Raw genomic sequence first — 54,979 nt, forward strand, 5'->3', positions numbered from 1 at the left:
TCGCTGCTGCAGCAGATGGAGTTCAACCGTCTCGATCTGGCTGGCCGCATGGACGACCAGCGCGTCAACAACGAGATGGCGCGGCTTTGCGACGAGCTCAAGAGCATCGCGCAGAACGAGCTTCAGCGGCTGCGCCCGCTCAATACCAAGGACAACCCGCAGACCATTACGTTGACACCGGCGCTGAGCGAGTTGCTGTGGACGAACAACAGCCGCATCGGGGGCGTCGCCGTCAGCGACAAGTTCAAGGACTTCGAGGAGTTCTCGAAGCACAAGTTCTCGCTGGACGAAATGGAGAACGTGATCAGTGCCGTCGATCAGCTGCGGACCAAGCATACCAACATGAGCAGTGAATTCATGCAGCTGGTCCAGGTGGCGGTGGGCTTCGTGCAGATCATCCAGCAGATGGTGTCCAGCTACGTCGATGGACAGAGCAAGTACAAGAAGGGCGTTGCCCAGACCCTTGCATGATTGCCAAGGCGGATGCGGCGCTCGCGCAGGCAGATACCGTGCCGCCGGACGCAGCGGATGATCCAGCCACGGTGTCCGAGCATTTGCTGGCTTGCGGAGGATCGCTGCGGCAATTGCTCGGCATCGACGGCGTTCGGCTCGAAGTCCTGTACTCGTATGGCTGCCGGCTGTTTCGGGAGCGCAAGCACGAGGAAGCGAGGCAGATCTTCTTTGCGCTGACCGCGATCGATCCGTTGTCGTTCGACTACACGCTGTCGCTCGGCATCTGCCTGCAGAAGCTGCGCCGGCACGACGAGGCCATCTTCTGTCTGTCGAGGGCGGTGACGAGGCGGCTGACCGACCCCCGGCCCTGGTACCTGGTTGGCGTGAGCTTCCAGATCGAGGGCGATGTGGGACGGGCGATGGCGTCGTACCGGGCAGCGGCCAAGGCAAGCAAGGGGCTCGAGGAGTACCGGGAGTTGCACGCCCAGGCGCTGCAGTCCCTGGCCATGCTGGAACAAGGAGAGCGGGAGTGAATGGAAGGGACATAGCGGGGGTGGTGGCGGGCGCCGCGGTTGCCGCCCATCCGGCAGTAGGGGATATCGATGCGCTGGAGCGGGCGTCGGCCGCCTTCATCGCGCGGGTTGCGGCGCCGAAGGTGAGCGAGGCGGTCAACGTGGTGGAGGCGGACCCGGAGTGGCTGAGCCCGCCGCCCGGCGCCATCGAGGAGGTGGACCGGGAGCTGGCAGAGGAGGCATGGCGAGATGTTGCCGCGCTGCTGGCGGGCGCCTGTCAGGCAGCCGGCGCAGTGGTGCGCGGCGAAGGCGGATCTGCCGGCACCGGGACCGACGGCGGGGAGGGAGAAGCTGGCGCCGGGGGTGCGGAGGGCGAGGCGCGCCCCGACCTGCCCGGCCTGAAGGAGCTGGGCAGGCTGACGGAGTCGCTGGAGCGCTTCTACGGCAGTCTGCTCAATAGCGAGGCAGTCCTTCTCGGCCTGCATAGCGAGAACACCAAGTTCATGGCCGCCATGATGAAGGCCGGCATGGACAACTTGCGGTATCTGACCGAGACCCAGCAGGCGGCGGTCGAGGAGAAGCTGCGCAAGGAGCTGGAGCAGGCGAAGAAGCAGGAAGAACTGAACAAGAAAGCGACGAAAGGGCAGATCTTCTCTGTCACGCTCTCTTATGTCTTCGCCGCCGCGCAGGTTGTCGGCGGGGCGTTCAAGTGCGCGTGCGGACAGTATGGCGGTGTCTTCGATATCACCGCGGGTTTGCTGGGGATGGCCCGCACCACGCTGGAAGTCATCCAGATGGCGAACCCCGACTCGGCGAAGGGGTTGGAGAAGCATATCGCCAATCTCGGGTACGCCGAACTGGCGTTCAGCGGCGCGGCGGCATTGACCAGCATCGTGTCGATTCGATCGATCTATCAGGGAGGGCAGAAGGCGATCAACGGCGCGGCGACGCGGCTGCTGGGAATGCCCAGTGCCGGAGGCGGGCAGTCGAGCTCGCTGGGCAATACGCTGGTCAGGGCGTTTCAGAAGGCGGATCAGCTTGCGGCCAATGCACTGAAACCGGGCTTGTCCGATGCGGCGCGGACGGCATTGCAGACGGCGGCAGAGCAGCAGCGCACTTTCGCCACGGAACTGATGAAGGCGACGGTGAAGGAAGTGGCGGCCGAGTGCCAGGAATCGCTTGCGAAGGCGGTATCGCGATTCCCGGCGAGCGACAGGGTGCTGCGCGTCTTTGCCAAGGCGTTCAACAGCGACGCGGTCGAGACGATGGTGGAGAAGGCGTTGAAGTCGTCTGTCGAGGCGATGCAGAAGCTGCCGCCAGGAAGCGCGGAGCGTATCTCGAGGCAGTTCCTGAAGGAGTTCTCCAAATCGATCCAGTCGCAGGTCTTGAGCGCGACCCTGCATCACGCCAGGCTGCTTCAGCTCCCGATCGCCGCGGTCAGTGTGGTCCAGACCGCCGGGAACATGTATGTCGGCGGCGTACTGCGCCTGCAGGGCGCCGACATCAAGGCCGAGATCGACCTGCTGAACACGCAGATCCTGGCGCTGAGCTTCCAGTTGAACAGCATCGACCGACGGGTGCGGGAGAAAACCAGGGCGATGGAGCAGATGAATGAAGAGTATGTCCGTCAAACGAAGGACATTTCGGCCGCGATTCGGGAAAGCAAGGACGTTGCGGTCCAGATAGCGGGAAATCTGGCGTAGTACGCCAACTATTGGATGGCAGGTAGGGAGAGGAAACGATGACGGTGATTCAGAACGAAAGCATGGACCCGAGGGTGAGCGGCAGCTTCCCGGTCCGGGACCGGTTCGACATGGACAGGGAGCGCGTCGATGCGCTGCCGCTGCTGATCATGGAGTACCGACGGCGCCTCAAGCAGCACTGGGACACGGTTCGCGAATCGGAGGCTCGCGCAGAGCAAGTGTCGCTGCAAGCGGAGAGGATGAGCATCGAGAAATCGCAGGAGGCCATGGACAAGCAGAAGTCGGCGACAAGGACCGCAGCCTGGTGGCAGGTCGGCGCAGGGCTTGGCGCGCTGGCGTTGGGCGCGGGCTTTGGTGGCGCCGGTGCCGTCGCAGGGCGGGCCAGGGGCGCTGTCGGCGATGGCCTGCGGCAAGGCGTCGAACTGGCGATGCAGATGCAGCATCCGGTTTCCAGCTCCACAACTGCGGTCGGCCAGATCAAGAGCGCCAGCGAGACATGGTTGGCGGAAGACGCGCGGATGCACTCGGACCTGAACAAGAGCAGCGGGGAATCGGCCGCCCGCGCCGGCGGCAAATTCCAGGACAACCGCGAGCAACTGCTGAGCGAGTACCAGCGCCTGTGCGAGGAGCTGAACCAGAGCTACATCGCGATCCTGAAGTCCGTGCAGTTCTGATGGCAACGGCTGCCGCGGCGCCGCATCACAGTGTCGCGGCAGCAACGCTGGAGTGTCTTGTCATGGAAACTGCGGTGCGCGTACCGGCGGCCCTGGACCCCGTCACTCGTTACTTGACCGCGCAAGGCGTGCCGGTTCAGACAGCGTTCCTGGATGGGACCGGCATCGAATTGGGCAATGCCGTCGAGCTTGGACCGCTACGGCTGGTCTATCGCTATGAGGGTGGCGCGCTGCTCGTTTGCGATATCTCGGCCAACGCCGGGGCAGGGGCCGCGGCGATCCGGGCGCTCGCCGCGTGGGTCAGAACGCTGGAGAAGCGGGTGCCGGAAGTCGCCATGGTGGCCGGGCTGGTCCATGTGGCAAGGCCACCGGGCGAGGAACCGTCCGGCGGCGCGTCTCTGGATGGCGAACGGCTGGTTTCGGTCTATCGGAAGCTGGGCGCCCGTTGCACGACGCTCGACCGGGAGTGGGTGCAGGTCGAGCTTGCGCTGTCCAGAACCTCCGGTCCCGTCGCATAGATCATGGGGAAGGCCGGCTCAGATTTCGATCAGGCCCAGGCGCCGTGCCCATTGCGACAGGGCGGCGGCGTTGTGCGCGTCGAGCTTGCGCATCAGGTTCATGCGATGCGTCTCGACGGTCTTGAGGCTGATGGTCAGGCGGTCGGCGACCTGCCGGTTGGTCAGCCCCTCGGCAACCAGCTTCAGGATCTGTCGCTCCCTCGGGGTCAGCCCGGCGGCACGGCTTTCCCCGCCCTCGTTGGCGGCGCGGCGCATGGCGTCGATCTGGCCCACGTTCATCGCCGGATCGAGGTAGGGCTGGTTGATGCGGGCGGCGCGCAATGCCGCCATCAGCTGGTCCAGGCTGCTGCGCTTGAGCACGTAGGCATGCGCGCCGGCTCGCAGTGCGGCAGCGGCCCGCGTTTCCGAGTGCAGGCCGGCAAGGACAACCACGCGGATGTCAGGCCAACGCCGGCGGATCGTCGCGATGGCGTCGACGCCGTCCAACGAGGGCAGTTGCAGATCCATCAGCACGACGTCCGGACGCAGACGCAGGCATGCCTGTACCGCCGCGTGGCCGTCGGCCGCCTCGCCGATGACGTCGACGCTGGGGTCCTTGCCCAGCAGGGCGCGCAGACCCTCGCGCATCACGGTGTGGTCGTCGACAAGGACGACGCGCGTCAGGTTGGACTGCGGAACCGGCCGGCGTGCGGGTTGGGCCAGGCTGGGCTGCACGGACAGGCTGCTGAGTTGGATGGTCATGTCTCGCTCCTCGGACAAGTCCCGAACCTCGGAGGGGGCAGGCGCTTTTGGCGCGTGGCCCTCGGTTCAGGTTGGAGGCAAGTCTATTTGGCGAGAATGAGCCACGAATGATGGCTGGATTAGCTGGAAATGAGGAGAGCGGCGGGACGCCAGCGCCGGGCGACGGCGGCTTCCGCCTGTCTTTTTATGAGTACGGCCGCTCGCATGGAAACGCTGGAAACGGCGCGCGGCGGCTGCCACAGGAGCCTGAAATGAATAGATTGGACGGGTTCGACCGCCTGCTGGCGGAATTCGGTGAAGCGATCGGCATTCCCGAGATGGCATTCGACGAGGATGGACTGTGCCATATCCGGGTGGACGAGGAATTCCCCATCACCTTCCGCCGGGACGACGACCAGCACAACCTGGTTCTGGTCGGATTGGTCGCGGAGGAACTGCCGCAACAGCTGGACCACGAGCTGGTCAAGGACATGCTCGCGACCGGCGTCGAGCCGCTGCGGGACAACGGTGCGGCACTCGGGCTGGAGCCGCAGTCGGGCACGCTGATCCTGCATCAGACCATGCCGCTGGCAAAGATCAACCGGCCGCTGCTGGAGGAAATGCTCGGCGGCTTCATCCTGATGCAGAAGGACTGGTCGGCACGGGTGGCGGCAGCGGCCGCGACTTCCCCGCCGAAGGCGGAGGGCCAGGCCGCTGGCAAGCCGGCGGCAGGGGCGCCGGGCAAGCCGGCGGCAGGGGCGCCGGGCAAGCCGATGGCAGGGGCGCCGGGCAAGCCGGCGCGGGCGAGCAACGAGGTGCTCGGGGCGGGGAGGCCGCGTGGCGTTGCCGGTGCGGAGGCGGGTGCGCCCGCAAGGCGCCCCGGGGCGGTGCCGGCGGCGCCGGGACAGGCGGCCACGGCTGGCGCGAAGCCGCTGCAGAATCCGGGGCAAAATCCGGCACAGAATCCGGCGCATGCACGCCCCGCACCGGCCGCACCCGCGCCGGCCCAGGCCAAGGGGCCTCAGTCCGCCCAGCCCGCTTCGGCAAACCCCCGCGTGCATCCGGACGTGAACCGGCGCTGATCCGGCATGGAGGAGGGCCGGCCTCGGGCGGGTCGGCACCGGCGCAATGTGGCATGTGCAGCAAACTTCTCGTTCAATTCATTGACAATTTGGATCGGGGAAATCCATTATTCTGGTCACAAAAAAGAAGCCTTGGGGACAGCAACGTTTCCCCGATGGCCGCACCAGAAGAAGGAACGGGAACATGATTGAATGGACGCGCCGGCAGGCGATTGTCGCGATGCTCGCGGCCGGCACGGTGGCTTTGCTCGGCGGATGCGCCACCTCGGCGGGCGAGGGGTGGACCCCACAGACGCCGACGGTGCAACCTTCGAGGGAAGACTACCGGGCCTTGGCGCTCGAGGTCTATACGTATGCGTATCCGCTGGTACTGACCGACGTCGCCCGCGAGCTGGTTGCGGCGCGGGCGCCGGCGAACACCCTCCTGCACCGCCGTGCCTTTCCCGATCCGGCTTTCCCTGACCTGGGAAGCCCGGATCCGGATGCGCTGTGCTCGATCGCCTGGCTCGATCTGTCGAAAGGACCGGTGGTGCTGTCGGTGCCGCCCACGGGTGGGCGCTTCCATACGCTGGACCTGATGGATGGCTGGACCAATGTGTTTGCGGCTCTCGGCAAGCGCACGGCCGGCAACCAGCGCGCCAACTACGCGATCGTCGCGCCGGACTGGTCGGGCGCCTTGCCTGCCGGGGTGCGCGAGATTCGCGCGCCGGCCTCGTCGGTCTGGCTGCATGCCCAGTTGTTGCCCCGCAGTCGGCAGGACAAGGCGGCGTCCGCGCGGCTGCAAAGCCAGTATCGGCTGACGCCGCTGGCTGCATGGCCGAAGGGACAGGCAGCCTTGCCGCCCGTGCCGACGCTCGCGCCAAACACGGTCGATACCGATTCCGGGGTCGCGGAACACGTGGCTGCAATGGACGCGCAGGCATTCTTCAGCCGCTTTGCCGCCCTGCTGGCGCAGAATCCCCCGGCCACGCCCGATCAGCTGACGGAGCAGAAGATCCACGCGCTCGGTATCAAGGCGGGGCAGCCGTTCTCGACCACCGTGCTGGAGCCGGAAACCGCGCGGGCCATCCAGGAGGGGGCCACGCGTGCGCTGGCCCGTATCGTGGCGAAGGCACGCGGAACCGATGCGGCTGCGTCGGGCCTGTGGCTGGCGGGCACGGATCTGGGGCGGTATGGCATGGACTACGACCGCCGTGCCGCCGCGGCATGGCTTGGACTGGGCGCGGGTCTGGCGCAGGACACGCTGATGTACCGCAGGCATACCGACGCGGCCGGCCAGCCGCTCGACGGCAATCGGCGTTATGTGGTGCGCTTCGAGCGCGGCGACCTGCCGCCCTCCACTGGCGGATGGTCGCTTGCCTTGTACGATCCGGAGCAGGAATCGGTGCCCAACCCCATGCACCGGTACGCGCTGGGCAGCCTGGACGCGCTGTCCCGGGGCCGGGACGGGTCGGTCGAGATCGTGGTCCAGCACGCGCGTCCGGCAACGGCACAGCGGCGCAACTGGTTGCCGGCGCCTGCCGGTCCGTTCAGCCTGACGCTGCGCCTGCGCGGCCCCAACGGGGAAGCGCTGGACGGCGGCTGGAAGCCGCCGCAGGTTCGTCCGCTCGATTGAGTTCGGCATGACCGGGGCCTTGCGCCCCGGTTCTGGTTGGCGGCGGCAGTCAGTGCGCGTGGCTGGCGCACTGGCAGGCCGCGGCGGTGTGCGCCGGGCTGGTCGTCGCCTTGGCGTCCGGGTACGCGTTGGCTGCGCCGGTCCCGTGAGACGCGGTCGCCGAACCGGACAGCGCTTCGCGCATCAGGCGCGCGGCGGCCACCATGTTGGCAAGCGCCGCCTCCGTTTCCGGCCAGCCGCGGGTCTTGAGCCCGCAGTCGGGATTGACCCACAGCCGCTGCGCCGGTATCACCTCGCAGGCGCGCGCCAGCAGCGCGCAAATCGATTCGACCGACGGCACGCGCGGCGAATGGATGTCGTAGACGCCGGGACCGATATCGTTGGGATAGTCGAAGGCGCCGAAGCCGTCCAGCAGTTCCATCGCGGAGCGCGAGGTCTCGATGGTGATCACGTCCGCATCGAGGGCGGCAATGGCCGGCAGGATGTCGTTGAATTCGGCGTAGCACATGTGGGTATGGATCTGCGTATCGTCGCGCACGCCCGATGCCGCGATGCGGAAGGCACGCACCGCCCATTCCAGGTAACGCTCCCACTCGTCCTTGCGCAGCGGCAAACCTTCGCGCAGCGCCGGCTCGTCGATCTGGATGACGCCGATGCCTGCCTGCTCCAGGTCCGCCACTTCGTCGCGGATGGCCAGCGCGAGCTGCAGCGCGGTGTCGGCACGGGGCTGGTCGTCCCGTACGAACGACCATTGCAGCATGGTCACGGGGCCGGTCAACATCCCTTTCATCGGGCGGTCGGTCAGCGACTGCGCATAGCGGATGGTATCGACCGTCATCGCTTCGGGCCGGTAGACGTCGCCGTAAATGACCGGCGGTTTGACACAGCGCGAGCCGTAGCTCTGGACCCAGCCATTCTCGGTGAACGCGTATCCGCACAACTGCTCGCCGAAGTACTCGACCATGTCATTGCGTTCGGCTTCGCCGTGGACCAGCACATCCAGCCCGAGCGCTTCCTGCCTGCGCACCGCGATTTCGATCTCGGCGCGAATGCGTTCCAGATAGGCCAGTGCGCCGAGCTCGCCCCGCTTCCAGGCGGCCCGGGTCTGGCGGATCGTCGGCGTCTGCGGGAAGGAGCCGATGGTGGTGGTCGGTAGCGGCGGCAGCGGCAGGCGCTCGCGCTGGCGCACGATGCGCGTGTCGAAGGGGCTGGCGCGACGCGCCATGTCGTCCGATACGTTGGCTACGCGCGCTCGTACTTGCGCGTTGACGACGCGGCGTGACGTGCGGCGCGCGAGCTGCGCGGCGTCCGACGCGGCGAGCGCCTGCGCCACCGCGGCCTCGCCCCGGTTCAGCGCGGTGGCCAGGGTGGACAGTTCCACCAGCTTCTCGGTGGCGAAGGCCAGCCAGCTGCGGATCTCGGGATCGAGCCGCGTTTCCGCGGCCAGCGATACCGGGACATGCAACAGGGAACAGGACGGCGCCAGCCACAGGCGATCGCCAAGCGACCGATGCAGCGGCGCGAGCGTCGCCAGCACGGCGCGCAGATCGGCACGCCAGATATTGCGGCCGTCGATGACACCGGCGGACAGCACTGCGTCGCGGGGCAGCGCGGCCAGCCACGCCGGAAGCTGTGCCGGGGCCCGCACCAGGTCCAGATGGAAGCCCTGCACCGGCAGCGCGGTCGCACGCGCGGCGTGATGGGAGGCGTCACCGTAGCAGGTGCCGAGCAGCAGCTTGACGCCGCTGCCGGCCAGCTTGGCGTACGCAAGGTCGAAGGCGTCCAGCCAGCGCGGCTCGAGGTCCAGGCATAGCGCCGGCTCGTCCAGCTGGACCCACTCGATGCCGCGCGCCTGCAAGCGATCCAGGATGCGGCGATAGGCGCCGGCCAGCGCCGGCAGCAGGGCCAGGCGGTCGAAGCCGGGCACATGGGACTTGGACAGCCACAGCCATGTCACCGGGCCCACCAGCACGGGCTTGATTGCGCGTCCCTGCGCCAGCGCTTCGTCGATCTCGGCGAAGAACCAGTCCACGCCGCCATCGAAGCGGGTATCGGGGCCGAGTTCGGGGACCAGGTAGTGGTAGTTGGTATCGAACCACTTGGTCATTTCCATCGCCGGCTGCGCGGCGTTGCCCCGGGCCAGCTCGAAGTACTGGGCCAGCGTCAGCGCCGTGGGCTCGAAGCCGAAGCGCGCCGGCAGCGCACCGAGCAGTGCGGCGGTGCCCAGCATCTGGTCGTACCAGGCGAAGTCGCCGGCGGCCGCCAGGTCGATGCCGGCATCGGCCTGCAACTGCCAGTGGGTCTGGCGCAGCGAGGCGCCAGTGGCCAGCAGCGCGTCCTGCCCGGTGTCGCCGCGCCAGAACGCTTCCTGGGCGAACTTCAACTCACGGTGGGCGCCAATGCGCGGAAAGCCGGAAATATGCGTGCGTGCCATCTGCTTGCTCCTTGAACGATGGCTGCAGTGTCGGGTTCCGGCTACAATGAATCAAGCGAGATATTTTCCATAGAACATGAATTTTACTAATATGACTCGAAGCGCCGGAAGCGGAGCCGGGTTGTGATCGAGGTCAGGCATTGCCGTTCGCTGGTGGCGATCGCCGAGTCGGGCAAGCTGGCCAGCGCCGCGGAACGGGTGCATCTCACGCAGTCGGCGCTGTCGCACCAGATCAAGGCCATCGAAGCGCACTACGGGCTGACGTTGTTCGAACGGCGCCGCAGCGGGTTGCAGTTCACCGCAGCAGGGGAGCGTCTGCTGACGCTCGCGCGGGAGGTGCTCGCGCGCATCGGCGAAGCGGAGCGCGATCTGGAACGGCTCAAGGGCGATACCAGCGGCGAGCTGCGCATCGTGCTGGAGTGCCATACCTGCTTCGACTGGCTGATGCCGGTGATGGATGCCTTTCGGCAGCACTGGCCGGAGGTGGAGATCGATCTGGTGGCGGGCTTTCACGCCGACCCGCTGGCGCTGCTGGCCGAGGGCAGGGCGGACCTGGTGATCGGCTCGAAGCCGGCCAACCGGCGCGGCCTCGCCGTGGTGCCGCTGTTCCGCTTCGAGATCCTTGCCGTCATCGCCAACGAACACCGCCTGCGCAGCAAGCGCAGGATCGATGCGGCGGATCTGCAAGGGGAGACCCTGATTACCTATCCGGTGCCCGAGCCGCGCATCGACCTGATCCGGGAAGTCCTCGAGCCGGCGGGCATCCGGCTACCGCGGCGGACCGCCGAGCTGACGGTGGCGATCCTGCAGCTGGTGGCCAGCCGTCGAGGCGTGGCTGCGTTGCCGAACTGGGGCGTGCGCAACTATGTGGAGCACGACTACGTGCTCGCCAAGCGCATCGGTCCGTCGGGGCTGTGGAGCGAGTTGCACGCCACCATGCCGGCGGCACTGGCCGAGCGGTCCTTCGCCCAGGATTTCGTCAGGATCGTGCGAACCATCTGTGCGCGCGATCTGGACGGCATCGAACTGCTGACGCAGCCGGAAGCGCCGCGGATCAACAGCGCGCCGTCGCGCTAGCGGCGCTGACATCATGGCCGTGCACCTGCACGCCGCGGATATCGACGCCATTGCGCAGGCGATGCAGGAACAGGTCGAGCCGCTCGGCAGTGCCGGCCCCCGCCTTCAGTTCCAGCTGGCGCATCGAGGCCCTGGCGTCGCCCTCATCGAGCCGAAGCGATTGCAGGACCAGCCCGGTGCGGCGGGCATTGGCCAGGATCCACTCCATGGCCCCGAATACCTCGCTGGCGTCGATCCAGACGCTCGCCCGCAGAATCCCGGCCGCGGCGGAGTCGGTGCGGGACGGGGCCGGGCGAGAGGCAAGGGTTTCGGGGAGCGAGGCGACGGCATGCATGACGAACTCCAGTTGAGGGTGTCGGGTAAATGTACCAGTCAGCCCGCGGAATTTGCTTCTGAATCTTCCTCTCCCGCAGCTGTATTCAGAACAAATGCACTATTATTGAAGATGCGATAGTGAATTTGCTCTGCGGAGGGCGGCATGGCGCAAGCGCCGAAACTCGACGAGATGGACCGGCGCATCCTGCGCGCGCTGCGGCGGGATGGCCGGCTGTCCAACCTGAAACTGGCCGAGCAGGTGGGGCTGTCGGCCACGCCGTGCTGGAACCGGGTGCGTGCGCTGGAGGAGGCGGGGGTCATACAGGGCTATACGGCCCTGCTCAACCAGAAGGCGCTGGGTTTGCCCGATACCGTGCTGATCGAGGTCACCCTGGAGCGTCACGACGACGATATGCTGGACCGCTTCGGCCAGGCGCTCGCGCAGTTGCCCGAGGTCGTGGAAGCGTATCTGCTGACCGGCGAGTACGACTATCTGATCAAGGTGGCGGTGGCAGGCACGGAAGGCTATGAAGAATTCCTGCGCCACAAGCTCTACAAGCTGCCGGGCCTGCGGCACAGCCGCTCCACCTTCGTGCTGCGCTGCATGAAGCGCGAACCGTCGGTCGAACCCTGAGCACCCAGGCGCTATGCCTGCGCCGGCATGGCCGCCAGGACTTCCACTTCGAATTCTCCGCGCGGGCCGTCATAGCCGATGCGCAGTTCGGCGCCGACGTGGCGGCATTGACGGGCGACGCCGCGCAGTTCCGCCTGGCGTTCGCCGCGGCGCAGCTTCGCGCGCGCCTTGGTGCTGATTTCGGTGGGGCCGCAATCCTGGTGACTGCAGTGAAAGCGCATCCATTGCCCATACGAGCGCGGGCGTGTGGTGGCTTCGGTCAGGTTCCGGCAGAGCGGGCAACGGTGCAGTGCTGCGGTCATCGTCATTCCCTTTCAGTCGTACGCCGCGCATGGCATCGGCGTGCGGTCCGATGCGGCGCTATCGTTGCGGGGGAACCGGATTATCCGCAGGGAGGTTCTCTGTGTGAACCCCACGATCAGATGGTCCCACGGCCAGGGCACCCGCCTGGTTTGCCCGGAGCGGGACGGGCCAGCGATACGCCGCCGGCCGTGGGACTGCGAAGGTCAGGCCTTGGCGCGGCGCTTCGCTGCCGGCTTGGCTGCCGGCTTTGCTGCCGACTTCGACGCGGCACGAGCGCCGGTCTTTGCGGTAGCACGGGTGGAGGGCTTGGCAGCAGTGCGGCCGGCCGGCTTCGCAGCGGCCTTCTTGCCAGCGGTGGACTTCTTCGCGGCTGCCTTTGCCTTTGCCTGCTTCGCCTTTTCCTTCTGCGCGGCCAGCTTCTCGCGGGCAGCCTGCTTCTCGGCCTGCTGCGCTGCACGAGCGGAGGCGACCGCTTGCGCGACTTCCTTCTTCGCGGCGTCGATCGCCTTCTTGCTGTCGGCGCGCAGCTTCAGCAGACGCTTCTTCGCGGCATCGGCTTCGCGCACGAGCACGCTGGCCTTTTTCGCCGGCGCAGCGGTTTTCCTGGTTGCAGCCTTGGAGGCCGGCTTTGCTGCGCGCGGTGCGCGCTTGTTATTGGCAACGACCATCTTTCGATACACCCGTTTGTTGATTGTGGAGCGACGAGTATAACCGCTGGATATGCATTGGCGCGCTGTTTGCGTTGCAATTGGCTGCGATATTCGTGTCATTTTTGCCGCGTTTTGTCGCGGAAATCGAAGCGGCCGTGGCACACGGCGTCCGCGCATGCAAATTGGCGGATCGACCGATCGATATCGTGCGCGGCGAAAGGATGTCCTATGCTGCGTTCTGACAGCAGGCGCTGCCGATATCCGGCGGCGCATCGGCAGGAGAAAGACGATGACGGAATCCCGCGCGCAGCAGGGCAGCACAGCGATTCCCTGTCTGCATTATCAGGACGCCAAGGCAGCCATCACCTGGCTCTGTGTTGCGTTCGGCCTGGAGAAGGGCCTGGTGGTGCCCGGCGAGAACGACACCATCGCCCATGCCGAACTGACGCTTGGCGCCGGCATGGTGATGGTCGGATCGAAAAGCGATACCGCGTATGGCGGGCTGATGCGTCTGCCGAAGGAAACCGGAGGCGGGCAAACCCAGAGCATTTATCTGGTGGTGCCGGACGTGGACCATGTATATCGCACGGCGATGGCAGCGGGCGCCGAAGTGGTGCTGGAGCCGAAGGACGAGGAGTACGGCGGCCGCAGCTTCAGCTGCTACGATCTGGAAGGGCACCTGTGGACGATCGGCAGCTATAACCCGTGGAAGCGATAGCGAGGCGCCACGCGTTGTTGCTTGCGCCACGTGTTTGCGCGCACGGCCCTACACCCCTGCGTCGCGGGAGGCCGCCACCAGTGCCTGGACCAGCGCGCTCAAGGGCGCGCGCGACTGCTCGCGCCGCAGCCACATCGCACCTACCGGTGGCAGGTCCCATTGCAGGGGATGCGGTAGCGCCACCGCGCTGCCGCTGCCGGCCAGCTCCTGCGCCACCGCGCGCGGCACGATGGTGATCGCGCGCGGCTCGGTGCGCATCAGCGTCGCCATGGTCTTGACCGAATAGGTCTCCACGATCGGCAGCGGCGGCGCGACACCGGCCACGGCGAAGATCGTATTGATGGTGCGGCGCGTCGGCGTGTAGGGCGGGGGCAGGATCCAGTCCAGCGTCGCCAGCCAGGCCCAGTCGAGCTGACGGCCGGCAAGACGCGCGGCCGCCCCGACGGGCACCACCAGCGCCGGTTCCTCGCGGTACAGCGGCACCTGCACGATGTCCTCGCCCGCGATGTAGAACGAACGCGCCACCACGCAATCGAGCTCGTGATTGCGCAGCGCCGCCACCAGTTCGTCGGTGGTGCCCTCGCGCACGAGTACCGCCATGCGCGGCTGCTGATGCAGCGCGTGCGAACAGGCGGCATCCAGCACGACCGGCGAGACGAAGGGGATCACGCCGATACGCAAGCGCCCGGCGAAGCCCGCATCCACCACCGACAGCTGCCTGCCCAACGCCTCCGCATCGGCCAGCGCGAGCCGGGCATAGGCGAGCACCACGGCGCCCGTCCCGGTGGGCTCGAGGCCGGCGCGGGAGCGGTGGAACAGCGGCCGCATGAAGACGTCCTCGATCTCCCGCAACGCCTTGGTCATCGCCGGCTGGCTGAGGTTGAGCTCGGCAGCGGCGCGCGACAACGATCGCTGCCGCTCCAGCACGAGCAGCAGCGCAAGCTGGCGCAGGCGCAGACGGGAGACGACGTTCTGGTGCAGGTGGTCGGCGGCTGACGGCATCCGGGTAATCCCGACGTATAACTTGTTGGATATGGAAGGATAAAACAATAAGCGATTCTGGTTATTCGTCGCGCCTATACTGCCGCTGTCCGTTCGCGCTCGCGGCGGAAGGAAATACGGCCGGTCGCATGCGCTTGCGCCGGCCGAACAGACCGCCGCAGCGGCAGGGAGGCGCATGTTTACGACTCGTCCGGAAATTGCCGGCACCTTTGGCGTGGTGTCGTCCACGCATTGGCTTGCCTCGCAGACGGCAATGTCGGTACTGGAACGCGGCGGCAACGCCTTCGATGCCGCGGTCGCGGGCGGCTTCGTGCTGCAGGTGGTCGAGCCCCATCTGAACGGCGCGGGCGGCGAAGTGCCGATCCTTTTCTGGAGCGAGCGCGAGCGCGCGATCCGCTCCGTTTGCGGCCAGGGTCCGGCCCCGGCACTGGCGGACCCGGCGCTGTTTCGCAACATGGGGCTGGACCTGGTGCCGGGCATCGGCCTGCTGCCGGCGACGGTTCCCGGCGCCTTCGGCGCCTGGATGACGATGCTGCGCGACCATGGCACCTGGACCCTTGCCGACGTGATGGCACCGGCGATCGCCTATGCGCGCGATGGCTACCCGGTGGTGCCGCGCATCTCGCAGGCGATCCTCGCCGTGCGGGAGCTGTTCGAGCGGGAATGGCGCGACTCCGCGCAGGTGTGGTTGCCCGACGGACGCGTGCCGCGGCCCGGGAGCCTGCACGTGCAGCCCGGCCTCGCGCGCACCTACACGCGCATCGTCGAGGAAGCACAATCGGCGGGCAGCACGCGCGTGCAGCAGATCGACGCGGCGCTGCACTGCTGGTACCGCGGCTTCGTGGCCCGCGAAATCGATCGGTATTGCCGCACGCAAGCGGTGCGCGATACCACTGGCGAGCGCCACACCGGCCTGCTTCGCCATGAGGACATGGCCGGGTGGCAGGCCGATGTCGAGGCGCCGCTGACGCTGGATTTCGGCCGCTATACGGTCGCCAAATGCGATATCTGGAGCCAGGGGCCGGTGTTCCTGCAGCAGCTCGGAATGCTGCGCCATGCCGGGCTGGAGGACCACGTGCCGACGTCGCCGGGCTTCGTTCATCGCATTGCGGAGGCGGCGAAGCTGGCCATGGCGGACCGCATGGCCTGGTATGGCGACCCCCGCTTCGTGCCGAGCGCGGCGGCGGGCCTGCTGGACGAGACCTATCTGCGCGAGCGGGCCGCGCTGATCGGCGCGGCGGCTTCCACCGAGATCCGGCCGGGTGCCGTGGCGGGTCAACCGGCGCGCGTGCCGGACCTGGCAGCGGCCGAGCGCACGCTGCAGGCCGCCGACATTCGCTTCGGCGTGGGCGAGCCGACTTTTGCCGCGCTGCCCCCGGTACAGGAATGGGCCGAGCGCGAGATCTTCGTCGGCGATACCTGCCATCTGGACGTGATCGATCGCGATGGCAACATGGTCGCCGCCACGCCTTCCGGAGGCTGGCTGTCGTCCAGTCCGGTGATCCCGGCGCTGGGCTTTGCACTGAATACGCGCCTGCAGATGACCTGGCTGGAAGCGGGTCTGCCCAATTCGCTCGCGCCGGGCAAGCGGCCCTGCACGACGCTGTCGCCGTCACTGGCGCTGCGCGATGGCGAGCCCTACATGGTGTTCGGCACGCCGGGCGGCGACCAGCAGGACCAGTGGTCGGTCGCGTTTTTCCTGCGCCACGCGGTGCACGGCATGAACCTGCAGGAGGCGATCGATGCGCCGGCCTGGCATATCGATCATTTCCCGGGGTCCTTCTGGCCGCGTCAGACCGTGCGCAACCGCATCAGCGTCGAGTCGCGTTTCCCGGGCGAAACCATCGACGCGCTGCGCGCGGCGGGGCACGAGGTTCGCGTCGGCGAGCCCTGGTCGGAGGGCCGGATGTCGGCCTGCTCGCGCGAGCGCGACAACCGGGGACGGCTGGTGCTGCGCGCGGGCGCAAATCCGCGCGGGATGCAGGGTTACGCGGTGGGGCGATAGCCGCGCCATCGCAGAAAAGGGCCGAAGGCAGCGGCGTGAAGAACCGCGAGGTTCGGCGAGCAGCGGCGGCGGGTGCCGCGGACAGGACGACAAGAGAACAGTACGGGGAAAACAACCATGAAGACGAAGATCGCGAAATGGGTACGCGGTGCCGCCGCGGCGGTGATGTGCTGTGCGGCGACGGTGGCGACGGCGCAGGACGGCTATCCCAACAAGCCGGTGACGCTGGTGGTGCCATGGGCGCCGGGTGGATCGACGGACATTCTTGCGCGCGTGCTGTCCGAGCATCTGACGCGTTCGCTGGGCCAGACCGTGATCGTCGACAACAAGCCGGGCGCGTCGGGCAATATCGGCTCGGCAGCGGTGGCGCGGGCCCGTCCGGATGGCTACACGCTGCTGATCGGTTCGATGAGCACCCACGCAATGAACCCGGCGCTGATGAGCAATATGCCGTTCCGCGGCGTGGAGGACTTCACGCCGCTGGGCTTGCTGGCCTATGTCACCAATACGATGGTGGTGCATCCCTCGGTGCCGGCCAACAACGTGCGCGAGCTGATCGATTACGCGCGCGCCAACCCCGGCAAGCTCGCCTACGCCAGCGCGGGCCCGGGTTCGACCAATCACCTGAGCGCCGTGCTGTTCGAGAAGATGGCGAAGGTGGAGATGCTGCACGTGCCCTACAAGGGCGGTGCGCCGGCCGTGGTCGATACCGTCGCGGGCCAGACGCAGCTGCTGTTCTCGGCGGGCACGCAGACGCTGCCGCACGTGAAGGCCGGCAAGCTGCGCCTGCTCGCTGTCACCGAGGGAAAACGCTCGCCACTGCTGCCCAATGTGCCGACCGTCGCCGAGACTATCCCGGGTTATGAGCTGGCGGTCTGGTATGGCGCGTTCGGGCCCGCAGGCATGCCGAAGGAGCTGGTTTCGCGGCTGAACGCCGAGATCAACAAGGTGATGATGCTGCCGGAAGTCAAACAGAAGATGGACGCTATCGGTGTCGAGACGACGACATCGACGCCGCAGGAGTTTGGCCAGGTGCTGCGCCGGGATGCCGACCGGTACGGCAAGCTGATCCGCGAACTGAAGATCACGGCGGAGTAAGCGTGATGCCGCAATGGAATCAGCCAGCCCTGCCTCTGCGTTTGCCTCTGCCTCTGCCGGAAGGGCTGCCGCCTGAACACGCCGCCGCCTTGCAGCAGTTGGTTGGAGAGCCCGCAGCGCAGGCAGACGCGGCGTCGGTGTTCGGCGTGATTGGCGAGGCAACCTTCGCGCTGCTGGGCCCCGGCTTGCTGACCATCAATGCATGGCGGCCGCAACAGTCGCAGGTAGTGCGGCTGTGGTCGAGCGACCCCGCTTCCTATCCGGTCGGCGGCAGCAAGCACAAGGGCGATACGCCGTGGGCGCGGCAGGTGCTGCAGCGCGCCGAGGTATTCGTCGGCGAGGGAGATCAGGCGCTCGCGGAAGTGTTCGACGACATCTCGAAGATTCGCGGGCTGGGGTTGCGCGCGGTCGTCAACGTGCCGATCTGCCACGAGGGCCGCTGCGTCGGCACGTTCAATTACCTGCGCGCGCAGGAAGCCTGGGCGAGCGAGGAAGTGATGGCGCTGCGCCGGCTGGCGGGCATCGCCGGGCTGGTGTTTTCCGCGGGGCAGATGCAGCAGGGGTGAGTGTCCGGGGGGCGGTTTTCCCTCCCCCTACCCTCTCCCGCTGTACATCCCGCAAGCGGGCGAGGGGAGCCAACCGGACAAAAGCCGCCATCTCCCGCAAGGGGAGGTGGCGGCGCGCCTGTTGGCGGACCGCCCCGGTTCTGCCTGGCAAGAAACGCGGAGCGGCCGGTGGGACGATTACTGCGGTGCGCTTGCGCCGGTCGTGCCGGTGGTGCCGCCCGAACCCGCGGTAGCGCCCGCGCCGGCGGTGCCGCTGGTGGTGCCGCCGGCGTCCGTGCCCGAGGTCCCGGTACCGGTCGTGCCAGTACCGGTGGTGCCGGTCGCGCCGGTGGTGCCGCTGGTATCCGCGCCGGTGCCAGTGCCAGTACCGCCGGTCATGCCACCGGTGGTGCCGCCAGTGCCGGTGCCGGTGCCCGACGTACCCGCGGTATCACCCGCAGGCGCGGTGGACGAGGTGCCGCCCGAGGTGGCGGCATCCTCTTGCCGGTTACAACCGGCAACAAGTCCGCTCAGCACCGCGATGCTCAATGCCGCGGCTGGAATCCAGGTTCGTTGCTTCATGGTAATGGCTCCTATAGTGGGTCCCATGCAGTGGTAGGCAACCGCCGTACCAGGCAGCGGGTTTCGTCACGATAGGTGACGTTCACGCTGTCTTGCCACGCTTCTTGCATGACCCTGCGCTTTCCGAGGAGCACCGCCATGACGAAACCCTTCGCGCCTTTGCGGCGCACGCTGTTGAAGGCATTGGGGGCGGGTTTGCCCGCCACTGCGGCGACCGGCGCGCTGGTGCGCGATACGGTCGCGGCAACGGAGACTGGCGCCTCGGTTTGCTCCGCGCCGGCCGGCAGCGGTGTGTCCCATTTTTTCAACGAGCGCGAAAGAATTACCGTGGATGCCATCGTGACGCGGTTGATTCCCAACGACGAGCTCGGCCCGGGGGCGAAGGAGGCCTGCGTCACGGAGTATCTGGACCGTCAGCTCGCCGGCGCGTGGGGTAGCGGGGACAATTTCTATCGCCACGGTCCCTTCCAGAGCGGCACGCCGGAACAGGGCTACCAGATGGCGCTGACGCCGGCGGAGATGTTCCGGGAAGGACTGTCGAGGATGGATGCGGCCGCGGCGCGGCAGCACGGCGGCAAGTCGTTCTCGCAGTTGCCGGCGCAGCAGCAGGATGCGCTCCTCACGGCGATGCAGAAGGGCGACGTCGATCTGGGGCCCTTGCCATCGAAGGTGTTCTTCCAGCTGCTGCTCGACGGCACGATGGAGGGCTTCTTCTCCGACCCGATCTACGGCGGCAACCGCGACATGATCGGCTGGAAGCTGCTGGGCTTTCCGGGGGTCTATGCCAGCTACACCAACGACATCGAGCGGCACAACGTCGCCTATGTCCGTCCACCGATGTCGATCGCGATGGCGCGTGCGGTCGGCCATCGCCATGGCGGCGAGCCGCACGGTGCGTCGGGGGCGCAGCCCGGCCGTGCCCCAGCCGCACCGGCTTCCGCAGCGGGGGCGCGCCGATGAGCAAGACCATGGATCGCGTCGACGCGGTGATCGTCGGCGGCGGCTGGACCGGCTCGGTGATCGGCAAGGAGCTGGCGGCGGCGGGCCATCGGGTGGTGGTGCTGGAGCGCGGCGAGGCGCGCTGGCCGTCGCCCGATTTCCAGGCGCCGGGCGTGCATGACGAGCTGCGCTACACGCGCCGGCATGCGCTGCATCAGAACACGGCGACGGAGACCTTCACGTTCCGCAACAACACCAGCCAGACCGCCTTGCCGATGCGTCGCTGGCAGTTCGCCTACCCGGGCACGCATCTCGGTGGCGCCGGCAATCACTGGTCCGGCGCGTACTACCGCTTCGATCCGACCGACTTCAAGCTGCGCAGCCATTACAGCAAGCGCTATGGCGAGAAGATCTTCGATCCGGACCTGACCGCGCAGGACTGGCCCCTCGGCTACGACGAGCTCGAGCCGTACTACGACCGCTTCGACTATCTGATCGGCGCGTCGGGCTACGCGGGCAATCTGAAGGGCAAGCTGCAGCCCGGCGGCAATCCCTTCGAGCCCTGGCGGTCGCGGCCCTATCCGAATCCGCCAATGAAGGTGCCGTTCGCCTCGGCACTGTTTGGCGAGGCGGCCGCCAAGCTTGGCTATCACCCGTACATCCAGCCTTCCGCGTTATCGACACGGCCTTATGTGAACAGCGAAGGCCTGCCGATGAGCGCGTGCGTGTACTGCGGCTTCTGCTCCAACTTCGGCTGCGAGCATTTCGCCAAGGCCTCGCCCCAGGTATGCGTGCTGCCCGTGGCGATGAAGCTCGATACCTTCGAGCTGCGCACCGGCGCGCATGTGTTGCGCGTCGAGCTGGACAAGGATCGCAAGACGGCTCGTGGCGTCGTGTATGCCGACGCGACCGGCGAGGAGGTCTTCCAGCCGGCCGACATGGTGTTCCTGTGCGCATTCAGCGTACATAACGTGCGGCTGCTGTTGCTGTCGGGCATCGGCAAGCCGTATGACCCGGCGAGCGGGCAGGGCGTGGTGGGACGCAACTACACGCACCAGACCACCTCCGGGGTCAACCTGTTCTTCGACGAGAAGACCCATTTGAACCCCTTCATGGGGGCGGGCGCGGCCGCGGTGACGATGGACGATTTCAGCGCCGACAACTTCGATCACGGCCCGCATGGTTTCGTGGGCGGCGGCTATATCCAGATCCAGGTTGTCAGCGGCGCGCCGATCAGCTACCACCCGACGCCACAAGGCACGCCGCAGTGGGGCAGCGAATGGAAGCGCGCGGTCAAGCGCTACTACAACCATTCGGCGTCGATCACCATCACCGGCTCGGCAATGCCGTCGCGCGGGGCCTATCTCGATCTGGATCCGACGTACCGCGATGCGTGGGGCCTGCCGCTGCTGCGCATCACCTACGACCTGCCGGACAACGATATCCGGCTGTCGGCCTTCCTGACCGCGCGCGGCGATGAAGTCGGCAAGGCCATGCGGGGCGTGACCCGGACCGAGCCGGGTCCGCGCAAGCGGCCGTTTACCGCCACCGCCTATCAATCGACGCACCTGAACGGCGGCGCCGCAATGGGCAGCGATCCCGCCAACAGCGTGGTCAATCGCTTCGGCCAATGCTGGGATGTGCCGAATGTCTTTGTCACCGGGGCAAGCCTGTTTCCGCAGAACTCGAACTTCAATCCGACCGCGACGGTTGGCGCCACCGCCTACTGGATTGTCGAGGCGGTCAAGCGCAGCTACGTCAAGGCACCCGGGAAGCTGATGACATGAAGACCACGCCCGACTCGACGCCCGGTGCCGGGGAGCCGCACGCAGACGCGCCGCCCTCCCGTGTTTCGGCCACCTACTTCGTCACCGCGCTGGTGCTGATTGCCGGCGCGGCGCCCATTGTCGGCGTGCTCTACCAGATGTGGCCCGACATCGTCGGCCCGCGCCCCGTGGCGCAGGATGAAGCGGAAGGGCCGCGCACCGCCACGGCCGCGCTGAAGCAGGCGCCGCCTGCCTCGGCACCGATCGCCGCCGCCAGCGAGCCCGAAACGCGGCAGTCGACCGACTTCATGCCACGCGAGCCGGACTGGTCGCGGATGGTGCGGACATCGGGCGAGCAGGCGCCGCAGCGCGGCGCGACCATTGCGGCGAACGGCAACGGGGCGGGTGCGGCGGCGTGCGTGTCGTGTCATGCCGGAGGGGCGCCAGCGGCCGCGGGACAGGCGGCCCCCGCCGCTCCCGCCAATGCAGGGGCGTTCCCCGCGCTGGTCGGGCTGTCGGCCGACTATCTGGCCAAGCAGCTGGTCGACTATCGGGAAGGCAGGCGCAACGATCCGATCATGACGCCGATCGCCAGGGCGCTGTCCGAAGAAGACATCGCGGCGGTGTCCCGCCACTATGGCGAGCTGCCGGCGCCGGCGCTGACACTGGCGGAAGGGACGGCATCGCCCGCGCTCAAGCTGCATGCCGAAGGCGACAATGCGCGGGCGCTGCCTGCCTGCGCCAACTGCCATGGGGTGTCCGGCGAGGGTCAGGGATTCCTGCTGCCCCGGCTCACGGGCCAGCCGGCGGACTACCTGGTGCGACAGCTGGCTGCGTTTCGCAACGGTACCCGGCATAACGACCAGGACGCGGCGATGCGGGCGATCGCCCAGCGGCTGGGCGAGGCCGATTCGCAGGCGCTGGCGCAGTTCTACGCGACCGGCGGCAGCCGGTAACGACGCTTGCCGCTGGTGGCGGAGCGGCCAGCGTCGTGGGTCACCGGTGCTGGCTGCGGGTCAGGCGGGCGCCAGCGTCTTGCTGAACTGGCTCACGCCGTCGAGGTCGCGCAGGTCCACCGTCAGCGCACGGGTCCCCGGATCGATATTGACCTCACCGAAGAACTGGTAGCCCGAGAACGGCGACAGGTTGGACTGGCCTTCGGGCGGCGCCTTCTGGAAGACCAGTTGCGGACCGAAGGTGCTGTCCAGCGCGTTTGGGCCGAAGGTGCCGGCGTTCAACGGACCGGCGACAAACTCCCAGAACGGCGCGAAGTCGGTGAAGCGCGCGGCGGCCGGATCGTAGTAGTGGGCGGCGCAGTAGTGCACGTCGGCGGTGAGCCAGACGACGTTGGGCACCGCCTTGATCCCGCGTAGCACGCGGGCGATCTCCAGTTCCCGGCCCAGCGCCTCGCCGTCGTTGCCGTTGGCGATGGCCTCCCAGCGGCTGTTGCCGCTGGCATCCTTGCCGTCCGGCACCCACAGGCCGATCGGCATGTCGGCGGCGACGATCTTCCAGGTGGCCTGGGACTGCTTCAGGCCGTCGATCAGCCACGCGATCTGCGCCTCGCCGAGGAACGCGGTCTCGGGTCCTTCGGCAGTCTGCAGGTTGGCGGTGTTGGGTCCGCGATAGCTGCGCATGTCCAGCACGAAGACGTCGAGCAGCGGACCATGGGAAACCTTGCGGTAGATGGTCTGTTCCTGCCCGGCACTGCCGAGCGGCATGGGTGCGTACTCGCGGAAGGCCTGCGTCGCGCGGGCCACCAGCGTGTCGATGTTCTTCTCGGTATAGCGGGTGTCGGCGCTCAGGTCCTTGCTCGAGGACCAGTTGTTGGTGACCTCATGGTCGTCCCATTGCCAGATCTGCGGCACTTCGGCCGAGAAGCGGCGCACGTTCTCGTCCATCAGGTTATAGCGATAGCGGCCGCGGTATTCGTCCAGCGTCTCGGCCACCTTGGCGACCTGCGGCGTGACGATGTTCTTCCACAGACGGTCGCCCTCGGCTTTGACTTCGGCCAGGATCGGGCCGTCCGCATAGATGGTGTCGCCGCTGTGCAGGAAGAAGTCCGGCTCGCGGCGGCGCATCGCCTCGTAGATCTTCATGCCGCCGAACTCGGGATTGATGCCCCAGCCCTGGCCAGCAACGTCGCCGCCCCAGACGAAGCGGACCGGGCGGCTGGCGTCCGGGCGCGGCGAGGTGCGGAAGTGCCCCGGCACGACGATGCCGGTGGCGCTCGGGTTGTCGATGCTGTCGTAGGCCACGCGCAGGAAGATGGTCTCGCCAGCGGGTAGCCCGGTCAGTTCGATCCTGCCGGTGTAGTCGGTCGCCTCGCTCACGGTCGGCCCGAGGACCTGCCTGACGTTGCTGAAGCGATCGGTGGTGTCATATTCGACCCGCATGCGGGCCACCCGGTCGGCGCGTGCCCACACGATCGCCCGGCCGTTGCCGGCATCGCCGATCTGGATGCCGTCGGGCAGCTTCGGCCGTGCACTGTCGGGAACGATTACCGCCGGCGCATCGGGTCCGGAATCGTCGGAACCGCATGCCGCGAGTCCGAAGCTCGCGCCCAGGCCGAGCGCGCCGGTCTGGATCAGGAAGCGTCGACGGGGATAGGAAGATCGGGTCATGTGCCTGCCTCGTGTGGTTGCGGGGAAGGCGCAAACGGTATCGGGGCAATGCTAAGGAAAAATGACGCCGCAGCCGTGGGCAGGCGCCGCGAGCGTCATTGTTGTGAGCGAATGTTACCGGCGGCAGGGCGCTGCGCGTGGAGCGCGCTCCCGGCGAAGAAGAGGGAGGTGCGTCCGGGATCGGTGCGACAGCGCGCTGGTCCCTTAACCACGGCGTCCATGCCTGTCGCTTCCTGTGTGCTTGCAGCCGTGAAGGAACCGAAACCGGCCGGCAGCACGTCTAGTATCGGCTCACGGTCGCCGAGGGCGAGCATTGGGCTCGACTCGTCGCGCTGTCGCCGTGAACCGGCCAGTGTCACGGCGCTCAATCACTGACCTTTGGGAGAAATCGATGCTAGGCATACCAGCCGTACCAGGCATGGCACGCGAGTCAACGATCAACGGGAATCTGGAGCCGTTGATACAGCTGGCGCCGGCAGTGGAGGACGAGGACGATATCAGGCCATGGAGGGTGGAGCCGCGAAGCCGTTGGGACGAAGAGGCTGCCAGGATGCAGCGGATCAACGACTGCATCAACGGCCCCTATACGGCAGCGGCGATCCTTGGCGGTCCCCCGCTGATCGTCGCGGGCGTCGGCGGGATTCTGCTGCTTGCGTATCCGGAGCGGCCGGACATTGGCGGCGGGGTGATCTTCGGCGGCCTGTTGTACGGGGTCTGTGTCGGCCTGTCCTGGCTGCGCGTGACCTATTGCACGCGGGAGCAGAATTGATGGCCCGCCGGTGTCGCCGCGGCGTGTCAGCCACCGGCGGCGATGCAGGCGGCGCTCCACGGTTCCGCTGACGTCGCCGTGTCATCCGCACAGGCACTGACCACACGGTTGCGCCCGTCGCGCTTGGCGCGATAAAGCGCGCGGTCCGCCTGCGCAAACAGCTGTTCCCAGGCCTGCCGCGCATCCCGGTGCGGCCGCGCCTGGGCAATCCCGATACTGACGCTGGCATGGCCGCCCAGCTCCGCCGGCAGCGCGATCGACGCAATGCGGGCGCGAATGCGCTCGGCCAGCACCTGCGCTTCCTCGGCGGTGGTGCGCGGACACAGCAGGCAGAATTCCTCGCCACCGAAGCGTGCCGCCACGTCGGTGGTCCGGCTGGCGCGGCGCACCGCATCGGCGACCCGCCGCAGTACCGCATCGCCGGCCAGATGGCCGGCGCCATCGTTGATCCGCTTGAAGCGGTCGACATCGATCACCAGGCAGCAGAACGGCGTGGCGTCGTCGGCCGCGCGCGCCGCCAACGACAGGGCCGCGTCTTCCAGCGCGCCGCGATGCAGCAGGCCGGTCAGCGGATCCAGACGCGCGCGCGCCACCTGTTCGGCGACCAGGCGTTCGGCGCAAAGCAGCGCATGACCGACCATGCCGGACAGCAGCGCGATCAGCATCAGCAGCAGCGGCGCCTGCGCCAGCAGACCAGCGGCATCCGCAGCGGAGGCATACGGGGGCAGGCTGCTGTCCGCGGCAAGCGTCATGGCGAGGAACAGGCATTGCGCGCACAACTGGGCGCAGCTCGCTACGGCAACGAGCGAATGACCGAAGCCGGCACGCGCGCGTCGCTCGCCGGTGAGCAGCCACAGCGCCCTCCATGCCAGCGCCGCGGTGGCGCTGTGGCCAAGCACCGCCAGCAGATGTCCCGCGCCGGCCGGCTCGCCGGATACGGCAAGCACGGCGAACAGCAGCACCGCTGCCACCGCCCCCACCGGCAAGCCGCGCCTGGCCGGCTTCGCCCAGCGCAGGGGCGAGGGCGACAGCGTCTTGAGCAGACGGAGTTGCGCGGCAAGCCCGAGGGCATGCGCGGCAACGATGGTCAGCACCGAGGGCGTCAGTGCGCAGATCACCATCACCATGCCACCGAGCGAGGCCAGCGCATGCGCGCCGGCCCAGCCACGATCGCCCGTGGAATGGCCCGGCCGACGGCGAAGACCGAGCGACAGGCCCAGCGTGCTGGCAAACAGCGCCAGCAGGGGAAGGTAGGCAGTTCCGGAATCAGGCAGCATCGACTCTCTCTATTGATACGGGCCGTGAGGCCAGCAGTCCGTCAGCGTGGGAATACGGGCCGTCGCGGCCATGGCGACGCGCCCGGCCCGGCAGAGCCGGACAGCGTGCCGTTTCCCCTGTCGCGCGGCCTGAATGCCCTGCGGGGCAGGAGCTCGCGCTGTCAGCCGCGCTAAGCGCCGCTTAAATCGCTCTTAAGAATGGGGCGAATTCTAGCGGTGCCAACGTCACAGAGGCGGTCCCCGGGGCAAGGTTTGACAATTGTTGACATTGCCTTTTAGTGCACTTGGATACGATTCCGATCGAGCGTTATTGACTGCGTTTCAAGACATGGACGGGAAGTCGGGTGCCTCCTGCAGCCGCCGCTTCCGGGGGTGGCTTCATATTCCGGGGCCGCTGCCGTTGAAGGGAGGGCTTTGTCCCGCGCGTCTCCTGGCATGCGGTGATGAAGGCGCTTTCCTGGCCCCGCAGGTTACAATTTCGAAACAAATTCGAGCCTCGCGCGCCACTTCCTCTTGGGGGAAGGGCTGCATGAGCACTCAAGAAGAGCAATAACAATGAACATTGCCTCGGTCGAAGACGATCCCAGTCAGGCAGAACTGATCCAGCAGATCCTGATCGGCGCTGGACACCAATGCGACAGCTACTCCGGCGGAAACGCGCTGCTGCGTGCGATGCGCGAACGTTCGTATGACCTGCTGGTAATGGACTGGCAACTGCCGGACATCAGCGGCCAGGAGGTGGTGACCCATGTCCGCCAGCGTTCCGGCCAGTACCCGCCCATCCTGTTCCTGACCAGCCGTTCGCTGGAAGAGGACATCGTTGCCGGCCTGGCGAGCGGCGCCGATGACTACATGGTCAAGCCGGTGCGGCGGGGCGAACTGGTCGCCCGGGTCGGCGCGCTGCTGCGCCGCAGTTATCCGACGGCACCGGCCCACGAGGCGATCGTGGTCGGGGGCTATCGGCTGGACCCGCTGGCCCGTACCGTCAGCCTGAACGGCGAGGAAATCGACGTCGCGCCGCGCGAGTTCGATCTCGCGCTCTATCTGTTTCGCAACATGGACCGCCTGCTGCCGCGCGACGTGGTCGAGCAGGCGGTGTGGGGCCGTTCGATGGGCGCAGGGTCGCGCACGCTGGACACCCATCTGTCCCGGCTGCGCGTCAAGCTTGGCCTGCGGCCCGAACATGGGGTGCGCCTGGCCTCGGTCTACTCGTACGGCTACCGCTTCGAGCGCTGTGAGGTGAGCAACGATGCGTGACCGAGCGCGGGGGCGCGCCATGCCGCGCCTCGGCTTGCTGCGCGTCGCAGCAGCATGCCTGACCGGCCTGGCGTCGGCCGCCGCGCTGGCCGGACCGGCCGGCGCGGATGGCAAGTACTTCCTGTATCGAGTGGAGAGCGAGGACACCCTGATCGCGCTCGCCCAGCGCTATACCGGCGATGCCGGTCAATGGCATGCGTTGCAGCGGTTGAACCGCGTGGCGGATCCCTACCGTCTCAAGGTCGGCTCCCTGATCCGCATTCCGCTGGACCGCATCCCGGTGGTTGGCGCGCAGGCGCGCGTGGTATCGCTGGTCGGGGATGTCAGGCTCGATGGCAAGCCGGCGCGGTTGCACGCGGCGGTGCACGAGTCCGCCTCCGTGGAAACCGGCGTGGATGGACTTGTGACGTTCGAACTGCAGGACGGCAGCCGTGCGGTCGTACCGCCGCGCACGCGGCTGCAGCTGCGCCGGCTGCGGGCCTTCGCCGGTACGGGTTTGGTGGATACGGTCGTGCAGCTCGAAGCCGGCGCGATGGAATCGCGCGTCGCGCCGGAAGGCGGCGGCGTGGGCCGCTTCGAGGTGCGTACGCCGATGATGGTGACAGGCGTGCGCGGCACCCGCTTCGATGTGGATGCCGGCCAGCCCGGACAGGGGATCGGCGTGGGCACGGTGCTGGAGGGCGAGGTCGCGGTCAGCGCGAAGTCCGGCCGGCAGCGCGTGCCTGCCGGTTTCGGCGTGGCGATTTCCCGCGACGGCAAGCCCGGCGCCCCGCGCAAGCTGCTGCCGGCGCCGGTGCTGCCGCCGCTGCCGCCCGGGCCGGTCTACGACGACGAAACCGAGCTTGCCTGGCAGCCGGTGCAGGGCGCGGCCGGCTATCTGGTGGTTGCAACGCGCGACGAGGCGCTGACCGAGCAATTGTTCTCCGGTGTCGTGCAGCGACCCTCGGCCCGTGTCACCGGCCTGCCCGATGGCGAGGTCTTCCTGTCGGTGCGCGCCATCGACGACGCGCGTCTGGCCGGTAACCCGGGGACGGCGAAGCTGCTGGTGCGCCTCAACCCCCCGGCGCCGTTTACGCTCGAGCCGGCCCAGGCCGGCCGCGAGTATGGGGCCACTGTCCCGTTCAGCTGGGCGGCGGTGGAAACGGCCGCGCAATACGAGCTGGAGGTGGCGGGCGACGCCGGGTTCGGTTCGCCCGCGGTGCGGCTGCGCACCCGGGACACCGGCAGCGCTCAGCAATTGACGCCGGGCAGCTGGTGGTGGCGCGTGCGATCGCTGGATGACAAGGGCGAGCCGGGGCCATGGAGCGAGCCGGTGGCCTTCCGCCTGTTGCCGGCGCTGCCCACCGCGACGTTGAGCGAGGACAGCAATGGCGCGCTGCGGCTGCGCTGGAGCGCCAGCGGTTCCGCGCCGCAGGGCGTGCGCGATACCGTCAGCGAGGCGGGCGAGGTCGCCTATCGCGTGCAGCTTGCCGCCGACCCCGCCTTCGAGCGAATCGTCGAGGACCGCATCGTGCAGGGCACGGAAGCCGCGCTGGCGCGGCCCACCGCCGGCCCGTACTGGTTCCGCGTGGCCCGCCGGGAGGCCGATGGCACGGTATCGCCGTTCTCGCCGGCGCAACGGATCGAACTGTTCGATCTGCTGCGCGATGGCACGGGCGGCGCCGTCGGTGCGGGCGCCGGGCCGCTGCGTCGCGGCGGCTGACGGGAACATTCACAGGACAGGCCGCCGGAGCGCAGCATGAGCAGGGTCAATCAGCCGAACGACGGCGCACACCGCCACCCGGACGGCGGTGGATCGCAGCGGCCGCAATCCCGCGTCGGCGGGCTCATTGGCGGGTTCCATGTCCGCACGCTGGTGGAGTGGCTGTTGCTGACGCTGCTGGTGGTGGCGCTTGCGCTGAGCCGCAGCCACTTCGACTGGGGCAAGCGCCTGGACCGCGCCATCTACGACGTGGGTATCGCGGCGCAGCCACACGCCGCGCGCCCGGACATCGTGATCGTGGCGATCGATGACCGCTCGCTGCAGGGCGTGGGGCGCTGGCCCTGGCGGCGCGCCGTGCTGGCCGACCTGATCGATCGCGTGTCGGCCGGCGGCGCGGCGGTGATCGGCGTCGATGTGCTGCTGGTCGAGCCGGACCGGCTCCATCCCGACGATGACCGGATGCTGGCCGCCAGCATCGCCCGGGCCGGCAACGTGGTGCTGCCCGCGATGGCCGATCCCGTGCCGGGCGGCTACCGGATCCGCTATCCGCTGCCCGAGTTGCGCGCGGCGGTCGGCCACATCAATATCACCCTGGACAGCGACGGCCTGGCCCGCCATATCTGGTTGCGCGAGGGGCGGCAGGGAGAATGGCTGGATCACCTGGTGGTGCGCATGATCCAGATCGGCAAGGCGGCGCAGCCGCTGTCCCGGTATCGGGCCGAGGATGTCCGCGAGCATGCCGACGGGGGCTGGGAGCGGCAATACCGGCTGCGCATCCCCTTCGCCGGCCCGCCGGGCACCTTCACGACCCTGTCGGCGCTCGACCTGATGAACGGCGCAGTACCAGGCGAGGCGCTGCGCGGCAAGACCGTGCTGATCGGCGCCGTTGCCACGGGGCTGGGCGACATGTTCGCCGCGCCGATGTCGCGCCGCGGTGATGGCATCAGTGGCGTCGAGCTGCTGGCCAATGCGACGCAGACCCTGCTCGATGACCAGGGCATCGTCGCGCTGCCAGCGGCGGCGGTCAACGCGATGACCGCGGCCGCCATCCTGCTCGGTTGCCTGGCGGCGCTGCTGCTGTCGCCCCGCAACGGCCTGGTGGCGAACGCGGCGCTGCTGGTCGCCTTGCTGCTGCTCAGCGTGCTGCTGCTCGGGGCGGGCCGACTGTGGTTCTCGCCCGTGTCGGCCATGCTCGGCTGCATGCTGTTCTATCCGTTGTGGAGCTGGCGCCGGCAGGAATGGACGCTGGCCTTCCTGTCGCGCGAGGCCAGGCGGCTCGAAGGCGAGTCGCCCCTGCCGGGCGCCGCGCGGACCGCACCGCCGGCAGCGGGGCAGACGCTGGACACGCGGATGACGGTCCTGTACCGGATGATTCAGCGCCTGCGCGATATGCGGCGCTTTCTGTCCGACGGGCTGGAGAGCCTGCCCGACGCCACGCTGATCTGCGATCCGCAAGGCACCGTGCTGCTCGCCAATGCCCGCGCGCTGGCGATGGCGCCGCGCACGCTGGCGGCCCTCCCGCCCGACCCGGTCGCCCTCGCGGCCGCGGGCCGTGCCGCAGAGGCCGTGCCCGGGCCGCAACTGGCCGCCGTGATGGCGGAGATCATTGCCTTGCCCCAGCCCGCGCTGGATTATTGGCAACGCCTGCGCGCCACCGCGGGCGGCGACGTGCCCGGCGCCGAGCCGGCGGCGGACCTCGCGCGCGAGCGCGGGGGCGTGGAGCTGCAAACGCGCGACCAGCGTGCGGTGCTGGTGCGCGGCGCGCCGTTGCGGGGCGATGCCGGCGGTGTCGAGGGGTTCAGCATCAGCTTCGTCGATATCACGCAGGTCCGGCTTGCCGAGCGGCAGCGCGAGGAAACGCTGCGCTTCATCTCGCACGACATGCGCTCGCCGCAGGCGTCCATCCTGGCGCTGGTCGAACTGCAGGCGGACCCGGAGCGGGCCCTGGAGCCGGCCGTGCTGATGGAGCGGATCCGCCATCATGCCGGCCGCACGCTGGCGCTGGCGGACGACTTCATCCAGCTGGCGCGCGCCGAATCGCAGCATCTGCGCTTTGTCGAGACCGACCTCGCCACGGTGCTGATGGATGCGGCGGATGCACTGTGGGCGCTGGCGCACGCTCGCCATATCAAGGTGTCGCTGGAGATCTCGCCGGAAGAGATGACGCTGCAGGCCGAGCCGATGCTGCTGATGCGCGCGGTCTGCAACCTGCTCGACAATGCCATCAAGTACAGTCCGGCCGGCACGACCGTGACCCTGCGCGCCGCGCGCGAAACGGTCGCCAGCACCGTCGCCGCGGCGTCCGGCCGGGACGCGCCCGCCACGCCAGTGTCGCCCGGGGCGGCGCTGCGCATCTCGATCTCCGATCAGGGCCCCGGCATTCCGCAGCACGAGCAGGCGCGCATCTTCCAGCCGTTCAGCCGCCTGCAGGGCGAAGGCCGGCCGGTACGGGACGGCAGCGGGCTGGGACTGGTCTTCGTCAAGACGGTCATCGAGCGGCACGGCGGCCAGATCGCGGTGCACAGCGAGCCGGGGGCGGGCGCGACCTTCGATATCCTGCTGCCGAACTGATTTCCCGTGAAAGAAGTGCAGCGTCGTGTAACTTGAGCACCGCAAGGCGCGGACTTGCCCGCTTCGCCGGGTCCCGGCGCGCCCGGGTAGCGGCGTCACCGCATGTGGAACGCGCTTTGCATCGGCCCAGCGCAACGGCACGACTGGCGTGCCCTCGCAATGGGAGACCACCATGAAGGCGCTCTGCTGGCATGGGAAACACGACATTCGCTACGACACGGTGCCCGACCCCGTGATCGAACATCCGCGCGACGCGATCATCAAGGTCAGCAGCTGCGCGATCTGCGGTTCGGACCTGCATCTGTACGATGGCTTCGTTCCCGGCATGGAGCACGGCGACATCATGGGCCACGAGTTCATGGGCGAGGTGGTCGAGGTCGGGGCCGAGAACAAGCACCTGCGCGTGGGCGACCGCGTGGTGGTGCCGTTCACCATCATCTGCGGCGAATGCGACCAGTGTCGCCGCGGCAATTTCTCGGTGTGTGAGCGCACCAACCGCAACAAGGAAGCCGGCGACAAGATGTTCGGCCATAGCACGGCCGGCCTGTTCGGCTACAGCCACCTGACCGGCGGCTACGCCGGCGGGCAGGCCGAATACGTGCGCGTGCCCTATGCCGATGTCGCGCCGGTCAAGGTGCCGCCGGACCTTACCGACGATCAGGTGCTGTTCCTTGGCGACATCCTGCCCACTGGCTGGCAGGCGGCGGCGCAGTGCGACATCCAGCCCGATGACACCGTCGCGATCTGGGGCGCAGGCCCGGTCGGGCAGTTCTGCATTCTCAGCGCGCTGCTGATGGGGGCAAAGCAGGTCATCGCCATCGATCGCGTGCCGGAGCGGCTGGCGATGGCGAAGCAGCTTGGCGCGATCCCCATCGACTTCGATAACCAGAGCGTGCTCGAGGCGCTGAACGAACTGACCAGGGGCAAGGGCCCGGAGAAGTGCATCGATGCCGTCGGTCTCGAAGCGCATGCGACGCGCTCGCTGGACTCGATCTATGACCGCGTCAAGCAGGCGGTGATGCTGGAGACCGACCGGCCGCACGTGCTGCGGGAAATGATCTATGTCTGCCGGCCGGGCGGCATCCTGTCGGTGCCCGGCGTCTATGGCGGACTGGTCGACAAGATCCCGATGGGCGCGATGATGAACAAGTCGCTGACGCTGCGCACCGGCCAGACCCACGTGAACCGCTGGACCGACGACCTGCTGCAGCGGATCATCGACAAGCAGATCGACCCGACCTTCGTCATCACGCACCGTGTGCCGCTGTCCGAAGGCGCGTCGATGTACGAGACGTTCCGCGACAAGCACGACGGCTGCATCAAGGTGGTGATGACGCCTTGATGCGACGGCCTGGCGAACGGGGCACCCGTCCCCGTTCGCGCAAGCTGCGTCAGAAGCCGACCGGATAGCCGTCCTTGCGGTAGTCCGAGGCGGCCGCATAGCCGTGGTCCAGCCGCATTGCCATCTGCGCGCCGCCGAACTCGAGGCTGTCGGCCGGCGCCACCTCCACCGCATGGCCAAGGTCGAGCAGCCCCTGCACAGTCTGCGCAGGGCAGTGCGCCTCGACCGATACGCCCCGATTGTCGTCCAGCACGCGCCAGCGCGGCGCGTCCGCCGCGGCCTGCGGATTCTGGCCGAAGTCCGCAATACGGCTGGTCATCTGTACGTGGCCCTGCGCCTGCATCGAGCCGCCCATCACGCCGAACGACGCCAGCGGCCGGCCGCCACGCATCAGGAAGCCGGGAATGATGGTGTGAAACGGCCGCTTGCCTGGCGCGACCTGGTTGGGATGCCCGGGCCTGAGCGAGAAGCCCCAGCCGCGGTTGTGCAGGGCGATGCCAGTCCCCGGCACGACCACGCCCGAGCCGAAGCCCTTGAAGTTGGACTGGATGTACGACACCATCATGCCGCTCGAATCGGCGGCGGTCAGGTAGACCGTGCCGCCGCTATGCGGCTTGCCGGCGCCCGGGTATGCGGCGCGGCGCGGGTCGATGGCGCGCCCGCGCTGGGCGAGGTAGGCGTCGTCCAGCAAATGGCGCGCGGTGACGGCGGTCATCGCTTCATGGTCGCCCACGTATTCATGCAGGTCGGCGAAGGCGAGCTTCATCGCCTCGATCTGCAGATGCATGGTGGCTGTGGAGTCGAGGCTCGACCCCGCCAGGTCCCACTGCTCCAGCATGCCCAGCGCCATCAGTGCGCCAATGCCCTGGCCGTTCGGACCGATCTCGTAGAGCTCCAGGTCGCGATAGGCGCGCCGGATCGGCTCGACCCAGTCCGCGCGGTGCGCGGCCAGGTCGGCCTCGTCGATGCGCCCGCCGGTGGCACGGGCAAAGGCGGCGATCCTTGCCGCCAGCGCGCCGCGATAGAACTCTTCGCCACCGCTTCGGGCGATGGCCTCCAGCGTGTCGGCCTGGCCGGGGCAGAGGAAACGCTCGGCGGGCAACGGCGCGCGCCCGCGCGGGGCGAACGACTCGGCAAAGCCTGGCTGGTCGCCCAGCACCGGGATCTGCGCCTGCCATTGCCGATGCACGGTCGGCGACACGACGAAGCCGTTGCGCGCGTATTCGAGCGCCGGTTCGAACAGATCCTCGAACGGCAGCGTGCCGAACTTCTCCCAGGTGGCCCTCCAGCCCGATACGGCGCCGGGCACCGTCACGCTGTCCCAGCCCTTGAAGGGCATCTCGTCATGGCCGGAGAACGACTCCGCGGTCCAGGCGCGGGGCGCGCGGCCGGAGGCATTCAGGCCGTGCAGCTTCGCACCATCCCAGATCAGCGCGAAGGCGTCGCCGCCGATGCCGTTCATGCACGGCTCGACGACGGTCAGCGCGATCGCCGTGGCGAGCGCCGCGTCTACCGCGTTGCCGCCGCGCGCCAGCATGCGCAGCCCGGCCGCCGCCGCCAGCGGCTGGGAGGTGGCGACCACATTGTCGGCCAGCACGGGCACTCGTTGCGCCCGATAGGGGAAGTTCCAGAAGTCGTTCATGGTTGGGAAAGTGCCAAAAAAACGGGACGGCGGCCGCATCGAGGCCGGGCCGTTCCCGAGGACTGCCAAAAAACGCCGGCCCTGCGGCCGCGTCAGTCGATCTTCACCCTGGCGGCCTGGGCCACCTTGCTCCATTGGCGCATTTCGTCCGCGATCATGCGGCCGAACGGCTCGGCCGGGCGGAAATCGACCTGCACCCCCTGGGCTTCGAGCGATTGCACCAGCTCCGGCATCGCCAGCACGGTCTTCATCGCGCCTTCGAGCTTCCTGACCACGGCAGGCGGCGTTCCCTTGGGCGCCACCAGACCGAACAGGTTGTTGACCTTGAAGTCCGCGACCCCTTCCTCGCCCATGGTCTTCGCTTCGGGCAGGGAGGACACGCGCTTCTCCGACGCCACCGCCAGCAGGCGCAACTTGCCGGACTTCACATGCGGCAGCGCGGCGGGAATGCTGTCGAACATCATCGCGGCGCGGCCGGCCATCAGGTCTGGAAGGGCGAAGGCGCTGCCCTTGTAGGGGACGTGGAGCACGTCCACGCCGGTGCGCAGGCGGAACAGTTCCGATTCCAGGTGCGACAGGGTGCCGGCGCCCTGCGAGGCGAAGTTGTACTTGCCCGGTGCCGCCTTCAGATACTGCACCAGCTGCGACACGTTCTGCACCGGCAGGGAGGCCGGCACCACCAGGATGTGCGGCACGTTGCCGATGGCGGCGACCGGCACGAAATCGGTGGCGAGATTCGCCGGCTGGCTGGAGTAGGTGGCCGCCGCGATGGCCGCATTGCTGACGGCGGCGAGGTACAGCGTATAGCCGTCCGGCGCCGCCTTGGCGGCGAAGGACATGCCGATGGCGCCGCCGGCGCCTGGGCGGTTCTCGACCACCACCGGCTGCTGCAGTACCTGCGACAGGCGCTGTCCGACCGCGCGCGCCAGCACATCGGTGGCGCCCGCCGGCGGGAACGACAGCACCAGCTGGATCGGCCGGTCGGGATACTCCGCCAGGGCGGCTGGCGCGGCCAGCGCGGTGGCCAGTCCGAACGCGGCGAGCAGGCCGGCCTTCCGGGAGCCGGCTTTCATGGAGCCGGCCTTCAGGATGGTGCGCGCATGCGCCGAGACGGTGCGCGCGCGATGGAGCGACTGCATGAACATGATCTGGATGACTCCGAGTAGGACCCTGCCAGCGCGCGGCATCCGCCGCGCGCGATGGCGGTGATCCGAGGGTTGCGGAACACCTGACGCTGGCCGCTTTCCGCCGTCCCACGGGACGAATTCGGTGCGCGGCTCTGTGGCGCCTGTCATGCCGGACCCGGTCGTTGCCGGGGATCGCTGTTGGGAAGGGACATTCTAGGCACGCTCCGTGCGTAAGCGAATGCGGATCGGCGATGCCCTTATGCGAGATCGGAATGGGACGTATGGGCAGGATACGCCTGCCGGTCAGTACAGCGCCAGACCAACGACGATGCAACTGAAATGGATCGAGGACCTGCTCGTGCTCGAGCGCACGCGCAGCTTTTCCCGTGCCGCCGAGCTGCGGCACATCACGCAGTCCGCCCTGTCGCGCCGCATCCGGTCGCTGGAAGATTGGGCCGGCGCGCAGCTGGTGGACCGCACTATCTATCCGCTCGCCCTGACCAGTGCCGGAATCCGGTTCTGCGAGGCGGCGGGGCAGGCTTGCGCGCTGCTGCTCGATGCCCGCGCGGCCGCGCGGCGCGAACAGACGCTGCCCGGGGCGGCCATCGACATCGCGGCAGGCAACACCTTGTCGCTCACCTTCCTGCCGTCCTGGCTGAAGCTGTGCCGGGGCCGCTTCGGTGAATTCAACGCGCGCGTGGTCGCGGCGAATGTGCTGGACGCCGTGGTGGCGCTGTCCGAAGGCAGCTGCGATCTGATGCTGGGCTACAACCATCCGCAAGTGCCGGTGTCGCTCGATCCGGACCGCTTTCGCAGCCTTACGGTGGGTGGCGACATGTTGCTGCCGGTGTCGGTGCCTGACGCGCAGGGGCGGCCGCTGTGGTCGCTCGATGCCGCGGTGGAGCGCCCGATTCCCTTTCTGGGCTATACCGCCAGCACCACGCTGGGCCGCATGGTCGACGGCATCCTGGAACAGAAGCGGGCGCACGGCCGGCTGGTCCGGTGTTACGAAGCCGATATGGCGATGCTGCTGCTGAAGATGGCCGGCGAGGGCAACGGCGTGGCATGGCTGCCGTACAGCACGGCGGCCGACGCGCTGGCCAGTGGTGTCCTGGTCCGCGCGGGTAATGCCAGCTGGTGCTCGACGCTGGAGATCTGCGCCTGGCGCCCGATGCAAAGCGCCAATCCCACCTTGCACGCGCTATGGCAGATGCTGGAGAGCGGGCAGGCCGAAGCGCAGAGGGAGGAAGCGCGCCCGCATGTGCGCACGGCTGTGGCGCCGATGCCGGCTACAGCCCGATGAACTGGCAGAACTCGCTGGTGGAAGCCCGCCCGGCGTGCAGGCGGTTGGCGGGCGCATCCGGATCGGCATAGCCGATCGCCATGCCCGTAAACAGCATCTGGTGCGGCGGCAGGCCGAGGAAGCGCTGCATCGTCTGCGGATACATCGCCCAGCATTCCTGCGGGCAGCTGTCGAGCCCGGCCTCGCGCAGCAACAGCATGACGTTCTGCAGGTACATGCCGCAGTCCGACCATTGCGGCGGTCCCATGCGCCGGTCGATCGAGCAGAACAGCGCCAGCGGCGCGCCGAAGAACTGGAAGTTGCGAGCGAACCAGGCTCGCCGCGCGGGCTTGTCCTCGCGCGGAATGCCGAGCTGGCCGTACAGGTCCTCGCCGATCCGATACCGGCGCTCCTTGTAGGGGGAGACCAGCTCCTCGGGATAGGTGTCGTACTCCTTGGGCTCGCCGCGCGGCGCCTCCTCGATCCGGCGGCGCATGATGGCCTTCAGCTCCTGCAGCGGCTCGCCCGCGACCACCTGGATATGCCATGGCTGCAGATTGCCGCCGGACGGCGCGCGCGCGGCCTGCTCGACGATGCGCCGGATCAGCTCGGGCGGGACGGGCCGGTCGAGGAAGCCGCGTATCGAGCGGCGGGAGGCAATCGCTTCGCTGACGTTCATGGAGTCGAGAGGGCTGTTGGTTTGCGCCTCTCTCCGGCAAGCGGGAGAGGGGGAGCACCCGCAGGATATCGCATGCTAAGGTCTTGCCGAGTTGCTTCCCAATACAAGGAGACACCCATGGCCGGACCGTTGCATGGCTTGAAAGTCGTCGAAATGGCGGGGCTTGGCCCCGCGCCGTTCTGCGCGATGATGCTGGCGGACATGGGGGCGGAAGTCGTGCGGATCGACCGCCCCGGACATCGGGCGCACGTGATGCCCGACGAGGTCCGCTTCGACGTGACCGCGCGCGGTCGCCGCAGCGTCGCCATCGACCTGAAGGCGCCCGGCGGCGCGGACGCCGTGCTGGCGCTGGTCGAGCGGGCCGACGTGCTGGTCGAGGGCTTTCGCCCCGGCGTGATGGAGCGGCTGGGGCTGGGGCCCGAGCCCTGTCTCGGGCGCAACCCGCGGCTGGTGTATGGGCGCATGACCGGTTGGGGCCAGCATGGTCCGCTGGCGCAGGCCGCCGGCCACGATCTGAACTACATCGCCCTGAGCGGCGCGCTGCACGCGATCGGCAACCCCGGCGAGCCGCCGGCGGTGCCCCTGAACTATATCGGCGACTTCGGCGGCGGCGCGATGATGCTGGCCTTCGGCGTGGTTTGCGCGGTGCTCGAGAGCCGCGGCAGCGGCAGGGGGCAGGTGGTGGACGCCGCCATGACCGATGGTGCCGCGCTGCTCGGGGCGATGATGTATGGCTTTCACGCGGCCGGTTCGTGGACCAACCGGCGCGGGGAAAATCTGCTCGATGGCGGCGCGCACTACTACACCACCTATCTCTGCGCGGACGGCAAGGCGATTGCGGTGGGCGCGCTGGAGCCGCAGTTCTATCAGGAGTTGATGCAACGCTGCGGCATCGACGATGCCGATTTCGCCGACCAGCAGGATCGGTCGCGCTGGCCGTCGCTGAAGGCAAGGCTCGCCGACCTGTTCCGCTCGCGCACCCGCCCGCAATGGTGCGCGCTGCTTGAAGGCACCGATGCCTGTTTCGCGCCGGTGCTCGACTGGGACGAGGCGCCGGCGCATCCGCACAACCGCGCGCGCGGCACCTTCATCGAAATCGATGGGGTCCTGCAGCCGGCCCCGGCCCCGCGCTTTTCCGCCACGCCACCGGTTGCGCCACGCGGGCCGGTACGGGCGGGGACCGATACCGCGGCGGTGTTGTCGGACTGGGGGCTGGACGACGAGGCGATCGCGCGGCTGGTCGCGAGCGGCGCGATTTTGCCTGCGCAAGCAGAAAGGGAGCAGGACGGGCGCGGCTAGCGGAGGAACGGTCGAAGGGCGGGGGCAGCAGGGGAAGGGGGCGGCCACGCCGGGCGTCTGGCAGCCCGGCGAGATGCCGCATCACCACATTGGGAGGACGATAAACGCGACGATGGCCAGGGCCACCGCGATCCACAGTATCGGACTGGTGAACACGCGGCGCTTGCCCGGCCGGGTCGACTCGCGGGCGCCTTCGGCATTGGTGCCATACCTTTCATCTTGACGCATGAGACAGCTCGGTGAAGTGGGGGGAAGCCGTTTCCACGCATGGATCGTGCCGGGCGGCGTCGCGGCCGGCCCGGCATTCCGCCTTACTCCGGCCGAGGGAAGTCGACCACGGTGTCGTTGACGCGGTTGAACATGTTGGTGAAAAGAATCGCGCTGATCGCGAGGATCGCCTCGGTGATCTGGCGGTCGTCGAAGCCGGCCTCGCGCACTGCCCGGACCGCGTCGGCGGGCAGCGTGCCCGAGGTCTTCACCAGCGTGCTGGCAAAGCGCACCAGGGCGTCGATCCTCGCATCGTCGTCGTAGGCACCGGCGCGCAGCTTGCGCGTCTGCTCCGCGGAGTACCCGGCGAGCTTGCCCGTCATGGTATGGGCAGCGACACAGTAATCGCAGCCGCTCAGCTCGCTGACGGCGAGGTTGATGGCCTCCAGTTCGCGTGCCGACAGCGCGGAGGCGCTCTTGAGCACGGTGCCCGTCTGCAGCACGTTGGCGAGCACGGCGGGTGCCTGGCTGCCGATTGCCGCATAGGCGTTGGGCACCTTGCCCACGGCGCGCTTGATGTTCGCGAACAGCTCGGCGGCCTGGCCGGTGGCATTGCGGGGATCGATGGTTTGCATGCGGGACATGATGGATTTCCTTTCCTGAGACAGTGGGCCGCTCGGCGGCCCGGTTGATCGGTGCTGGCTGCCGCCGCTTCGCATTCCTGACCGGCTTGCACAGCGGCGGCGTCCATGGATTGCATTGTGTGGCGGCGAGACGATTCGATCGGCATAGAATGGCGCCTGTTTTTGCTCGATCGTCTCAACCCGGAGGGAATGCCGACATGGACCCGCTCAGTACGCTGGTGCAGCTGCTGTCGCCGACCGGCACGCTGGACCTGCGCTGCCGCATCGCGGCGCCCTGGACTGCCGCCCATGCCCAGACGGCGCCGGGCCGCATTCCCTATCATGCAATCCTGCAAGGCGAGGCGCGCATCGAGGGTCTCGCGGCACCGCTGCGCCTGGCGCCCGGCGATATCGTGCTGTTTCCGCGCGGCGCCGCCCACCATCTGCTGTTTGCCGGCGGCGCGCATGGGCGCGGACCGGCCTCCCGCACGCGCACGCGCTTCAACGGCGTGGTCAACGAGGTGTCGCTGAAGGGCAGCGCCGAGCGGCGGCAGGACGACGACCTCGACATGCTGTGCGGGACCTTCACGCTGGGCGCGCCGGGTGCGATGCTGCTGCAGGCGTTGCCCGAGGTGCTGCATATCGGCACCGCCGGACAGGACGACAGCCGCTGGTTGCGCGGCCTGCTGGAGATGATGCGCACGGAAGCCGCCCATCCGCAGCCCGGCAGCCAGGCCATCGTCGGCGAGCTTTCCACGGCGCTGTTCACCGGGTTGCTGCGCACGGTGCTTGCGCGCGGCACGGTCGCGACCGGCCTGCTCGCCTTGATGGCCGATGGGCGGCTGGCGCGAGCGGTGCAGGCGATGTTCGATGCCCCGGAGCGGCCCTGGAGCGTGGCAGGGCTTGCCGCGCTGGCCAACATGTCGCGCGCCACGCTGGCGCGGCGCTTCGCGGGCCTGGGGCAGACCACGCCGCTCGAACTGCTGACCCGCCTGCGCATGCAGCGCGCCGCCACGCTGCTCGAGAGCGGCAACGCGCCCATCGCCGCGGTCGGCCAGCAGTGCGGTTATCAGTCCCAGGCGGCCTTTGGCAGGGTGTTCCGGCAGCACTACGGCACGGGCCCCAGGGCATGGCGCGCCGAACGCCGGCGCGCATCGGCGTGAAGGGAAGGGGATGAGCGGGCAGGGATGCGAGGAGCGCTGACTATACTGGTGCCGAGCAACCAGGTGACGGGCCGCCCGTGCCCCGGAGGCGGCCCGCTTCTCGAGCAGGAGGACCGTGATGACGACATCCAGGGCAACGGCGCCGACGCGCCGGCAGCAGGGACCGGCCGGCGCCGGCACGCCGTCCAGCTACTTCGACGCCGTCTACGCCCACGGCGACGATCCCTGGCACTACCGCGACCGCTGGTTCGAGGCGCGCAAGCGCGCCCTGCTAATGGCAATGCTGGATCGGCCGCGCTTTGCCAGCGCGTTCGAGCCGGGCTGCGCCAATGGCGAGCTGACCGCGGCACTGGTGCCGCGCTGCGGCCATCTGATCGCCGCGGACCGCCATGCCAGGGCGGTGGAGGCCGCGCGCCGGCGCATCGGCAAGGTGCCGCATGCCGAGGTGAGGCAGATGGCCGTGCCGGCGCAGTGGCCCGAGGGCCGGTTCGACCTGGTGGTGGTCAGCGAGTTCGCCTACTACCTGAACGAGGACGAGGTGGGCGCGCTCGGGCGGCGCATCCGCGCGTCGATGCGGCGCGACGGCCTGCTGCTTGCCTGCCACTGGCTGCATCCGTTCGCCGAGCGCGCCTGCGACAGCGAAACGGTGCATCGGGTGCTGGGCCGGGAGTCGGGACTGCGGGCCTGCTGCAGCTACCGGGAGCCGGATTTTCTGGTGCAGACGTGGACTGCGGACGGCCTGTGTGCCAGCCAGCGCGAGGCGGGACAATAGTGCTGCGGCGAAAATCCCCCGGCTGTGACAGCCCGGCGGCGCCGCCGGGACAGCGTTTACCCTAGTCGGGCCCCGTTATTGTGCATTGCGCATGGCGGGGGCCGGGAATCGCCTTATAATGCGGCCACCTGGCTGACACCGAACGGACCTACCCGGTCCCGCACTGTGCGGCGGGCAGGCGGGCGATTGGCCTGCGCAATACCAAGAACGTGGTCATGTGGTGCCCTCATAAGGCCTGATCCGCGGTCGTGCGTGCGCGCCCTCCGACCAAGCCTGTCACCTCGCCGGGGAGTTCTTCGATTTTGCGCACGTCCAAGCCTTGAGCCTGGATGACCCAAAGAATACGAATCGAGGAGCTCCTGATGAAGCCGTCCCGTCTTACTTCCCTTTCCCTGGCCGCCGCACTGGTGGCTTTCGGCGCCAGCGCCAACGCGGAAACCGTCAAGATCGCCATCGCCGGTCCCATGAGCGGCTCGGTCGCCCAGTACGGCGACATGGTCAAGGCCGGTGCGCTGACCGCCATCGAGCAGATCAATGCCGCGGGCGGCGCGGGCGGCAACAAGTTCGAAGTGGTGCTGATGGACGATGCCTGCGAGCCGAAGCAGGCCGTCGCCGTTGCCAACAAGATCGTCAGCCAGGGCGTGCGCTACGTGATCGGCCACGTCTGCTCGGGCTCGACCATTCCCGCGGCCGACATCTACGAGAACGAAGGTGTCGTGATGGTGACGCCGTCGGCCACGGCGCCGCAGCTGACCGAGGGCAAGAAGCGCAAGATGATCTTCCGCACCATCGGCCGCGATGACCAGCAGGGTCCGGCCGCTGCCCAGCACATCATCAACAAGGTCAAGCCGAAGAAGGTCGCCGTGCTGCACGACAAGCAGTCGTACGGCCAGGGCATCGCCTCGTCGGTGAAGAAGGACCTGGACGCCGCCAAGATTCCGGTGGTGGTGTTCGAAGGCATCAACGCCGGCGACTCGGACTATTCGGCGGTGATCACCAAGCTGAAGTCGCAAGGCGTGGATTTCGTCTACTTCGGCGGCTATCACCCGGAAATGGGCCTGCTGCTGCGCCAGGCGCGCGAGCAGGGCGTGAAGGCGACCTTCATGGGGCCTGAGGGCGTGGGCAACAAGGACGTGACCGCCATCGCCGGCCCGGCCTCGGAAGGCATGCTGGTGACGCTGCCGGCCGACTTCACGGCCGATCCCGCCAACGCGGGCCTGGTCAAGGCCTTCGCCGACAAGAAGCGCGACGCCAACGGCCCGTTCCAGATGCCGGCCTATGCCGCGGTCAAGATCATTGGCGACGCCATCGCCGGCGCCAAGAGCACCGACCCGGTCAAGGTTGCCGCCTACATGCACAAGAACAGCTTCCAGACCCCGATCGGCAAGGTCGAGTACGACGCGCAGGGCGACCTGAAGTCGTTCAAGTTCGTCGTCTACACCTGGCACAAGGACGCCACCAAGACCGCCGCCAACTGATTCCCGGCGCGGTAGTGCCAACGCCCCGTTCGTCGCCGAGCGGGGCGTTTTGATATGGCCAGGCCGCGTGGGTCGCGCCTTCCTCGATCAGGAAGGCCGGGCGACAGGCATGCCCGCCGCGCACCGCGGCGCCGGCGTGCCGCACTGACGGGACGCATCCCATGAACGATTTCCTACCTCAGTTTACCCAGCAGCTGGTCAACGGCCTGACGCTGGGCTCCATCTATGCGTTGATCGCCATCGGCTACACGATGGTCTACGGCATCATCGGCATGATCAACTTCGCCCACGGCGAGATCTACATGATCGGCGCCTACGTGGGCCTGGTGACGCTGACCGCGATCGGCATCTCCGCCGGCTACCCGTTGCCGCTGGTGCTCGGCGCCGCGCTGCTGGTGTCGGTGCTCGTCACTGGGGCCTACGGCTTCGCGGTCGAGCGCGTCGCCTACCGCCCCCTGCGTGGCGGGCCGCGCCTGGTGCCGCTGATCTCCGCCATCGGCATGTCCATCTTCCTGCAGAACTACGTGCAGATCGGCCAGGGCGCGCGCGACGTGTCGGTGCCGGTGCTGATCACCGGCGCACTCGAATTCCAGATGGGTGGCGACTTCAGCGTGACAGTGCCGTATTCGCGCCTGCTGATCGTCGGCGTGACGCTGGTGCTGATGGTCGCGCTGACGCTGTTCATCGGCCACTCCCGCATGGGCCGGGCCTGCCGCGCCTGCGCCGAGGACATGCGCATGGCCAATCTGCTCGGCATCGATACCAACCGGGTGATCTCCTTCACCTTCGTGCTTGGCGCGATGCTGGCCGCCGCTGGCGGCGTGCTGATCGGGCTGACCATCGGCAAGCTCAATCCCTTCATCGGCTTTGTCGCCGGCATCAAGGCGTTTACCGCGGCGGTGCTGGGCGGTATCGGCAGCATCCCGGGCGCGATGCTGGGCGGCGTGCTGCTGGGCCTTGCCGAGACCTTTGCTTCCGGCTACATGCCGGCCGAATACAAGGACGTGGTGGCGTTCGGCCTGCTGGTGCTGATCCTGCTGTTCCGTCCGACCGGCCTGCTGGGCAAGCCGGACGTCGAAAAAGTCTGAGGGGCGCGCCATGACACCTACCGTAACCATGACGCAATCGCTGAAGAATGCCGTCTCGGCCGCCGTGCTGACGGCTATCCTGACCGTGCCCATCCTCGGGCTCCAACTGAAGCTCGAAGGCTATCGGGTCGTGCTCGAGCCGCACTGGCGCCCGGTCTGGATCGCGGTCATCGCGGTCTTCCTGTTCCAGCTGTTCAAGCCGCTGATCGACCGCACCACCGCCGCGGTGCGGCTGCCCTCGCTGCCTGCGCTCGGCCAGGGCCAGCAGCGCGCTGCCGTGCTGCTGCTGCTCGCGGTCGGCCTGATCTGGCCGTTCTTCGGCTCGCGCGGCGCCGTCGATATCGCCACGCTGGCGCTGATCTACGTGATGCTCGGCCTGGGGCTGAACATCGTGGTCGGCTTTGCCGGCCTGCTCGATCTGGGCTACGTCGGCTTCTATGCCGTGGGCGGCTACACCTATGCGCTGCTGAACCAGGGCCTGGGCCTGTCGTTCTGGCAGTGCCTGCCGATCTCGGCGGGCATGGCGGCGCTGTTCGGCTTCGCGCTGGGCTTCCCGGTGCTGCGGCTGCGCGGCGACTATCTGGCGATCGTCACGCTGGGCTTTGGCGAGATCATCCGCCAGCTGCTGAACAACCTGACCAGCCTGACCGGCGGCCCGGATGGCATCTATGGCATTCCGAAGCCCACCGTGTTCGGCATCGAGATGACGCGCAGCGCCAGCGAGGAGGGCGGCATGACCTTCCATGACCTGCTGGGGCTGGACTACAGCGGCGAGCACATGGTGATCTTCCTCTATCTGCTCGCGCTGCTGCTGGTCGGGGTGACGCTGTTCGTCACCAGCCGGCTGATCCGCATGCCGATGGGACGCGCGTGGGAGGCGCTGCGCGAGGACGAGATCGCCTGCCGCTCGCTCGGCCTGAACCCGACCCGGATCAAGCTGTCGGCCTTCACGCTGGGCGCGACCTTCGCCGGGGTTGCCGGCGCCTTCTTCGCGGCGCGCCAGGGCCTGGTCAATCCGGAGTCGTTCACCTTCATCGAATCGGCGCTGATTCTCGCCGTGGTGGTGCTGGGCGGCATGGGCTCGCAACTGGGTGTGATCATCGCCGCGGTGCTGCTGACCGTGCTGCCCGAGGTCGCGCGCGGCTTCGCCGAATACCGCATGCTGCTGTTCGGCCTGGTGATGGTGTTGATGATGATGTGGCGTCCGCAGGGCCTGTTGCCGGCCAGCCGCCCGCACGTGGAGCTGCCGCAATGAGAGAAGAACTGTTGACTGTATCGGGCCTGCAGATGCGCTTCGGCGGTCTGCTGGCGGTGGACGGCATCGATTTCTCGGTGCGCCGCGACGAGGTGTTCGCCATCATCGGGCCCAATGGCGCGGGCAAGACCACCGTCTTCAACTGCGTCGGCGGCTTCTACAAGCCGACCGCCGGCGAAGTGATGCTCGATGGCGCGCCGATTGCCGGGCTGCCCAGCCATATCGTCGCGCGCCAGGGCCTGGTGCGGACCTTCCAGAACATCCGGCTGTTCAAGCAGCTGACGGTGGTGGAGAACCTGCTCGTCGCCCAGCACCGCCGCGTCAAGACCAATCTGCTGCACGGGTTGTTCGCCACGCCCGCATACCGGCGCTCGGAGTCGGAGGCGCTGGCGCGCGCGGCCGAATGGCTGGACCGCATGGGGCTGCGCGCGGTGGCCAACCGCGAGGCAGGCACCCTGTCGTATGGTCATCAGCGCCGGCTGGAGATTGCCCGCTGCATGATCACCGAGCCGCGGCTGCTGATGCTGGACGAACCGGCGGCCGGCCTGAACCCGCAGGAAAAGGTCGAGCTGAAGACGCTGATCGACCAGCTGCGGCGCGAGTTCGGCATCTCGGTGCTGCTGATCGAGCACGACATGAGTCTGGTGATGGGTGTGTCCGACCGCATCCTGGTGATGGAACACGGCCGCCCGATCACCATCGGCAAACCGGAGGACGTGCGCAACGACCCGCGCGTCATCAAGGCATACCTGGGAGAGGACTGATGCTGAAGCTGGAACAGGTCCACACCCATTACGGCGCCGTCGAGGCGTTGTGTGGCGTATCGATCGAAGTCAACCAGGGCGAGATCGTCACGCTGATCGGCAGCAACGGCGCGGGCAAGACCACGCTGATGATGACCGTCTGCGGCAGCCCGCGCGCCTCGAGCGGCCGCGTGCTGTTCGATGGGCGCGACATCACCCACTGCGCCACCCACGAAATCATGCGCATGGGCATGGCGATTTCGCCGGAAGGGCGGCGGGTGTTCCCGAGCCTGACCGTCGTCGAGAACCTGAAGATGGGCGGCTTCTTCGCCAGGCGCGAGGAGATCGAGGCGGGCATCGAGCATGTGTTCCGGCTGTTCCCGCGGCTCAAGCAGCGCGCCGCGCAGCGTGCCGGCACCATGTCCGGCGGCGAGCAGCAGATGCTGGCGATCGGCCGCGCGCTGATGAGCCGGCCGCGGCTGCTGCTGCTCGACGAGCCGACCCTGGGCCTCGCGCCGATGATCATCTCGCAGATCTTCGACATCATCCGCACCATCCGCGAGGACGGCGTCACCGTCTTCCTGGTCGAGCAGAACGCCAACAAGGCGCTGCAGGTGGCGGACCGGGGCTACGTGCTGGAGACGGGCAAGGTGGTATTGGCCGATACCGGCGCCAATCTGCTGGCCAACGACAGCGTGCGGAGTGCGTATCTGGGGGCGTAGCGGTACATCGGGCGACGCGGCGGCCCAGCCGCCAGGGAAAGCGGGACTCTTGCAGTGGAGTCCCGCTTTTTCATTGGGCTGTCGCCGATGCGACAACATTTCCTGACAGAACTCGCTTGGCTTGTGACTCTGGCTTCCCTGCGCGGATCAGAAGGTGGATTCGTTGGCAACATTTGACATTCCTTCTTCCCTGCTTGATGCAGAATCACCGGATCCTTTTACGCCTGGATCGCGCCGATGAAAACGCTATTGATTGTGATACCGCTGGTGCTTTCGCTTGGCGGCTGTGGTCTGCTTGCGGCGCCGTGCCGGGTTGCATCGGCTGGGCTGAAGATCGTGCCCGTCGTGGGCGACGTGGCGGCGTTGCCGACCGATGCGTGTGCGGCTGTCATTGACTGATGGCCCGTCAGGGCGGCAGCGGTACGTTTCCGCGCTTTCGGTTATAGTACACACATGCGTACATCTTTGAGGAGGTGCACCATGCACACCACCAAGGTCTTCAAGAATGGAAACTCGCAGGCGGTTCGCATTCCAGCCGATCTGGCGTTCGAAACGACGGACGTCGAACTCGAGATCGAACGCGTCGGGGATGAACTGCGGATTCGCCCCGCCCGGCGGTCGCTGGCCGGTGTCCTGTCGAAATTCGCGCGGTTCAGCCCGGATTTCATGAAAGAGGGACGTGGCGATCAGGAACAGGCGGAGCGCGAGGCCCTGTAATGATGGCGCGCTGGATGCTTGACACCAATATGTGCATCTACCTGATGAAGCGCCAGCCAGAAACGGTCGCGCAGCGCTTTGCGACATGCCAGGTGGGGGATGTCGTGATTTCCTCCATCACGTACGCAGAGCTTCAGTATGGCGCGACCATGGCGGCTAACCCGGAGCGAGAGCGGCAGAATCTGGCATCGCTGATCGCAGACATCCCGGTGGCGCCATTCGATGAACGCGCGGCAAATGCCTATGGTCCCATCCGCTATGCGACTCGCGAGCGGAAGAAGGATCATCTGGACAAACTGATCGCAGCGCACGCGGTGGCGCTTGACGTTGTTCTTGTCACCAACAACGAACGCGACTTCGTTTCCTACCCCGCGCTGAGGCTGGAAAACTGGCTATCGAGCGCCGATAACCGTTGAAGCCAGCCTTATCCTGAAGAGCCGTCGATACATCGCAGCGCCCTTCGCTGCGGTCTGCTGCCCAAACAGCGTTGCCGGCCGAGGCACCGGCGGTAACCGGTCCCTGGCATGCTCACCCCATATAAATCTGCGCGAACCCTTCCTTCAGCGCCGACGAAATCTCGTCATAGCGGCGGTTGATATGCCGGCTCAGGATGGGAATGCACTGCTCGGGGTCGCGCGCCTTCAGGCCCAGCAGGATATTGCGGTGCTCCAGCTGGCTGCGCGAGCGGTCGCAGCGCTCCATGTCGATCCAGCGGATGAAACGGATGCGCGCGTTGATGTTCTTCAGCACGCGCAGCATTTCCGAGTTGCCCGACATCTCCATCAGCCGCTCGTGGAAGGTTTCGTCGAGCCGCACCAGTTCGTCCACTGAGCGGTCACCCGGTTCGGGGCCAGTGCGGTCGAGGAAATCTAGCAGGGCGTCGAGATCCTCGTCCTTCGCCCGCTCGATCGACAGCCGTAGCGCCTCGGTTTCGACGATCTTGCGCATCTCGTACAGCGAGAACACTTCCTGCGCATCGAGGTCACGGCAGAAGAAGCCCTTGCCCGGCGAGAAGCGCAGCAGGCCCTCGGTGGTCAGCCGCGTCAGCGCTTCCCGCAGCGGCGTGCGGCTGACGCCAAGGGCGCTGGCCAGGGCCCCCTCGTTCAGCCGCTCGCCCGGCTTGAACATATAGCGGACGCTCATCAGCTTGATCTTGTCGTAGACCTGCTCGACGATGCTGTCCGACGCCGTATTGACGGTTGCCACGGTATTCCAATCCTTGCTGGTATGGCGCGCCGGAATCTGGATTCCGGCGGCCCGAAAAACCACAGGAATATACAGCAATCGGCTGCTGTGTACAGCGGCGTATACCTTGCACAGGCCGTGGACGGCGTATCCGGCCCGCGTCTGCGCTCAGTCGATCTTCGCGCCGGAATCCTTGACGATCTTCGCCCACATCCGCATGTCAGCTTCCTGGCGCTGGGTGAATGCCTTCGGACCCGCTTCCGCAATTGGCAGAATGCCCTGGCTGATCAGCCATTTCTTGAACTCGTCGGTGCCGATGATCTTCAGCACTGCCTGCGACATCCTGCTCTGGATGTCGGCTGGCAGCGCGGCCGGCCCGAACAGGCCGTACCACGTGGTGCTTTCGAAGCCGGGCAGATTGCAGGCTTCCGCAAGGGTCGGCACGTTGGGCAGGGCGCTCAGGCGCTGGGCCGAGGTGACGCCCAGCGCGCGGACCTTGCCCGACGCGATGGCGCCCAGGCTCGGGGTGCTCTGATTGAAGAAGAAGTCCACCTCGCCGGACAGCAGCGCCGTCATTGCGGGACCCTGGCCTTTGTACGGGACATGCATGTACTCGGTCTTCGACGCCGTGGCGAACTGGGTGCCGGCCAGATGCCCGGACGCGCCATTGCCGGTCGAGGCGTAATTCAACTTGCCCGGTTCCTTGCGCGCGAGGGCCAGCAGGTCCTGGCAGCTGCGAATATCGGGGTGTTTCTCCGGATTAATCAAAAGGATATTGGGGAGATTACCGAGCAACGCGATCCGGGAAAAATCCTTGACCACGTCGAACGGCAGTTTGGCATATAGGGCAGGGTTGATCGCATGGGTGCCGGCGGTGCCCAGCAAAAAAGTATAGCCGTCCGGACGAGCTTGCGCGACCAGATTGGAAGCGATATTGCCGCCGGCGCCGGGGCGGTTGTCGGAGACGATCGCGACGCCCAGGTCCTTGCCCAGTTCGGCGCCGAGCTTGCGCGCGTAAATGTCGGTGGCGGCGCCGCCGGGGAATCCGCTGACGATGGCGATGGGGGCGCTGGGCCAGGGCTTGTCCTGCGCGACCGCGCCAGCCGCGGCGAACAGGCCGGCCAGCACGCCGGCACAGAGGGTCAAGGTGGGTAGTAGACCACGCTTTGTCATGTCTTTGCTCCTTGGTGGGAAGTCGGGGCCGGTTCACTGAACCGGGTCCGGCGTGCCGGCGGCAGCGGGCTGCTGTGCTCCGTGCTGTATACAGACTTTATATATTGCGTTGTATTCTGTAAAGAACTATGATCGCAGCACGATTTGAAGGCGATTTGGCGAAGTTGCGTTGCACCAAAACGAGCCATTTGCACCAAAACCGACTTAATCCCCCCGCTTCCTTCCCTGGAGTAATGACAATGGTTTCCGACCCCTCCACCGCTGGCGCGGCCCAGTCCGCTCCCCACACTGGTGCCTGGCGCGCCGTGTTCGTGGACGCCAATCCCACGCTGACAGCAGTGGCAATGCGGCTGCGCCGCGCCGACGATCTGCCGCTCGACATCCACCGCAATCCGGACGTGCAGCCCGAGCAGTTGCCGGACATCCTGGGTGGGGCACCGATCGCGATCGTCGACCACACGCATCTGCCGACCGAGATCGCCCGCCGTTGCGAAGGGCTCAGGCACGTGGTGTTCCTCGGTACCGGGGCGCGCAGCTATATGAACCCCGAGGAGTTGGCGGAACTGGGCATCGAGGTCCATACGATCAAGGGCTATGGCGATACCGCTGTCGCGGAATGCGCGTTCTCGCTGATGTGGGCCGCGGCCAAGGGATTGGCACGGATGGACCGCGAGATGCGGCAGGGCAACTGGCTGCGCAGCGACGGGGTGCAGCTCACGGGCAAGACCATCGGGCTGATCGGACTGGGCGGCATCGGGCAGGAACTGGCACGGCTCGCCGGCGGCATCGGCATGCGCGTGCTGGCGTGGAATCGCACGCCGCGGCAGCACCCGGGGGTGGAAGCGGTGGATCTGGACACGCTGCTCGCGCAGAGCGACGTGGTGTCGCTGCACTTGCTGCTGACCGATGAAACCCGCGGCTTCCTCGATCGGAACCGCATCCGCTCGATGCGCGACGGCGCGATCCTGATCAACACGGCGCGCGGCGCGCTGGTGGACGAGGAGGCGATGGTCGAGGCCCTGCGCGATGGCAAGCTCGCGCACGCCGGGCTGGACGTGTTTACCGTCGAGCCCATGCCGCCGGGTCATGTTCTGACCACGCTGCCCAACGTGACGCTGTCCGCGCACTCGGCATTCCGTACGCCCGAGGCGAACGACAATCTGTTCGGCGCGGCGCTGGAGCACTGCCGCCGCATCGCAGCGCAATAAACCGGGGAGAACACCATGACGCAACAGGACACCATGGCGCGCCCCATCGTCCGGCTCGATCAGAATCACCGGCGCAGCCGGGCCGTGATCGCCGGTGGCATGGTCTACCTCGCCGGGCAGGTCGCCGACGACAAGTCGGGCGATATCGTCGCGCAGACCCGTGAAGCGCTGGGCAAGGTGGACGCACTGCTGGCGCAGGCGGGCACCGACAAGAGCCGCGCAGTGACGGCGCAGATCTGGCTGGCCGACATGGCCGACTACGACGGCCTGAACGCCGTCTGGGACGAGTGGGTCGTTCCCGGACAAACGCCGACGCGCTGCTGCGGCCGCGTCGAGCTGGCCGATCCGGCATTTCGCGTCGAGATTGTCGTCACTGCCGCATTGCCCTGACGCCATCCCGCGCGGACAAGCCGCCGCGCGATGGCCGCGTGCCCATCGAATTGACTCCCGTTCCGACCGCCATGATTTCCACTACCGATCCCCATCGCAATCGCAAGCCCGCCAATATCAGCGACGAGGAGTGGGCCGTTCGCGTCCAGCTCGCCGCGGCCTATCGCCTGGCAGCGAAGTTCAACCTGACCGACCTGATCTACACCCATATCTCGGTGCGGGTGCCGGGCCGGCACGACCAGTTCCTGATCAATCCGCACGGCTGGTTCTTCGACGAGATCACCGCCTCGTGCCTGGTCAAGATCGACACCGAGGGCCGGCCCATCGGCGACAACCGCTTTGAGGTCAATGCCGCGGGCTTCACCATCCATAGTGCCCTGCATCAGGCCCGCCCCGATGTCGAGTGCGTCGTGCACCTGCATACCGATGCCGGCATGGCCGTCGCGGCGCTCGAATGCGGCCTGCTGCCGTTGAACCAGATCAGCATGCAGTTCTACAACCGCGTGGCGTATCACGACTACGAGGGCATCTCGCTGGACCTGGACGAGCGCGAGCGCATCGTGGCATCGATGGGCGAGGCGCACTACATGATCCTGCGCAACCACGGCCTGCTGACCGCCGGCCGCTCGGTGGCCGAGGCCTTCACCCGGATGTTCTATCTGAACCGCGCCTGTGAAATCCAGGTGCAGACGCTGTCGATGGGGCAGAAGGTCATCATTCCTTCGGAGGCGGTTTGCGAACATGCGGCGCGCCAGCATGACGACTACGCCTACCTGGACACGGTGCACCTGGACCGGGAGTGGACCGCGCTGCTGCGGCTGCTGGACCGGGATGGCGGGGATTACCGCTGCTGACCTGTGCGAAACCGGGGCACGCAAGGCCGGCATTACCAGGGCCGGCCTGCCCCAAGCTGCTCCCGCACATAGTCGATGAACGACTGGATGCGCGCCGAAATCGCGGTGTTGCGATAGTAGACCGCATGGATCGGCTGGCGCACGTCCAGCCGCCGCGCGGGAAACAGCTCGCACAGCAGGCCGCGCTCGCGGTCCTGCCAGGTCATGAAGTCGGACAGGCACACGATGCCTGCGCCTTGCAGCGCCAGCTGGCGCAACGTCTCGCCGCTGGATGACCGGATCGCGGGCCGGATATGGAGCGGGTCGCCGCGCGCGTCCCGCAGCGGCCATTCATTCAACGATTCGGGCTGGCTGAACCCGAGCAGGGTATGCGCGTCGAGGTCGGCTGGATCGGACGGCTCGCCATGCCGCTCGAGATAGGCCGGACTGGCAAGGACGCGAATCCGGCTGGTGCCGATCGCGGCGGCATGCAGGGTCGAATCCTTCAGGGTGCCGATGCGGAAGGCGACGTCGGTGCGCCGCTCCAGCAGATCGACGATTCCCTCGTTGCTGTGCAATTCCAGTTCGACTTCCGGATAGCGGGCGCGGTAGCCGCACACCATCGGCGCGATCACGTGGAGCATGAAGGGCGTGGCGGCATCCACCCGCAGCCGGCCCGCAGGCCGCTGCCGGCGTATTGCCATGTGTTCCTCGGCGGCTTCCACCGACGCAACGATGGCGCGCGCCCGTTCGAGGAACGCTTCGCCTTCCTCGGTCAGCTCCAGCCGGCGCGTGGTCCGGCGCAGCAGCGTGGTGTGCAGCTTCTCTTCCAGCCGCCCCAGCGCTCGGCTGATCGCGGACACGGTCATCTCCAGCCGCTGCGCTGCCTGCGACAGCGATCCGCTGTCCACCACGGCCAGGAACGCCTGCATCTCGTCCAGGGTCGTCTTCATCTTTGCGTTTGATTCAAATATCTTTGCAGGATAGAGGGCTTTTTCCGCAAAGGTCAACCGGGCAAACTGCCGTCCAACCCTCTTCTGGACTGCACCCATGCCTCTTGCCTTGTTTGCGCTGACGCTGGCCGCGTTTGCGATCGGTACCACCGAATTCGTCATCGTCGGCCTGATTCCAACCATCTCCGCCGACCTCGGCGTATCGCTGCCCTCCGGCGGGCTGCTGGTCAGCCTCTACGCGCTGGGCGTGGCGATCGGCGCGCCGCTGCTGACCGCGGCCACCGGACGCGTGCCGCGCAAGGCCCTGCTGGTCGGCCTGATGGCGCTGTTTACCGCCGGCAATCTGCTCGCCTGGCTGGCGCCCGGCTATGGCGCGCTGGTCGCCGCGCGCATCGTGACCGGCCTCGCGCACGGCGTGTTCTTCTCGGTCGGCTCGATCATCGCGACCGGCCTGGTAGCGCAGGACAAGGCCGCGCGCGCCATCGCCATGATGTTCAGCGGCATGACGGTGGCCTTCGTCACCGGCATCCCGCTTGGCACCTTCATCGGCCAGCATTTCGGCTGGCGCACCACCTTCCTGGTGGTGGCGGCCTTCGGGCTGGTGGCGATGCTCGGCGCGCTGCTGCTGGTGCCCGCGCGCATCGCCCACACCCCGCCCGCGCCACTGCGCCAGCAGCTCCGCGTGCTGCTGCAACCGCGGCTGCTGCTGGTCTACGCGATGACGGCCGTGGGCTATGGCGGCTCGCTGATTGCGTTCACCTTCCTCGCGCCGATCCTGCAGGACATGGCCGGTTTCCGGCCCGACATGGTCAGCCTCGTGCTGCTGGCCTACGGCGTGTCGGTTGCCGCGGGCAATGTCTGGGGCGGGCGGCTGGCCGACCGCAAGGGACCGGTGCCCGCGTTGAAAACAATCTTCCTGCTGCTGGCCGCCGTGCTGCTGGTGCTGACTTTCACCGCGCCGCATCCGTGGCTGGTGCTGTTGACGGTGCTGGCCTGGGGCGCGGTGGCGTTCGGCAACGTGCCGGGGCTGCAGGTCTACGTGGTGCAGCAGGCCCGCGCGGTCGCACCGCAGGCCGTGGACGTCGCCTCTGGCTTCAATATTGCTGCCTTCAACCTCGGCGTGGCGGGCGGCTCCTGGGCGGGATCGCTGGTCGTTGGCCGGCTCGGCCTGGAGCACACGCCGTGGATCGCCGCGCTGGTGACGCTGGCCGCGTATGGCCTGACCGTGCTCAGCGGCCGGCTCGACCGGCAGGGCCGGGGCCAGGGCGCCACGGAGAACCAGGCCACCCCCGGCGTGAACGCGGGCGCGTGACCCGCCGCCCGCGCAGGCGGGCCGAGCCCGGCTCGCCGCCCCCCACACTTTCCCCATCGTCTTCAAGGAGTTCTTCATGACTGTTCCATCCTTTGGTGTCGGTACCTTCCGCCTGACCGGGCAAGCCGCTGTCGATTCCGTGCGCAATGCGCTGGAGGTGGGCTACCGCGCCATCGATACCGCGCAGATCTACGGCAACGAAGCCGAAGTCGGCGAGGCGATCGCCGACTCGGGCGTGCCG

At 67.7% G+C, this 54,979-nt stretch carries 55 protein-coding genes (2 of these 55 cut by a window edge); 38 read left to right on the forward strand and 17 right to left on the reverse strand.

The window, feature by feature from the left end; translation table 11 throughout:
- The 5 genes in view from K6V06_RS12875 to K6V06_RS12895 are tightly spaced (at most 38 nt apart) and all read left to right on the forward strand, a layout consistent with a single transcriptional unit that may run on beyond the window.
- Window positions 1-471, forward strand: partial view of a hypothetical protein gene (locus K6V06_RS12875; protein WP_222243954.1) — the 3' portion only. The gene continues 180 nt to the left of window position 1, outside the view; 471 of the gene's 651 nt are visible here — the last part of the coding sequence; the start codon falls outside the window, past its left edge; the stop codon is at window positions 469-471.
- Window positions 468-986, forward strand: coding sequence for a hypothetical protein (locus K6V06_RS12880; RefSeq protein WP_222243956.1), 519 nt, complete (start codon window positions 468-470; stop codon window positions 984-986). Before K6V06_RS12875 ends, K6V06_RS12880 begins: the two co-directional genes overlap by 4 nt.
- 20 nt (window positions 987-1,006) lie before the next feature.
- Complete coding sequence (locus tag K6V06_RS12885) at window positions 1,007-2,668, forward strand: hypothetical protein (protein WP_222243958.1); 1,662 nt, start codon at window positions 1,007-1,009, stop codon at window positions 2,666-2,668.
- A 38-nt stretch (window positions 2,669-2,706) separates the two neighbouring features.
- The gene (locus tag K6V06_RS12890; RefSeq protein ID WP_222243960.1) at window positions 2,707-3,342 is read left to right on the forward strand and encodes a hypothetical protein; all 636 of its coding nucleotides are present in this window, start codon (window positions 2,707-2,709) and stop codon (window positions 3,340-3,342) included.
- Window positions 3,342-3,860 carry a hypothetical protein gene (locus K6V06_RS12895; protein ID WP_222243962.1) on the forward strand — a complete coding sequence of 173 codons (519 nt, stop codon included), beginning with the start codon at window positions 3,342-3,344 and terminating at the stop codon, window positions 3,858-3,860. Before K6V06_RS12890 ends, K6V06_RS12895 begins: the two co-directional genes overlap by 1 nt.
- A gap of 18 nt (window positions 3,861-3,878) precedes the next feature.
- On the opposite strand, the gene K6V06_RS12900 is transcribed toward K6V06_RS12895, so the two are convergent.
- Window positions 3,879-4,601, reverse strand: coding sequence for a two component system response regulator (locus tag K6V06_RS12900; RefSeq protein ID WP_222243964.1), 723 nt, complete (start codon window positions 4,599-4,601; stop codon window positions 3,879-3,881).
- A 251-nt stretch (window positions 4,602-4,852) separates the two neighbouring features.
- Between K6V06_RS12900 and K6V06_RS12905 the strand changes: the two genes are divergently transcribed.
- Window positions 4,853-5,662, forward strand: a complete 810-nt coding sequence (locus K6V06_RS12905) for a type III secretion system chaperone (protein ID WP_222243966.1) — start codon at window positions 4,853-4,855, stop codon at window positions 5,660-5,662.
- A gap of 184 nt (window positions 5,663-5,846) precedes the next feature.
- On the forward strand, window positions 5,847-7,277 hold the full coding sequence (locus tag K6V06_RS12910) for a DUF1254 domain-containing protein (RefSeq protein ID WP_255581815.1): 1,431 nt from the start codon (window positions 5,847-5,849) through the stop codon (window positions 7,275-7,277).
- A gap of 49 nt (window positions 7,278-7,326) precedes the next feature.
- Here the strand turns inward: K6V06_RS12910 and metE are convergent, their stop codons facing one another.
- Entirely contained in the window at window positions 7,327-9,711 is a 2,385-nt protein-coding gene (gene metE / locus K6V06_RS12915; RefSeq protein WP_222243968.1) for a 5-methyltetrahydropteroyltriglutamate--homocysteine S-methyltransferase, read from the reverse strand.
- 123 nt (window positions 9,712-9,834) lie between these two features.
- Here metE and K6V06_RS12920 point away from each other — a divergent pair, with 123 nt between their 5' ends.
- Window positions 9,835-10,788 (forward strand): LysR family transcriptional regulator, encoded by a 954-nt coding sequence (locus K6V06_RS12920; RefSeq protein WP_222243969.1) that lies wholly within the window; start codon window positions 9,835-9,837, stop codon window positions 10,786-10,788.
- On the opposite strand, the gene K6V06_RS12925 is transcribed toward K6V06_RS12920, so the two are convergent.
- Window positions 10,766-11,122: a hypothetical protein gene (locus K6V06_RS12925; RefSeq protein ID WP_222243970.1), complete on the reverse strand. Its 357-nt coding sequence runs from the start codon at window positions 11,120-11,122 to the stop codon at window positions 10,766-10,768. The two genes, K6V06_RS12920 and K6V06_RS12925, sit on opposite strands and share 23 nt — an antisense overlap.
- A gap of 144 nt (window positions 11,123-11,266) precedes the next feature.
- Here K6V06_RS12925 and K6V06_RS12930 point away from each other — a divergent pair, with 144 nt between their 5' ends.
- Window positions 11,267-11,737 (forward strand): Lrp/AsnC family transcriptional regulator, encoded by a 471-nt coding sequence (locus K6V06_RS12930; protein WP_222243971.1) that lies wholly within the window; start codon window positions 11,267-11,269, stop codon window positions 11,735-11,737.
- Window positions 11,738-11,748: 11 nt separating this feature from the next.
- Here K6V06_RS12930 and K6V06_RS12935 read toward each other — a convergent pair whose 3' ends face one another.
- Window positions 11,749-12,045, reverse strand: a complete 297-nt coding sequence (locus K6V06_RS12935) for a hypothetical protein (protein WP_255581816.1) — start codon at window positions 12,043-12,045, stop codon at window positions 11,749-11,751.
- Between the two features lie 198 nt (window positions 12,046-12,243).
- Entirely contained in the window at window positions 12,244-12,810 is a 567-nt protein-coding gene (locus tag K6V06_RS12940; protein WP_370637462.1) for a fumarate hydratase, read from the reverse strand.
- 169 nt (window positions 12,811-12,979) lie between these two features.
- Here K6V06_RS12940 and K6V06_RS12945 point away from each other — a divergent pair, with 169 nt between their 5' ends.
- Window positions 12,980-13,408 carry a VOC family protein gene (locus tag K6V06_RS12945; protein WP_222243972.1) on the forward strand — a complete coding sequence of 143 codons (429 nt, stop codon included), beginning with the start codon at window positions 12,980-12,982 and terminating at the stop codon, window positions 13,406-13,408.
- Window positions 13,409-13,456: 48 nt separating this feature from the next.
- On the opposite strand, the gene K6V06_RS12950 is transcribed toward K6V06_RS12945, so the two are convergent.
- Window positions 13,457-14,410: a LysR family transcriptional regulator gene (locus K6V06_RS12950; protein WP_222243973.1), complete on the reverse strand. Its 954-nt coding sequence runs from the start codon at window positions 14,408-14,410 to the stop codon at window positions 13,457-13,459.
- Window positions 14,411-14,585: 175 nt separating this feature from the next.
- On the opposite strand from K6V06_RS12950, the gene K6V06_RS12955 reads away from it, so the two are divergent.
- From K6V06_RS12955 to K6V06_RS12965, 3 genes are all read left to right on the forward strand, one after another.
- On the forward strand, window positions 14,586-16,415 hold the full coding sequence (locus K6V06_RS12955; RefSeq protein ID WP_222243974.1) for a gamma-glutamyltransferase family protein: 1,830 nt from the start codon (window positions 14,586-14,588) through the stop codon (window positions 16,413-16,415).
- Window positions 16,416-16,532: 117 nt separating this feature from the next.
- Complete coding sequence (locus K6V06_RS12960) at window positions 16,533-17,513, forward strand: tripartite tricarboxylate transporter substrate binding protein (protein WP_222243975.1); 981 nt, start codon at window positions 16,533-16,535, stop codon at window positions 17,511-17,513.
- A gap of 41 nt (window positions 17,514-17,554) precedes the next feature.
- Entirely contained in the window at window positions 17,555-18,079 is a 525-nt protein-coding gene (locus tag K6V06_RS12965; RefSeq protein ID WP_222243977.1) for a GAF domain-containing protein, read from the forward strand.
- Window positions 18,080-18,256: 177 nt separating this feature from the next.
- Here the strand turns inward: K6V06_RS12965 and K6V06_RS12970 are convergent, their stop codons facing one another.
- Window positions 18,257-18,640 carry a hypothetical protein gene (locus tag K6V06_RS12970; protein ID WP_222243979.1) on the reverse strand — a complete coding sequence of 128 codons (384 nt, stop codon included), beginning with the start codon at window positions 18,638-18,640 and terminating at the stop codon, window positions 18,257-18,259.
- A 138-nt stretch (window positions 18,641-18,778) separates the two neighbouring features.
- Between K6V06_RS12970 and K6V06_RS12975 the strand changes: the two genes are divergently transcribed.
- Genes K6V06_RS12975 through K6V06_RS12985 form a run of 3 tightly spaced genes read left to right on the forward strand, consistent with a single transcriptional unit; the run spans window position 18,779 to window position 22,301 of the window.
- Window positions 18,779-19,600: a gluconate 2-dehydrogenase subunit 3 family protein gene (locus tag K6V06_RS12975; protein WP_222243981.1), complete on the forward strand. Its 822-nt coding sequence runs from the start codon at window positions 18,779-18,781 to the stop codon at window positions 19,598-19,600.
- On the forward strand, window positions 19,597-21,366 hold the full coding sequence (locus K6V06_RS12980; protein WP_222243983.1) for a GMC family oxidoreductase: 1,770 nt from the start codon (window positions 19,597-19,599) through the stop codon (window positions 21,364-21,366). Before K6V06_RS12975 ends, K6V06_RS12980 begins: the two co-directional genes overlap by 4 nt.
- Window positions 21,363-22,301 (forward strand): c-type cytochrome, encoded by a 939-nt coding sequence (locus K6V06_RS12985; RefSeq protein ID WP_222243985.1) that lies wholly within the window; start codon window positions 21,363-21,365, stop codon window positions 22,299-22,301. Before K6V06_RS12980 ends, K6V06_RS12985 begins: the two co-directional genes overlap by 4 nt.
- 60 nt (window positions 22,302-22,361) lie before the next feature.
- Here the strand turns inward: K6V06_RS12985 and K6V06_RS12990 are convergent, their stop codons facing one another.
- A complete protein-coding gene (locus K6V06_RS12990; RefSeq protein WP_222243987.1) occupies window positions 22,362-23,969 on the reverse strand; it encodes an alkaline phosphatase in 1,608 nt (535 codons plus the stop codon).
- A 418-nt stretch (window positions 23,970-24,387) separates the two neighbouring features.
- Here K6V06_RS12990 and K6V06_RS12995 point away from each other — a divergent pair, with 418 nt between their 5' ends.
- Window positions 24,388-24,738, forward strand: coding sequence for a hypothetical protein (locus tag K6V06_RS12995; protein WP_222243989.1), 351 nt, complete (start codon window positions 24,388-24,390; stop codon window positions 24,736-24,738).
- A 26-nt stretch (window positions 24,739-24,764) separates the two neighbouring features.
- On the opposite strand, the gene K6V06_RS13000 is transcribed toward K6V06_RS12995, so the two are convergent.
- Window positions 24,765-26,015, reverse strand: a complete 1,251-nt coding sequence (locus K6V06_RS13000; RefSeq protein WP_222243992.1) for a diguanylate cyclase — start codon at window positions 26,013-26,015, stop codon at window positions 24,765-24,767.
- A gap of 555 nt (window positions 26,016-26,570) precedes the next feature.
- Between K6V06_RS13000 and K6V06_RS13005 the strand changes: the two genes are divergently transcribed.
- From K6V06_RS13005 to K6V06_RS13020, 4 genes are all read left to right on the forward strand, one after another.
- Window positions 26,571-27,272, forward strand: a complete 702-nt coding sequence (locus K6V06_RS13005; protein ID WP_222243994.1) for a response regulator transcription factor — start codon at window positions 26,571-26,573, stop codon at window positions 27,270-27,272.
- Window positions 27,265-28,974, forward strand: a complete 1,710-nt coding sequence (locus tag K6V06_RS13010) for a FecR domain-containing protein (protein WP_255581817.1) — start codon at window positions 27,265-27,267, stop codon at window positions 28,972-28,974. The genes K6V06_RS13005 and K6V06_RS13010 overlap by 8 nt, the downstream gene beginning before the upstream one ends.
- Window positions 28,975-29,010: 36 nt before the next feature.
- Entirely contained in the window at window positions 29,011-31,545 is a 2,535-nt protein-coding gene (locus K6V06_RS13015) for a CHASE2 domain-containing protein (RefSeq protein ID WP_222243996.1), read from the forward strand.
- A 172-nt stretch (window positions 31,546-31,717) separates the two neighbouring features.
- Window positions 31,718-32,887, forward strand: coding sequence for a zinc-dependent alcohol dehydrogenase (locus K6V06_RS13020; RefSeq protein WP_222243998.1), 1,170 nt, complete (start codon window positions 31,718-31,720; stop codon window positions 32,885-32,887).
- A 49-nt stretch (window positions 32,888-32,936) separates the two neighbouring features.
- Here K6V06_RS13020 and K6V06_RS13025 read toward each other — a convergent pair whose 3' ends face one another.
- The gene (locus K6V06_RS13025) at window positions 32,937-34,529 is read right to left on the reverse strand and encodes a gamma-glutamyltransferase family protein (protein ID WP_222244000.1); all 1,593 of its coding nucleotides are present in this window, start codon (window positions 34,527-34,529) and stop codon (window positions 32,937-32,939) included.
- A gap of 92 nt (window positions 34,530-34,621) precedes the next feature.
- Window positions 34,622-35,674 (reverse strand): tripartite tricarboxylate transporter substrate binding protein, encoded by a 1,053-nt coding sequence (locus K6V06_RS13030; protein WP_222244002.1) that lies wholly within the window; start codon window positions 35,672-35,674, stop codon window positions 34,622-34,624.
- A gap of 310 nt (window positions 35,675-35,984) precedes the next feature.
- Between K6V06_RS13030 and K6V06_RS13035 the strand changes: the two genes are divergently transcribed.
- Window positions 35,985-36,959, forward strand: a complete 975-nt coding sequence (locus K6V06_RS13035) for a LysR substrate-binding domain-containing protein (RefSeq protein WP_222244003.1) — start codon at window positions 35,985-35,987, stop codon at window positions 36,957-36,959.
- Here the strand turns inward: K6V06_RS13035 and K6V06_RS13040 are convergent.
- A complete protein-coding gene (locus K6V06_RS13040) occupies window positions 36,946-37,617 on the reverse strand; it encodes a nitroreductase (protein ID WP_222244004.1) in 672 nt (223 codons plus the stop codon). The genes K6V06_RS13035 and K6V06_RS13040 overlap by 14 nt on opposite strands.
- 117 nt (window positions 37,618-37,734) lie before the next feature.
- Here K6V06_RS13040 and K6V06_RS13045 point away from each other — a divergent pair, with 117 nt between their 5' ends.
- On the forward strand, window positions 37,735-38,916 hold the full coding sequence (locus K6V06_RS13045; RefSeq protein ID WP_222244005.1) for a CaiB/BaiF CoA-transferase family protein: 1,182 nt from the start codon (window positions 37,735-37,737) through the stop codon (window positions 38,914-38,916).
- Between the two features lie 81 nt (window positions 38,917-38,997).
- Here K6V06_RS13045 and K6V06_RS13050 read toward each other — a convergent pair whose 3' ends face one another.
- Together K6V06_RS13050 and K6V06_RS13055 are read right to left on the reverse strand one after the other, a co-directional pair.
- Entirely contained in the window at window positions 38,998-39,144 is a 147-nt protein-coding gene (locus K6V06_RS13050) for a hypothetical protein (protein WP_222244006.1), read from the reverse strand.
- Between the two features lie 83 nt (window positions 39,145-39,227).
- Window positions 39,228-39,767, reverse strand: coding sequence for a carboxymuconolactone decarboxylase family protein (locus K6V06_RS13055; protein ID WP_222244007.1), 540 nt, complete (start codon window positions 39,765-39,767; stop codon window positions 39,228-39,230).
- 197 nt (window positions 39,768-39,964) lie between these two features.
- Between K6V06_RS13055 and K6V06_RS13060 the strand changes: the two genes are divergently transcribed.
- The 10 genes from K6V06_RS13060 to K6V06_RS13105 all read left to right on the forward strand — a co-directional run bounded on the left by K6V06_RS13060 (window position 39,965) and on the right by K6V06_RS13105 (window position 48,100).
- Entirely contained in the window at window positions 39,965-40,909 is a 945-nt protein-coding gene (locus K6V06_RS13060; RefSeq protein WP_222244008.1) for an AraC family transcriptional regulator, read from the forward strand.
- A 118-nt stretch (window positions 40,910-41,027) separates the two neighbouring features.
- A complete protein-coding gene (locus K6V06_RS13065; protein WP_222244009.1) occupies window positions 41,028-41,681 on the forward strand; it encodes an SAM-dependent methyltransferase in 654 nt (217 codons plus the stop codon).
- A 362-nt stretch (window positions 41,682-42,043) separates the two neighbouring features.
- Window positions 42,044-43,159 (forward strand): branched-chain amino acid ABC transporter substrate-binding protein, encoded by a 1,116-nt coding sequence (locus K6V06_RS13070; protein ID WP_222244010.1) that lies wholly within the window; start codon window positions 42,044-42,046, stop codon window positions 43,157-43,159.
- 161 nt (window positions 43,160-43,320) lie between these two features.
- Window positions 43,321-44,247 carry a high-affinity branched-chain amino acid ABC transporter permease LivH gene (livH, locus tag K6V06_RS13075; RefSeq protein WP_222244011.1) on the forward strand — a complete coding sequence of 309 codons (927 nt, stop codon included), beginning with the start codon at window positions 43,321-43,323 and terminating at the stop codon, window positions 44,245-44,247.
- A 10-nt stretch (window positions 44,248-44,257) separates the two neighbouring features.
- A complete protein-coding gene (locus K6V06_RS13080; protein WP_255581818.1) occupies window positions 44,258-45,502 on the forward strand; it encodes a high-affinity branched-chain amino acid ABC transporter permease LivM in 1,245 nt (414 codons plus the stop codon).
- Complete coding sequence (gene livG, locus K6V06_RS13085) at window positions 45,499-46,266, forward strand: high-affinity branched-chain amino acid ABC transporter ATP-binding protein LivG (protein ID WP_222244012.1); 768 nt, start codon at window positions 45,499-45,501, stop codon at window positions 46,264-46,266. The genes K6V06_RS13080 and livG overlap by 4 nt, the downstream gene beginning before the upstream one ends.
- Window positions 46,266-46,967, forward strand: a complete 702-nt coding sequence (locus K6V06_RS13090; RefSeq protein WP_222244013.1) for an ABC transporter ATP-binding protein — start codon at window positions 46,266-46,268, stop codon at window positions 46,965-46,967. Before livG ends, K6V06_RS13090 begins: the two co-directional genes overlap by 1 nt.
- Window positions 46,968-47,204: 237 nt before the next feature.
- Window positions 47,205-47,366 carry a DUF6726 family protein gene (locus K6V06_RS13095; protein WP_222244014.1) on the forward strand — a complete coding sequence of 54 codons (162 nt, stop codon included), beginning with the start codon at window positions 47,205-47,207 and terminating at the stop codon, window positions 47,364-47,366.
- Between the two features lie 81 nt (window positions 47,367-47,447).
- Window positions 47,448-47,684, forward strand: coding sequence for a type II toxin-antitoxin system VapB family antitoxin (vapB, locus tag K6V06_RS13100; protein WP_222244015.1), 237 nt, complete (start codon window positions 47,448-47,450; stop codon window positions 47,682-47,684).
- A 2-nt stretch (window positions 47,685-47,686) separates the two neighbouring features.
- Window positions 47,687-48,100, forward strand: coding sequence for a type II toxin-antitoxin system VapC family toxin (locus K6V06_RS13105; RefSeq protein WP_222244054.1), 414 nt, complete (start codon window positions 47,687-47,689; stop codon window positions 48,098-48,100).
- A gap of 112 nt (window positions 48,101-48,212) precedes the next feature.
- On the opposite strand, the gene K6V06_RS13110 is transcribed toward K6V06_RS13105, so the two are convergent.
- Window positions 48,213-48,890 carry a GntR family transcriptional regulator gene (locus K6V06_RS13110; protein WP_370637463.1) on the reverse strand — a complete coding sequence of 226 codons (678 nt, stop codon included), beginning with the start codon at window positions 48,888-48,890 and terminating at the stop codon, window positions 48,213-48,215.
- 147 nt (window positions 48,891-49,037) lie between these two features.
- Window positions 49,038-50,042, reverse strand: coding sequence for a tripartite tricarboxylate transporter substrate binding protein (locus tag K6V06_RS13115; RefSeq protein ID WP_222244016.1), 1,005 nt, complete (start codon window positions 50,040-50,042; stop codon window positions 49,038-49,040).
- A 239-nt stretch (window positions 50,043-50,281) separates the two neighbouring features.
- Here K6V06_RS13115 and K6V06_RS13120 point away from each other — a divergent pair, with 239 nt between their 5' ends.
- From K6V06_RS13120 to K6V06_RS13130, 3 genes are all read left to right on the forward strand, one after another.
- Window positions 50,282-51,250 carry an NAD(P)-dependent oxidoreductase gene (locus K6V06_RS13120; RefSeq protein ID WP_222244017.1) on the forward strand — a complete coding sequence of 323 codons (969 nt, stop codon included), beginning with the start codon at window positions 50,282-50,284 and terminating at the stop codon, window positions 51,248-51,250.
- Between the two features lie 15 nt (window positions 51,251-51,265).
- Window positions 51,266-51,640 (forward strand): RidA family protein, encoded by a 375-nt coding sequence (locus tag K6V06_RS13125; protein ID WP_255581820.1) that lies wholly within the window; start codon window positions 51,266-51,268, stop codon window positions 51,638-51,640.
- A 71-nt stretch (window positions 51,641-51,711) separates the two neighbouring features.
- The gene (locus K6V06_RS13130; protein ID WP_222244018.1) at window positions 51,712-52,494 is read left to right on the forward strand and encodes a class II aldolase/adducin family protein; all 783 of its coding nucleotides are present in this window, start codon (window positions 51,712-51,714) and stop codon (window positions 52,492-52,494) included.
- 32 nt (window positions 52,495-52,526) lie between these two features.
- On the opposite strand, the gene K6V06_RS13135 is transcribed toward K6V06_RS13130, so the two are convergent.
- Complete coding sequence (locus tag K6V06_RS13135) at window positions 52,527-53,426, reverse strand: LysR family transcriptional regulator (protein ID WP_222244020.1); 900 nt, start codon at window positions 53,424-53,426, stop codon at window positions 52,527-52,529.
- A gap of 97 nt (window positions 53,427-53,523) precedes the next feature.
- Here K6V06_RS13135 and K6V06_RS13140 point away from each other — a divergent pair, with 97 nt between their 5' ends.
- The gene (locus K6V06_RS13140; protein WP_222244022.1) at window positions 53,524-54,738 is read left to right on the forward strand and encodes an MFS transporter; all 1,215 of its coding nucleotides are present in this window, start codon (window positions 53,524-53,526) and stop codon (window positions 54,736-54,738) included.
- A 76-nt stretch (window positions 54,739-54,814) separates the two neighbouring features.
- A protein-coding gene (gene dkgB, locus K6V06_RS13145) for a 2,5-didehydrogluconate reductase DkgB (RefSeq protein ID WP_222244024.1) crosses the window boundary here: on the forward strand, window positions 54,815-54,979 show its 5' portion. 639 nt of this gene lie beyond the right edge of the window; only the first 165 of its 804 coding nucleotides appear in the window; the start codon lies at window positions 54,815-54,817; the stop codon falls past the right edge of the window.

Source organism: Cupriavidus sp. AU9028 (assembly GCF_019795295.1).
GTDB lineage: Bacteria > Pseudomonadota > Gammaproteobacteria > Burkholderiales > Burkholderiaceae > Cupriavidus.

Bases quoted from the DNA above. Each gene is read 5' to 3' on its own strand.
- K6V06_RS12880 (WP_222243956.1), top strand. From the start codon at position 468: ATGATTGCCAAGGCGGATGCGGCGCTCGCGCAGGCAGATACCGTGCCG.
- K6V06_RS12890 (WP_222243960.1), top strand. From the start codon at position 2,707: ATGACGGTGATTCAGAACGAAAGCATGGACCCGAGGGTGAGCGGCAGC.
- K6V06_RS12895 (WP_222243962.1), top strand. From the start codon at position 3,342: ATGGCAACGGCTGCCGCGGCGCCGCATCACAGTGTCGCGGCAGCAACG.
- K6V06_RS12900 (WP_222243964.1), bottom strand. From the start codon at position 4,601: ATGACCATCCAACTCAGCAGCCTGTCCGTGCAGCCCAGCCTGGCCCAA.
- K6V06_RS12905 (WP_222243966.1), top strand. From the start codon at position 4,853: ATGAATAGATTGGACGGGTTCGACCGCCTGCTGGCGGAATTCGGTGAA.
- K6V06_RS12910 (WP_255581815.1), top strand. From the start codon at position 5,847: ATGATTGAATGGACGCGCCGGCAGGCGATTGTCGCGATGCTCGCGGCC.
- metE (WP_222243968.1), bottom strand. From the start codon at position 9,711: ATGGCACGCACGCATATTTCCGGCTTTCCGCGCATTGGCGCCCACCGT.
- K6V06_RS12925 (WP_222243970.1), bottom strand. From the start codon at position 11,122: ATGCATGCCGTCGCCTCGCTCCCCGAAACCCTTGCCTCTCGCCCGGCC.
- K6V06_RS12930 (WP_222243971.1), top strand. From the start codon at position 11,267: ATGGCGCAAGCGCCGAAACTCGACGAGATGGACCGGCGCATCCTGCGC.
- K6V06_RS12935 (WP_255581816.1), bottom strand. From the start codon at position 12,045: ATGACGATGACCGCAGCACTGCACCGTTGCCCGCTCTGCCGGAACCTG.
- K6V06_RS12940 (WP_370637462.1), bottom strand. From the start codon at position 12,810: ATGACACGAATATCGCAGCCAATTGCAACGCAAACAGCGCGCCAATGC.
- K6V06_RS12945 (WP_222243972.1), top strand. From the start codon at position 12,980: ATGACGGAATCCCGCGCGCAGCAGGGCAGCACAGCGATTCCCTGTCTG.
- K6V06_RS12950 (WP_222243973.1), bottom strand. From the start codon at position 14,410: ATGCCGTCAGCCGCCGACCACCTGCACCAGAACGTCGTCTCCCGTCTG.
- K6V06_RS12955 (WP_222243974.1), top strand. From the start codon at position 14,586: ATGTTTACGACTCGTCCGGAAATTGCCGGCACCTTTGGCGTGGTGTCG.
- K6V06_RS12960 (WP_222243975.1), top strand. From the start codon at position 16,533: ATGAAGACGAAGATCGCGAAATGGGTACGCGGTGCCGCCGCGGCGGTG.
- K6V06_RS12970 (WP_222243979.1), bottom strand. From the start codon at position 18,640: ATGAAGCAACGAACCTGGATTCCAGCCGCGGCATTGAGCATCGCGGTG.
- K6V06_RS12975 (WP_222243981.1), top strand. From the start codon at position 18,779: ATGACGAAACCCTTCGCGCCTTTGCGGCGCACGCTGTTGAAGGCATTG.
- K6V06_RS12980 (WP_222243983.1), top strand. From the start codon at position 19,597: ATGAGCAAGACCATGGATCGCGTCGACGCGGTGATCGTCGGCGGCGGC.
- K6V06_RS12985 (WP_222243985.1), top strand. From the start codon at position 21,363: ATGAAGACCACGCCCGACTCGACGCCCGGTGCCGGGGAGCCGCACGCA.
- K6V06_RS12990 (WP_222243987.1), bottom strand. From the start codon at position 23,969: ATGACCCGATCTTCCTATCCCCGTCGACGCTTCCTGATCCAGACCGGC.
- K6V06_RS12995 (WP_222243989.1), top strand. From the start codon at position 24,388: ATGGCACGCGAGTCAACGATCAACGGGAATCTGGAGCCGTTGATACAG.
- K6V06_RS13000 (WP_222243992.1), bottom strand. From the start codon at position 26,015: ATGCTGCCTGATTCCGGAACTGCCTACCTTCCCCTGCTGGCGCTGTTT.
- K6V06_RS13005 (WP_222243994.1), top strand. From the start codon at position 26,571: ATGAACATTGCCTCGGTCGAAGACGATCCCAGTCAGGCAGAACTGATC.
- K6V06_RS13010 (WP_255581817.1), top strand. From the start codon at position 27,265: ATGCGTGACCGAGCGCGGGGGCGCGCCATGCCGCGCCTCGGCTTGCTG.
- K6V06_RS13015 (WP_222243996.1), top strand. From the start codon at position 29,011: ATGAGCAGGGTCAATCAGCCGAACGACGGCGCACACCGCCACCCGGAC.
- K6V06_RS13020 (WP_222243998.1), top strand. From the start codon at position 31,718: ATGAAGGCGCTCTGCTGGCATGGGAAACACGACATTCGCTACGACACG.
- K6V06_RS13025 (WP_222244000.1), bottom strand. From the start codon at position 34,529: ATGAACGACTTCTGGAACTTCCCCTATCGGGCGCAACGAGTGCCCGTG.
- K6V06_RS13030 (WP_222244002.1), bottom strand. From the start codon at position 35,674: ATGTTCATGCAGTCGCTCCATCGCGCGCGCACCGTCTCGGCGCATGCG.
- K6V06_RS13035 (WP_222244003.1), top strand. From the start codon at position 35,985: ATGCAACTGAAATGGATCGAGGACCTGCTCGTGCTCGAGCGCACGCGC.
- K6V06_RS13040 (WP_222244004.1), bottom strand. From the start codon at position 37,617: ATGAACGTCAGCGAAGCGATTGCCTCCCGCCGCTCGATACGCGGCTTC.
- K6V06_RS13045 (WP_222244005.1), top strand. From the start codon at position 37,735: ATGGCCGGACCGTTGCATGGCTTGAAAGTCGTCGAAATGGCGGGGCTT.
- K6V06_RS13050 (WP_222244006.1), bottom strand. From the start codon at position 39,144: ATGCGTCAAGATGAAAGGTATGGCACCAATGCCGAAGGCGCCCGCGAG.
- K6V06_RS13055 (WP_222244007.1), bottom strand. From the start codon at position 39,767: ATGTCCCGCATGCAAACCATCGATCCCCGCAATGCCACCGGCCAGGCC.
- K6V06_RS13060 (WP_222244008.1), top strand. From the start codon at position 39,965: ATGGACCCGCTCAGTACGCTGGTGCAGCTGCTGTCGCCGACCGGCACG.
- K6V06_RS13065 (WP_222244009.1), top strand. From the start codon at position 41,028: ATGACGACATCCAGGGCAACGGCGCCGACGCGCCGGCAGCAGGGACCG.
- K6V06_RS13070 (WP_222244010.1), top strand. From the start codon at position 42,044: ATGAAGCCGTCCCGTCTTACTTCCCTTTCCCTGGCCGCCGCACTGGTG.
- livH (WP_222244011.1), top strand. From the start codon at position 43,321: ATGAACGATTTCCTACCTCAGTTTACCCAGCAGCTGGTCAACGGCCTG.
- K6V06_RS13080 (WP_255581818.1), top strand. From the start codon at position 44,258: ATGACACCTACCGTAACCATGACGCAATCGCTGAAGAATGCCGTCTCG.
- livG (WP_222244012.1), top strand. From the start codon at position 45,499: ATGAGAGAAGAACTGTTGACTGTATCGGGCCTGCAGATGCGCTTCGGC.
- K6V06_RS13090 (WP_222244013.1), top strand. From the start codon at position 46,266: ATGCTGAAGCTGGAACAGGTCCACACCCATTACGGCGCCGTCGAGGCG.
- K6V06_RS13095 (WP_222244014.1), top strand. From the start codon at position 47,205: ATGAAAACGCTATTGATTGTGATACCGCTGGTGCTTTCGCTTGGCGGC.
- vapB (WP_222244015.1), top strand. From the start codon at position 47,448: ATGCACACCACCAAGGTCTTCAAGAATGGAAACTCGCAGGCGGTTCGC.
- K6V06_RS13105 (WP_222244054.1), top strand. From the start codon at position 47,687: ATGGCGCGCTGGATGCTTGACACCAATATGTGCATCTACCTGATGAAG.
- K6V06_RS13115 (WP_222244016.1), bottom strand. From the start codon at position 50,042: ATGACAAAGCGTGGTCTACTACCCACCTTGACCCTCTGTGCCGGCGTG.
- K6V06_RS13120 (WP_222244017.1), top strand. From the start codon at position 50,282: ATGGTTTCCGACCCCTCCACCGCTGGCGCGGCCCAGTCCGCTCCCCAC.
- K6V06_RS13125 (WP_255581820.1), top strand. From the start codon at position 51,266: ATGACGCAACAGGACACCATGGCGCGCCCCATCGTCCGGCTCGATCAG.
- K6V06_RS13130 (WP_222244018.1), top strand. From the start codon at position 51,712: ATGATTTCCACTACCGATCCCCATCGCAATCGCAAGCCCGCCAATATC.
- K6V06_RS13135 (WP_222244020.1), bottom strand. From the start codon at position 53,426: ATGAAGACGACCCTGGACGAGATGCAGGCGTTCCTGGCCGTGGTGGAC.
- K6V06_RS13140 (WP_222244022.1), top strand. From the start codon at position 53,524: ATGCCTCTTGCCTTGTTTGCGCTGACGCTGGCCGCGTTTGCGATCGGT.